The organism is Amycolatopsis sp. lyj-112 (assembly GCF_046549055.1).
In the GTDB taxonomy this organism is placed as follows: domain Bacteria; phylum Actinomycetota; class Actinomycetes; order Mycobacteriales; family Pseudonocardiaceae; genus Amycolatopsis.
Genome location: NZ_JAJPWS010000004.1, coordinates 516,562 through 574,232, shown reverse-complemented (window position 1 = coordinate 574,232; position 57,671 = coordinate 516,562). Strand labels below are relative to the sequence as shown.

Annotated in this window: 54 protein-coding genes and 1 pseudogene (2 of these 55 only partly in view); 29 read left to right on the top strand and 26 right to left on the bottom strand. The window is 66.9% G+C overall.

Features of this window, described 5'->3' with window-relative positions; all coding sequences use genetic code 11:
- The 3 genes from ACLJRL_RS18400 to ACLJRL_RS18390 all read left to right on the top strand — a co-directional run.
- A protein-coding gene (locus tag ACLJRL_RS18400) for a hypothetical protein (RefSeq protein WP_410657413.1) crosses the window boundary here: on the top strand, positions 1-733 show its 3' portion. The gene continues 29,936 nt to the left of window position 1, outside the view; 733 of the gene's 30,669 nt are visible here — the last part of the coding sequence; the start codon falls outside the window, past its left edge; it ends in the stop codon at positions 731-733.
- A gap of 94 nt (positions 734-827) precedes the next feature.
- Complete coding sequence (locus ACLJRL_RS18395; RefSeq protein ID WP_410657412.1) at positions 828-1,247, top strand: hypothetical protein; 420 nt, start codon at positions 828-830, stop codon at positions 1,245-1,247.
- 123 nt (positions 1,248-1,370) lie between these two features.
- On the top strand, positions 1,371-1,628 hold the full coding sequence (locus ACLJRL_RS18390) for a hypothetical protein (protein ID WP_410657411.1): 258 nt from the start codon (positions 1,371-1,373) through the stop codon (positions 1,626-1,628).
- A gap of 8 nt (positions 1,629-1,636) precedes the next feature.
- On the opposite strand, the gene ACLJRL_RS18385 is transcribed toward ACLJRL_RS18390, so the two are convergent.
- From ACLJRL_RS18385 to ACLJRL_RS18375, 3 genes are all read right to left on the bottom strand, one after another.
- The gene (locus tag ACLJRL_RS18385; RefSeq protein ID WP_410657410.1) at positions 1,637-4,072 is read right to left on the bottom strand and encodes an NB-ARC domain-containing protein; all 2,436 of its coding nucleotides are present in this window, start codon (positions 4,070-4,072) and stop codon (positions 1,637-1,639) included.
- 684 nt (positions 4,073-4,756) lie between these two features.
- Entirely contained in the window at positions 4,757-5,764 is a 1,008-nt protein-coding gene (locus ACLJRL_RS18380; RefSeq protein ID WP_410657409.1) for a LacI family DNA-binding transcriptional regulator, read from the bottom strand.
- Positions 5,765-5,813: 49 nt separating this feature from the next.
- Complete coding sequence (locus ACLJRL_RS18375) at positions 5,814-8,024, bottom strand: glycoside hydrolase family 3 C-terminal domain-containing protein (RefSeq protein ID WP_410657408.1); 2,211 nt, start codon at positions 8,022-8,024, stop codon at positions 5,814-5,816.
- Between the two features lie 472 nt (positions 8,025-8,496).
- On the opposite strand from ACLJRL_RS18375, the gene ACLJRL_RS18370 reads away from it, so the two are divergent.
- The 10 genes from ACLJRL_RS18370 (at position 8,497) to ACLJRL_RS18325 (ending at position 26,572) form a co-directional block, all read left to right on the top strand.
- On the top strand, positions 8,497-11,484 hold the full coding sequence (locus tag ACLJRL_RS18370; protein WP_410657407.1) for a glycoside hydrolase family 3 C-terminal domain-containing protein: 2,988 nt from the start codon (positions 8,497-8,499) through the stop codon (positions 11,482-11,484).
- Positions 11,485-11,514: 30 nt separating this feature from the next.
- A complete protein-coding gene (locus ACLJRL_RS18365; RefSeq protein WP_410657406.1) occupies positions 11,515-13,935 on the top strand; it encodes a glycosyl hydrolase family 95 catalytic domain-containing protein in 2,421 nt (806 codons plus the stop codon).
- Positions 13,936-14,090: 155 nt separating this feature from the next.
- Positions 14,091-14,786: a glycoside hydrolase family 12 protein gene (locus tag ACLJRL_RS18360; RefSeq protein ID WP_410657405.1), complete on the top strand. Its 696-nt coding sequence runs from the start codon at positions 14,091-14,093 to the stop codon at positions 14,784-14,786.
- Between the two features lie 98 nt (positions 14,787-14,884).
- Positions 14,885-16,165, top strand: a complete 1,281-nt coding sequence (locus tag ACLJRL_RS18355; protein WP_410657404.1) for a GDSL-type esterase/lipase family protein — start codon at positions 14,885-14,887, stop codon at positions 16,163-16,165.
- Between the two features lie 294 nt (positions 16,166-16,459).
- On the top strand, positions 16,460-18,532 hold the full coding sequence (locus ACLJRL_RS18350; protein WP_410657403.1) for a glycoside hydrolase family 2 TIM barrel-domain containing protein: 2,073 nt from the start codon (positions 16,460-16,462) through the stop codon (positions 18,530-18,532).
- Between the two features lie 31 nt (positions 18,533-18,563).
- Entirely contained in the window at positions 18,564-19,841 is a 1,278-nt protein-coding gene (locus ACLJRL_RS18345) for an ABC transporter substrate-binding protein (protein ID WP_410657402.1), read from the top strand.
- Entirely contained in the window at positions 19,838-20,722 is an 885-nt protein-coding gene (locus tag ACLJRL_RS18340) for a carbohydrate ABC transporter permease (RefSeq protein WP_410657401.1), read from the top strand. The genes ACLJRL_RS18345 and ACLJRL_RS18340 overlap by 4 nt, the downstream gene beginning before the upstream one ends.
- A complete protein-coding gene (locus ACLJRL_RS18335; RefSeq protein ID WP_410657400.1) occupies positions 20,719-21,531 on the top strand; it encodes a carbohydrate ABC transporter permease in 813 nt (270 codons plus the stop codon). Before ACLJRL_RS18340 ends, ACLJRL_RS18335 begins: the two co-directional genes overlap by 4 nt.
- Positions 21,528-23,771: an alpha-xylosidase gene (gene yicI / locus ACLJRL_RS18330; RefSeq protein WP_410657399.1), complete on the top strand. Its 2,244-nt coding sequence runs from the start codon at positions 21,528-21,530 to the stop codon at positions 23,769-23,771. Before ACLJRL_RS18335 ends, yicI begins: the two co-directional genes overlap by 4 nt.
- Positions 23,768-26,572 (top strand): beta-galactosidase, encoded by a 2,805-nt coding sequence (locus ACLJRL_RS18325; protein ID WP_410657398.1) that lies wholly within the window; start codon positions 23,768-23,770, stop codon positions 26,570-26,572. Before yicI ends, ACLJRL_RS18325 begins: the two co-directional genes overlap by 4 nt.
- A 106-nt stretch (positions 26,573-26,678) precedes the next feature.
- On the opposite strand, the gene ACLJRL_RS18320 is transcribed toward ACLJRL_RS18325, so the two are convergent.
- The 8 genes and pseudogenes from ACLJRL_RS18320 to ACLJRL_RS18285 all read right to left on the bottom strand — a co-directional run bounded on the left by ACLJRL_RS18320 (position 26,679) and on the right by ACLJRL_RS18285 (position 33,447).
- The gene (locus tag ACLJRL_RS18320; protein ID WP_410657397.1) at positions 26,679-26,996 is read right to left on the bottom strand and encodes a BNR-4 repeat-containing protein; all 318 of its coding nucleotides are present in this window, start codon (positions 26,994-26,996) and stop codon (positions 26,679-26,681) included.
- A 273-nt stretch (positions 26,997-27,269) separates the two neighbouring features.
- Positions 27,270-28,712 (bottom strand): caspase, EACC1-associated type, encoded by a 1,443-nt coding sequence (locus tag ACLJRL_RS18315; protein WP_410657396.1) that lies wholly within the window; start codon positions 28,710-28,712, stop codon positions 27,270-27,272.
- A 3-nt stretch (positions 28,713-28,715) separates the two neighbouring features.
- Entirely contained in the window at positions 28,716-29,084 is a 369-nt protein-coding gene (locus ACLJRL_RS18310; protein ID WP_410657450.1) for a hypothetical protein, read from the bottom strand.
- Between the two features lie 74 nt (positions 29,085-29,158).
- Positions 29,159-29,473 (bottom strand): FCD domain-containing protein, encoded by a 315-nt coding sequence (locus ACLJRL_RS18305; RefSeq protein WP_410657449.1) that lies wholly within the window; start codon positions 29,471-29,473, stop codon positions 29,159-29,161.
- Positions 29,406-30,043: pseudogene (locus tag ACLJRL_RS18300) on the bottom strand (IS21 family transposase); the annotation flags it as partial. The pseudogene ACLJRL_RS18300 and the gene ACLJRL_RS18305, both read right to left, overlap by 68 nt.
- 305 nt (positions 30,044-30,348) lie before the next feature.
- Positions 30,349-31,314: a hypothetical protein gene (locus ACLJRL_RS18295; RefSeq protein WP_410657395.1), complete on the bottom strand. Its 966-nt coding sequence runs from the start codon at positions 31,312-31,314 to the stop codon at positions 30,349-30,351.
- 403 nt (positions 31,315-31,717) lie between these two features.
- Complete coding sequence (locus tag ACLJRL_RS18290) at positions 31,718-31,933, bottom strand: hypothetical protein (protein ID WP_410657394.1); 216 nt, start codon at positions 31,931-31,933, stop codon at positions 31,718-31,720.
- An 887-nt stretch (positions 31,934-32,820) separates the two neighbouring features.
- Positions 32,821-33,447, bottom strand: a complete 627-nt coding sequence (locus ACLJRL_RS18285) for a hypothetical protein (RefSeq protein WP_410657393.1) — start codon at positions 33,445-33,447, stop codon at positions 32,821-32,823.
- A 1,177-nt stretch (positions 33,448-34,624) separates the two neighbouring features.
- Here ACLJRL_RS18285 and ACLJRL_RS18280 point away from each other — a divergent pair.
- The 7 genes from ACLJRL_RS18280 (at position 34,625) to ACLJRL_RS18250 (ending at position 38,593) form a co-directional block, all read left to right on the top strand.
- A complete protein-coding gene (locus ACLJRL_RS18280) occupies positions 34,625-34,984 on the top strand; it encodes an NUDIX domain-containing protein (protein WP_410657392.1) in 360 nt (119 codons plus the stop codon).
- Positions 34,985-35,028: 44 nt separating this feature from the next.
- Positions 35,029-35,178: a hypothetical protein gene (locus ACLJRL_RS18275; RefSeq protein WP_410657391.1), complete on the top strand. Its 150-nt coding sequence runs from the start codon at positions 35,029-35,031 to the stop codon at positions 35,176-35,178.
- Between the two features lie 145 nt (positions 35,179-35,323).
- Entirely contained in the window at positions 35,324-35,608 is a 285-nt protein-coding gene (locus tag ACLJRL_RS18270; RefSeq protein WP_410657390.1) for a hypothetical protein, read from the top strand.
- 1,149 nt (positions 35,609-36,757) lie between these two features.
- Entirely contained in the window at positions 36,758-37,378 is a 621-nt protein-coding gene (locus ACLJRL_RS18265; protein WP_410657389.1) for a hypothetical protein, read from the top strand.
- Between the two features lie 40 nt (positions 37,379-37,418).
- Entirely contained in the window at positions 37,419-37,685 is a 267-nt protein-coding gene (locus tag ACLJRL_RS18260; protein WP_410657388.1) for a hypothetical protein, read from the top strand.
- A 29-nt stretch (positions 37,686-37,714) separates the two neighbouring features.
- Positions 37,715-38,104 (top strand): hypothetical protein, encoded by a 390-nt coding sequence (locus ACLJRL_RS18255; RefSeq protein ID WP_410657387.1) that lies wholly within the window; start codon positions 37,715-37,717, stop codon positions 38,102-38,104.
- Between the two features lie 105 nt (positions 38,105-38,209).
- Positions 38,210-38,593 carry a hypothetical protein gene (locus ACLJRL_RS18250; RefSeq protein ID WP_410657386.1) on the top strand — a complete coding sequence of 128 codons (384 nt, stop codon included), beginning with the start codon at positions 38,210-38,212 and terminating at the stop codon, positions 38,591-38,593.
- Between the two features lie 973 nt (positions 38,594-39,566).
- On the opposite strand, the gene ACLJRL_RS18245 is transcribed toward ACLJRL_RS18250, so the two are convergent.
- Complete coding sequence (locus ACLJRL_RS18245) at positions 39,567-40,124, bottom strand: RICIN domain-containing protein (protein ID WP_410657385.1); 558 nt, start codon at positions 40,122-40,124, stop codon at positions 39,567-39,569.
- A gap of 1,028 nt (positions 40,125-41,152) precedes the next feature.
- Between ACLJRL_RS18245 and ACLJRL_RS18240 the strand changes: the two genes are divergently transcribed.
- The 3 genes from ACLJRL_RS18240 (at position 41,153) to ACLJRL_RS18230 (ending at position 44,292) form a co-directional block, all read left to right on the top strand.
- Entirely contained in the window at positions 41,153-42,199 is a 1,047-nt protein-coding gene (locus ACLJRL_RS18240) for an esterase-like activity of phytase family protein (protein ID WP_410657384.1), read from the top strand.
- Between the two features lie 458 nt (positions 42,200-42,657).
- Positions 42,658-43,623 carry an aldo/keto reductase gene (locus ACLJRL_RS18235; protein WP_410657383.1) on the top strand — a complete coding sequence of 322 codons (966 nt, stop codon included), beginning with the start codon at positions 42,658-42,660 and terminating at the stop codon, positions 43,621-43,623.
- An 81-nt stretch (positions 43,624-43,704) separates the two neighbouring features.
- On the top strand, positions 43,705-44,292 hold the full coding sequence (locus ACLJRL_RS18230) for a histidine phosphatase family protein (protein WP_410657382.1): 588 nt from the start codon (positions 43,705-43,707) through the stop codon (positions 44,290-44,292).
- Positions 44,293-44,340: 48 nt separating this feature from the next.
- Here ACLJRL_RS18230 and ACLJRL_RS18225 read toward each other — a convergent pair whose 3' ends face one another.
- Genes ACLJRL_RS18225 through ACLJRL_RS18215 form a run of 3 tightly spaced genes read right to left on the bottom strand, consistent with a single transcriptional unit; the run spans position 44,341 to position 47,425 of the window.
- A complete protein-coding gene (locus ACLJRL_RS18225; RefSeq protein ID WP_410657381.1) occupies positions 44,341-45,717 on the bottom strand; it encodes a PEP/pyruvate-binding domain-containing protein in 1,377 nt (458 codons plus the stop codon).
- Positions 45,714-46,331, bottom strand: coding sequence for a transcriptional regulator (locus tag ACLJRL_RS18220; protein WP_410657380.1), 618 nt, complete (start codon positions 46,329-46,331; stop codon positions 45,714-45,716). The genes ACLJRL_RS18225 and ACLJRL_RS18220 overlap by 4 nt, the downstream gene beginning before the upstream one ends.
- Complete coding sequence (locus ACLJRL_RS18215; protein WP_410657379.1) at positions 46,328-47,425, bottom strand: TetR/AcrR family transcriptional regulator; 1,098 nt, start codon at positions 47,423-47,425, stop codon at positions 46,328-46,330. Before ACLJRL_RS18215 ends, ACLJRL_RS18220 begins: the two co-directional genes overlap by 4 nt.
- 152 nt (positions 47,426-47,577) lie before the next feature.
- Here ACLJRL_RS18215 and ACLJRL_RS18210 point away from each other — a divergent pair, with 152 nt between their 5' ends.
- A complete protein-coding gene (locus ACLJRL_RS18210; protein ID WP_410657378.1) occupies positions 47,578-47,799 on the top strand; it encodes a DUF2188 domain-containing protein in 222 nt (73 codons plus the stop codon).
- A 39-nt stretch (positions 47,800-47,838) separates the two neighbouring features.
- Here ACLJRL_RS18210 and ACLJRL_RS18205 read toward each other — a convergent pair whose 3' ends face one another.
- A complete protein-coding gene (locus ACLJRL_RS18205; RefSeq protein ID WP_410657377.1) occupies positions 47,839-48,069 on the bottom strand; it encodes a hypothetical protein in 231 nt (76 codons plus the stop codon).
- Between the two features lie 142 nt (positions 48,070-48,211).
- The gene (locus ACLJRL_RS18200) at positions 48,212-48,508 is read right to left on the bottom strand and encodes an STAS domain-containing protein (RefSeq protein WP_410657376.1); all 297 of its coding nucleotides are present in this window, start codon (positions 48,506-48,508) and stop codon (positions 48,212-48,214) included.
- 211 nt (positions 48,509-48,719) lie between these two features.
- Here ACLJRL_RS18200 and ACLJRL_RS18195 point away from each other — a divergent pair, with 211 nt between their 5' ends.
- Complete coding sequence (locus tag ACLJRL_RS18195) at positions 48,720-49,364, top strand: MFS transporter (protein WP_410657375.1); 645 nt, start codon at positions 48,720-48,722, stop codon at positions 49,362-49,364.
- A gap of 56 nt (positions 49,365-49,420) precedes the next feature.
- On the opposite strand, the gene ACLJRL_RS18190 is transcribed toward ACLJRL_RS18195, so the two are convergent.
- The 7 genes from ACLJRL_RS18190 to ACLJRL_RS18160 form a co-directional block, all read right to left on the bottom strand.
- A complete protein-coding gene (locus ACLJRL_RS18190; protein WP_410657374.1) occupies positions 49,421-49,771 on the bottom strand; it encodes a hypothetical protein in 351 nt (116 codons plus the stop codon).
- A 12-nt stretch (positions 49,772-49,783) separates the two neighbouring features.
- Entirely contained in the window at positions 49,784-50,284 is a 501-nt protein-coding gene (locus ACLJRL_RS18185) for a TetR/AcrR family transcriptional regulator (RefSeq protein ID WP_410657373.1), read from the bottom strand.
- A gap of 49 nt (positions 50,285-50,333) precedes the next feature.
- Entirely contained in the window at positions 50,334-50,717 is a 384-nt protein-coding gene (locus ACLJRL_RS18180) for a GntR family transcriptional regulator (protein ID WP_410657372.1), read from the bottom strand.
- A 3-nt stretch (positions 50,718-50,720) separates the two neighbouring features.
- Positions 50,721-51,434, bottom strand: a complete 714-nt coding sequence (locus tag ACLJRL_RS18175; RefSeq protein ID WP_410657371.1) for a hypothetical protein — start codon at positions 51,432-51,434, stop codon at positions 50,721-50,723.
- Positions 51,435-51,508: 74 nt separating this feature from the next.
- Positions 51,509-52,129 (bottom strand): NADPH-dependent F420 reductase, encoded by a 621-nt coding sequence (locus tag ACLJRL_RS18170; protein WP_410657370.1) that lies wholly within the window; start codon positions 52,127-52,129, stop codon positions 51,509-51,511.
- A gap of 132 nt (positions 52,130-52,261) precedes the next feature.
- Entirely contained in the window at positions 52,262-53,197 is a 936-nt protein-coding gene (locus ACLJRL_RS18165; protein WP_410657369.1) for an SDR family oxidoreductase, read from the bottom strand.
- 53 nt (positions 53,198-53,250) lie between these two features.
- Positions 53,251-53,448: an NAD(P)-binding domain-containing protein gene (locus ACLJRL_RS18160; protein WP_410657368.1), complete on the bottom strand. Its 198-nt coding sequence runs from the start codon at positions 53,446-53,448 to the stop codon at positions 53,251-53,253.
- A 285-nt stretch (positions 53,449-53,733) separates the two neighbouring features.
- Here ACLJRL_RS18160 and ACLJRL_RS18155 point away from each other — a divergent pair, with 285 nt between their 5' ends.
- From ACLJRL_RS18155 to ACLJRL_RS18140, 4 genes are all read left to right on the top strand, one after another.
- Complete coding sequence (locus ACLJRL_RS18155) at positions 53,734-54,627, top strand: LysR substrate-binding domain-containing protein (protein ID WP_410657367.1); 894 nt, start codon at positions 53,734-53,736, stop codon at positions 54,625-54,627.
- Between the two features lie 337 nt (positions 54,628-54,964).
- Positions 54,965-55,450, top strand: a complete 486-nt coding sequence (locus ACLJRL_RS18150) for a hypothetical protein (protein ID WP_410657366.1) — start codon at positions 54,965-54,967, stop codon at positions 55,448-55,450.
- A 277-nt stretch (positions 55,451-55,727) separates the two neighbouring features.
- Positions 55,728-56,207, top strand: a complete 480-nt coding sequence (locus ACLJRL_RS18145; protein ID WP_410657365.1) for a hemerythrin domain-containing protein — start codon at positions 55,728-55,730, stop codon at positions 56,205-56,207.
- 36 nt (positions 56,208-56,243) lie between these two features.
- Positions 56,244-56,876 carry a LysE family translocator gene (locus ACLJRL_RS18140; protein ID WP_410657364.1) on the top strand — a complete coding sequence of 211 codons (633 nt, stop codon included), beginning with the start codon at positions 56,244-56,246 and terminating at the stop codon, positions 56,874-56,876.
- A gap of 468 nt (positions 56,877-57,344) precedes the next feature.
- On the opposite strand, the gene ACLJRL_RS18135 is transcribed toward ACLJRL_RS18140, so the two are convergent.
- A complete protein-coding gene (locus tag ACLJRL_RS18135; RefSeq protein ID WP_410657363.1) occupies positions 57,345-57,578 on the bottom strand; it encodes a hypothetical protein in 234 nt (77 codons plus the stop codon).
- Positions 57,560-57,671, bottom strand: the 3' portion of a protein-coding gene (locus ACLJRL_RS18130) for an oxygenase MpaB family protein (RefSeq protein WP_410657362.1). The gene runs 374 nt beyond the window's last position; only the last 112 of its 486 coding nucleotides appear in the window; the start codon falls outside the window, past its right edge — the gene reads right to left on this strand; the stop codon is at positions 57,560-57,562. The genes ACLJRL_RS18135 and ACLJRL_RS18130 overlap by 19 nt, the downstream gene beginning before the upstream one ends.

Here is a 57,671-nt window from a genome sequence, read left to right as displayed (position 1 = left end):
GGGCGTGCCGGTCGAGCAGGAGGAGGAGTTGTTCGGCGGAAGCCTGCTGGATCCCGCGCAGCGCGAAGACTACGAGCGGCGTGACTGGCGGGTGTTCCAGATCAACTCCGCTCCGTTCCTGGACGAGCGGCTGCAAGCGGAGAGACTGACCGCGGTGGTGGCCGAGCAGCACGCGACGTGGAACGAGATCAAGAACTCGTCGCAGACCGTCGCCCAGAACCTCGGGATGGAACAGGAGGAAGCCGCAACGTCGGACTCCACCAGCATCTTCGAGGCGTTGGTGCCCGCGGCGGTCGAACCGGAGCCATCGGCACCCCAGGGCGACAGGCTCGAGGAGTACCTGGACGGACTGGTCACGACGCGCTTCGCGAGGCATGAAGACGTCGACGTGCTCCTGCGGATGTTCGAGGACGACGCCGGCGGTTTCGTACCGGGTGCCGGACGACCCGGACTTCCCTGGATGAGGCGGGAGGCGGTGGCGAACCTGCTCTGGGCACGCCGTGACCTGAGCCAGGCCCTGGATGCTCGCCGGTCGTTGGCCGCTCGTGTCGAAAGAGGGGTGGGGAACTCCCGGGACGGCGAGAACCTGGAACTGGCGAAGGCATCGCTGTCCGAAGCAGAGGCCAGGGCCGAGCAGGCCGAGGCCGATCTTCGTGACTGGGGAAACCGCCCGGAGCGACTGGACCGGGTTCTCGCGGAATGGCTCGCCTGGCTGGCCCGGGATCCGGGGTAAGCGGCGGTTCTGCCGCCCGTTCTGCCTGGTGCCCGGCGGTGCGGCGCGGTGTGCTGTGGTGGCGAATCCATGCCCGTCAGCAGGAGGTACCCCGGTGACCACAGCGGAAGAGTTCATCCTGGCCAGGGTGTTCGACGTCGTCGACCCCGAAACGGGTCCGGGTTTCGCGCCCGATCATCCCCGGGTCGAGGATCCGGAGGAACTGCGGTCGCTCGTCGCGTATCTGGCCGGCGGCACCCCGATCCTGGTCACCCCGTCCCTGCTGGACGACGTCCTCGATCCGGACCGGACCGCCGTCGTGCCGACGAACTTCGTCACCGACGGGGTGTGGATCTGGACCGACACCGTCACCTACTACCTGGAGAACCACGGTTTGGCGCCGGAACCGGGCCTGCTCGGCCACATCCGGGGGCGGACGGCGGGCCCGGTGGCGGCGGACGTCGTCCGGCGTGCGGTCGGATTCGTGCTGGAGCCGCCGGTGGCGGACCGCGCGCCGGTGTGGAGCGCGGGCTGACCCACGTTCCCCGGCGGGACTTTCCTTCCGGTCCTTCTGCTGGTGGTTGTTCATGGTGACCGGGACACGGGTCGCGTTTACTGGGACAAGAGTCGCAGAACCGCTCAACACCAAGGAGTTGACGTGTCGCTACGAATCCAAGGTCTCCGCTCCCGCCCCGCCCGGTCCGAAGAGGACATGGTGGCCGTCTACGTTTCCCGCAACGACATCCGCGACCTGGACGCGGGTGAACTCGGCGGCCGCATCGCCGCCGCCGCAGGGATGTCGCGGACGGACGCGCCCACGACCATCGCCGAATTCGAGCCCACCCCCCGCTACACCATCCAGGACGTCCTGCTCGGTCACATCACCTGGGAGGACCTGACCCGTGCCTCCGCCTGACCGGCGGATTACGAGGCGTTGAGGTGTTCGGTCAGTCTCTCCCGGATCTTCGTGCCTTCGGTCCGGCCGAGCCGGTCGCAGAGGGCCAGCGCCCGTTCCCGGTCGTCGCGCGCCGACACCGGGTCGCCCATCTCGTCGGACAGGGCCGCCCGGTCACAGAGCGTGTCGATTTGGGACTGTGTCAGCCCGATGCGTTCGAATACCGCCACGGCCTCGGTCAGCCGGCGGCGCGCCTTCGCGTGATCCCCTTGACGGCGCATGAACCTTCCGGTGTCCTGCAGGGCACGGCCCTGGCCCATGGCCGCACCGTGGCGGCGGAACAGTTCGAGCGCCGTTTCGCATTGGGCGAGCGCCAGATCGGCCGAGTCGAGCGCGGCCAGGTTCTGCGCCGAGCGCAGCAGCAGGTACGCGTAGGTGGTGTCGTCCACGGGAGTGCGTGAGCCTCCGTGCCCCTGCTTGAAGTAGCGGACACAGATGTCGAACTCGACAGCGGCGTCGTCGAGTCTGCCGCTCCGGTACCAGAACGTGGCCCGCATCGCCCGCGCCACATGGAGCCCTGGCGGATAGTCCGCCTCTTCGAACAGGCGCACGGCGTCGTCGAACAGTTCGGGCGGCGTCGCGAGGTTGCCGTCGCGGAGCTGGGCGCTCGAAAGGTACACGCGTGCCCAGCCCTGTTCGCGGCGGTCGCCTGCTTCCACCGCCGCGTCCCAGGCCCGCAGGGCCATCTTGGCGGCCTCATCCGACTGGTCGCACAGCGTGGCCTGCACCCAGGCCAGATAGTTCCGATGGACGGCCTCGTCCCGTTTGCTGCCGATCGCGATGGCCGAGTTCATGGCGAGTTCGAACATCTCGTACCAGGTGCTCGCGGTCCCGCCGATCTCCGAGTACCAGTGCATGGATTCGGCCAGGTCGAGGACCGGCCGGTGGTCGCCGCGAGCGGCGACGCTTTTGACCGCGGCGAGCCAGTTCTTCATCTCGGCCTCGAGCCACCGGCCCGCGCTGGAGTGATCGTCGAACGACGACGTCGCGACAGGGGGACGGCTCGCCCCGTCGGTCGGGTGGAAGTACCGGGCCGCCGCCGTCGCGGTACGCACCAGCCAGTCGGCGAGACGGTTTTCCGCCGCCTCGACGGCTTCGGGGGTTTCCTCCTGGGTGAGCCGTTCCGTCGCGAACACCCGGAGCAGATCGTGGAACTGGTACCGGCCATTCTCCGGGGACGTCTGCAGCAGGCTCGCGTCGGCGAGTTCTTCCAGGAAGATGGCGGCGTCGTCCTCCTCCGCCTCGATGAGCGTCATCGCGGCACCCACGGAGAAATCGGCGGCCGGGACGACGGCGAGCCGCCGGAACACCTTGGCGGCGGTCGGCGTGAGCTGGCGGTACGACAACTCGAACACGCTGCGCACGTTGAGGTCGCCGGCGGTGAGTGTGGTCAGGCGCTTGCTTCGGTCTTGGAGTTGATCGACCAGGCGCGCCAGCGGCCACGTGGGACGGCTCGCCAGCCGGTTGCCCGCGATGCGCAGTGCGAGTGGCAGCCGCCCGCACAACGCGGCCAGTTCGATCGCCGCCGTTCGCTCTCGCGTGACCCGCCCCGGACCGACGATGGTCGACAGCAGAGCGACGGCGTCGTCCTCGCTGAGCACGTCCAGGTTGAGCCTGCTGGCCCCTTCGAGCCCCACCAGCATCTGACGGCTGGTGATCAGGGTGAGACAACGGGGCCCGCCGACCAGCAGCGGGCGGACCTGGGCTTCGTCGCCCGCGTCGTCGAGGACGATCAAGGTCGCGCGTTCCTGCAGGAGGGACCGGCACAAGCTCACCCGGTCTTCCAGATCGGCCGGGATGTGGACGGCGTCGACACCCAGCGAGCGCAGGATCAGGTGCAGTACGTCCGCCGGGTCGTTCGGTTCGGACGACATCCCGCGGAGCTTCAAGAAAAGGCGGCCATCGGGGAAGTCGGCCGCGAGGTCGTGTGCCGTTCGCACCGCGAGAGTTGTTTTGCCGGTGCCGGGAGGTCCGCTCAGCACGGCGATCCGGCCCGATCGGCGCCGGCCGCCGAGCAGGCCGGCCGCGAGAGTGCGCAACGCCTCGAGATCGTGCTCGCGTCCGGTGAGGTCGTCGACGTCGGCCGGCAGGATGCCGATCATGGGCGACTCGTAGATCCCGGCCGGTGCGGCGATCGGTGCGGCGATCGGCTGGGTACGGCTCTGTTTCGCGACCTTCTGCAGGCCGGTCAGCTCTTCATCGGTCAAGGACAGCGGGGCGGCGAGTGATTCGATCGTCCGGCGCTGGGGGCTTTTGGCGATCCCCCGTTCCATGTCGCTGATGGCCCGGACGCTGACGCCGGACCCCTCGGCGAGTTCCTCCTGCGTGAGGTCGGCGCGAACGCGGTAACCCTTCAACAGCGCCTTGAAAGTCGTGGTGGTCTCGCCTCGGGCGGCGTGCGTCATGCGCCGAATTATCCATACCCACCCGGCCGGTTCAACTCCACCTTGGTGCTGGGAAGCGCGGCTCGTTGCACTATGGCGTGTCACCCGCCGCCGCGATCAAAGCGGCGCGGACAGCCCGCGGGTGGTATCGGCCGAGTTCAGGGTGCTGCCGACGGCGCGTCCGAGAAGCCCCGACGACTTCGGCAGGCTGTTCGTGGCGGCGATTTCCGTTGAGGTGAAGCCGCTCGACCCCGCGGTGGTCGCTCCGATGAACAGGACAGCCCGTCGCCGATTCCGGCCACTGCGACGAGGCTCACGGTGCGGGTCGCTTGCTCGTACCACCTAGTGAGAGTGTTGGCAAAGTTGTCGCCGGTTTGGCAGGTCCGTGAAGACATCCCTGTGTTTTGGTTGTGGTCGGTGCAGCCGGTCGTGAGTGGTGATTCCTGTTCTAACGGATCCTCTTTGAGGTACCTATTTGAGGTACCTACGTGTGACCTGCGATGTCTGGTGCGGGGCGTGGGCTTCGGGACATCCTTCGGCGGCCCACGCGCGATCGTTGTGGCTGGTGGGACCAGAGGCATGCGTTCCGGGTCCGTGAAGGACTCCTTGAGGGACCCAGAGTTCCTCAAGGGGGCCTTCACGGACCTCGGTCCCGCGGTCAGCCGAAGCCAGAATCCAGCAGGTACCTAAGACACCCTCAGAGCACTAGGAAACCGCTGGACCGGTGCTGCCCCGCTCGGTCAGCCGCGGTGACAGCAGCCGGACTTCGGCCTGGCCGCCGTCGTCGAGACGGCGCATGGCCATCTCGACGGCGAGGCTGCCGAGTTCGGCGGCCGGGATGGCGATCGAGGTGAGCTGGACCGACTGTGCCTCCGCCATGTCCTCCGGGCAGACCGCCAGCACCGAAATGTCCTGCGGTACCTGCTTGCCGCGACGGTTCAGTTCGGACAGCAACGGGCCGAGGATGGCCTCGTTGTGCACGACCAGTCCGGTGACGCCGGGGTTCTTGGCGAACAAGTCGTCGAGGCAGGCACGGAGCGCGTCGTAGGAAGGAGCGCACGGGAACGAACCCGTGCGTACCTTGCGTTTCGAGGCCGCCTGGCGGAAGCCGCGCAGGAAACGCCCCGCGTAACTGGTGCCGCGCTTGTAGACCGCGGGGGAGGGGCCGATCAACGCGACCTCTCGGTGGCCGAGGTCGGCCAGATGCGTGACGCTCGCGGCACCGGCGGCGGTGAAGTCGAGATCGACGCAGGTCAGGTCGCCGGGATCGGCGGGAACCCCGATGAGCACCACCGGCCGGTGCAAGGATCTCAGCACCGGCAGGCGGGGCTCGGCGGTTTCGACGTCCATCACGATCAGCGCGTCCGCGATGGCGGACGCGGCGATCCGCCGCAGGCCGTCCGGGCCTTCGTTCTTGGTCAGCAACAGCACGTCGTGGTCGTAGGTGCGCGCCTCGGTGACCGTGGCCGCGACGAACTGCATGACCACCGGGACGTTCAGGTCCGTCCGCAGCGGGACGACGAGCGCGAGCACGTTGGTGCGGCTGCTGGCCAGCGCGCGAGCGCCGGCGTTCGGGTGGTAACCCAGTTCGCTGATGCTGTGCTGGACGCGGCGACGGGTGTCCTCGGAGATCGAACGCCTGCCCGAAAGCACGTAGGACACGGTGCTCGGGGAGACCCCGGCCGCTCGGGCGACATCTGCGATGGTGACCATGACCCGATGATAGTGCGGAGTCGAATCGATTCGACGACCTCGGGCGGTCTCACGCGCCGCCCTTGCTCAGTTCGATCAGCCGCGGCAGGCTTTCGGCGGGCAGTTCGACACCCCGGTAGGCCATGAGCTTGGTGAACCGGCGCATGGGCATCGAAGCGACCATGCGCATCCAGTCGGCGCTGTTCCGCGCCTGCTCACTCTGCTCGCCGGGCATGTTCTCGGCGAGCAGCCTGCCGAGTTCCGGGCCGACGATCGGGTGGCCGAACCAAGCCTCGACCGTCGAATCGAGCGACAGGACCGGGATGATGACGTCGCCGGCCAGCGTGATCGGCAGTTCGGCGACGATGTCGGCCGCGCTCCGCCCGAGCTGGACGGTGTAGTCGCCGGGGGATACCACCCACCGGCTCAGTTCGATGTCGTACCAGGCGAAGGCGCGACGATCGAGGGTGAGCTCGACCCGGCGGGTCTCGCCCGGTTCGAGGGAGATCTTGGTGAACGCGCGGAGTTCCCGAGCCGGGCAGCGCACCGGAGCCTCGCTGGAGGCGACGTAGACCTGGACGACGTGTTTCCCGGCGCGGGTCCCGGTGTTGGTGACGCTCACCGCGACGGTGGCGGAGTCGTCGCCCGTCACCGTGACCGTCGGATCGCCGGTCTCGAAGGTCGTATAGGACAGGCCGTGGCCGAAGGGGTAGCGGACCGCGACGTCGGCGGTTTCGTAGTAGCGATAGCCGACTATGACGCCTTCGCCGTACCGGACGTGGCCCGATTCGCCGGGGAAGTTGAGGTAACTGGGGTTGTCCTGCAACCGCAGCGGGATGCTCTCGGCCAAGCGACCCGACGGGTTGGCGATTCCGAAGAGCAGGTCGGCGATCGCGCTTCCGCCCGCCTGGCCGAGCAACCAGCCGTCGAGAATGGCGTCGACGTCGTCGTGCCACCCCTCCAGTGACACCACGCCACCGTGGGAGAGGACGACCACGGTACGCCTGCTCGCGGCCGCGACGGCCTTGATGAGTTCGACCTGCGCTGCGGGGAGATCGATGATCTCCCGGTCGAAGCCCTCGGACTCGTCCCGCTCGCCCAATCCCGCGAACACCACCGCGACGTCCGCCTGACGTGCGATTTCGACGGCGTTGCCTGCCAGGTCGCTCGCGTAGGTCACGGACTCCCCGAGCTCACGGATCGCGTCGAGCGCGGTGTCGACCCGGGTGGGGTTGACGTGGGAGCTGCCGCCGCCCTGGAAACGCGGATTCGCGGCGAACTCGCCGATGACCGCCACCGCCGCTCGCGTGCTCAGCGGCAGCGCGTCCCCGTCGTTCTTCAGCAGGACGGCACAGTCGGCGGCGACCTGCTTCGCCACCTCGTGCTGCTCGTCGGGATCGACGTCGCCGGCCGGGGGGACCGTCCGGCCGATGAGGGCGAGAAGGCGGCGGACACTCCGGTCGACGACGGCTTCGTCCAGCTCTCCGTTCCGGACGGCCGCCACGATCTCGGCGTCGCCGCTGCCGCCGGTACCGGGCATCTCGAGGTCCAGTCCCGCGGCGAGCGCCGCGACCCGGTCGTTGACCGCGCCCCAGTCCGAGACGACGGTGCCGTCGAAACCCCACTCGTCCCGCAGGACGTCGGTGAGCAGACGGCGGTTCTGGGAGGCGTAGACGCCGTTGACCCGGTTGTACGAACACATCACCGTCGCCGGGCGCGCCTCGGTCACGACACGTTCGAACGCCGGAAGGTAGATCTCGCGCAGGGTCCGCTCGTCCACGTCCACGCTGACCCGCATCCGGTCGGTCTCCTGGTTGTTGGCGGCGAAATGCTTCACCGACGCACCAACGCCTTCGGCCTGCATGGCCCGCACGTACGCGGTGGCGAGCACCCCGCTCACCAGTGGGTCCTCGGAGTAGTACTCGAAATTGCGGCCGCACAACGGGGACCGTTTGATGTTCACTCCTGGCCCGAGCACCACCGAGACCCCGGCCGCCCGAGCTTCCCGGCCGATGGCCGCGCCGACGCGCGCCGCGACCTCGGGATCCCAGCTGGACCCCACCGCGACCGACGGCGGGAAACAGGTGGCCGAAACGCTGTCATGGACGCCCAGGTTGTCGGCCTCGCTGTCCTGCCGCCGCAGGCCGTGCGGGCCGTCGGAAAGCAGGATCGACGGGATACCAGCGGCCTCGATCGCCTCGGTGTTCCAGAAATCGCGGCCGGACAGCAGCGACGCCTTCTGCTCGAGCGTCAGGTCGGTAGATTCGATCTGGAAGGTCAACGGGCTTCCTTTCCGGCGGTGATCTGTCCATTGTCCACTCGGCTGGGGTTCATGGTGGTGGCCCGAGCGACGTCAACGTGGCGCACCAGCCAATCCGGATCTGTTTGCTGTGCGGACTTTGCCGTGAGAGCACCAAACCTATCCGGCGGTGTTCAGTGCCGCCAGAGGACGGGCGGCCGTCCCCGCGCCCACCGCGGCGCTGGCGGATGCCCGGTTGGCGTCCGATGGGAAAGCGGTTTCCCATCGGGCGACGAAAGCCCGTTCGGACCATCGGCGACTTCGTGCGGGGCGGAAGACGGGCCATTGTCTCACCGTGAGACGTCCGCTAGCATCGCCGTGACACAGGACCGAATCGTTTTCGACAACCGGTTCCCTTCCTTCGATCGCCGATTGATCCCACCGCCCCAAAATCGCCAGGATGAGTCCCCGGCCATTCGTCGAAGCGCTTCGATTTCCCCGCGATGGAGTCCCCATGAGCAGAGCAGCTCTCTTCACCCGCCTACGCAGGACGGGAATGTTCGCGATGGCGGTCGCCCTCACCATGGGCCTCGCCTCACCCTCGATCGCGAACGAACTGGACGACTACCCGTTCCGTGACCCCGCGCTGCCGTTGAACACCAGGGTGGACGACCTGGTGAAGCGGCTGACCCTGGCGGAGAAGGTGTCGTTGCTGCACCAGTTCCAGCCGGCGATCCCGCGACTGGGTGTCCCCGAATTCAAAACGGGAACCGAAGCGCTCCACGGTCTCGCCTGGACGACGGAGCGGACGAACGGCAACGTCGTGACCGCGAACGCCACGGTCTTCCCGCAGGCGATCGGGCTGGCCTCCACCTGGGATCCGGCGTTGATCAAACGGGTCGGCGCGGTCGTCGGTGACGAGGCACGCGGCTACCACTCGCAGGACCCCGGATTCTGGGGACTCCAGTTGTGGGCGCCGGTGGTGAACCCCCTGCGTGACCCGCGCTGGGGGCGCAATGAGGAGGGCTACTCCGAGGACCCCTTGCTGACCGGCGCCATCGCGACGGCGTACGGCAAGGGCATGGCGGGTGAACATCCCCAGTACCTCAAGACCGCTCCGGTGCTGAAGCACTATCTGGCGAACAACAACGAGATCCGGCGTGACACCACGTCGTCCAACCTGCGCCCACGGGTGCTCCGTGAGTACGAGGAGCAGGCGTACAAGCCGGTGATCAAGGCCGACGCCGCGACCGGCGTGATGGGGTCGTACAACCTCGTCAACGGGCGGCCGGCGACGGTCAACCCCGATCTCAACGACGTCGTGCGGACCTGGACCGACAAGACGCTCTACAACGTCAGCGACGCGTCCGCGCCGTACAACCTGACCGGCTCCGAGCAGTACTTCAAGACCAACGAAGAAGGCTTCGCCGCCACGATCAAGGCCGGCCTCGACAGCTTCACCGTGGACAACCAGAACTCCGCGCCCACCATCGGGATCATCAATTCCGCGCTGGCCAAGGGGCTGCTCGCCGAGGCCGACATCGACAAGGCGGTGAAGCACGTCCTGAGTGTCCGCTTCCGGCTCGGCGACTTCGATCCGGACGGCGGCCCGTACGCCAAGATCGGCAAGGACGTGGTGAACAGCCCGGCACACCGGCAGCTCGCCCGTAAGTCGGCGGCCGATGCCATGGTGCTGCTGAAGAACGACCGTGGCGCCCTGCCGTTGGACCCGAAGCGCGGTGTCGCGGTGATCGGGCCGTTGGAGAAGACCCTGTACACCGACTGGTACTCCGGCGGGCTGCCGTACAAGGTGACCCCGGTGGACGGGATCAAAGCGCGGCTGGGCGGCGGCGCCAAGGTCACCGACACCGAGGCCGTCGACCGGATCGCCCTGCGCGAAGCCTCCACCGGTAGGTACCTCGGCGGCGGGGCGGGTGACGCGGGCGCGGTGCTCAAGGCCGGCGCCACCAGTGTCGGGGCCACGGAACAGTTCGACGCCTTCGAGTGGGGCGACGGCGTGCTGACCCTGCGCAGCGTGGCCAACGGGAAGTATGTCGAGCGACAGAACCTCGGCGACGCCACGAGCCCGTTCGTCAACCAGGCGCCGCAGCCGCGAGACTGGTTCGTCCACCAGCAGTTCAAGCTGGAGGACGCGGGTGACGGCACGGTCGTGCTCAGGTACGCCGGCTACGAGATCCCGAACGATTGGGACGGGCCGAACAGCTACCTCACCGTCGCCGCCGACGGCACGCTGACCTTGGGCTCGCCGAACGCCGCCGGAGCGACGAAGTTCCGCAAGGAACAGCTCACTTCGGGTATCGACAGTGCGGTGAGTGCGGCGCGATCGGCCGAGACGGCGGTCGTCGTCGTGGGCAGCATGCCGTTCATCAACGGCCGGGAGGATCACGACCGCACCACGATGGCGCTGGCCGAGAGCCAGAGCGAGCTGATCAAGGCCGTGCGGAAGGCGAACCCGAACACCGTCGTGGTGGTGGAGAACAGCTATCCCACGACGGTGAACTGGGAACAGGAGAACATCCCGGCGATCCTGTGGACCTCGCACGCCGGTCAGGAGACCGGCAACGCGCTCGCCGATGTGTTGTACGGCGACGTGAACCCGGCGGGCCGCGTCACCCAGACCTGGTACCGGTCGGACGCCGACGTCCCGGACATCCTCGACTACGACATCATCAAACGCGACCGCACCTACCAGTACTTCGACGGCGATCCGTTGTACGCCTTCGGGCACGGCCTGTCCTACACGAACTTCCGCTACAGCGATCTGCGGGTGGGCAAGCCGGGTCCACAAGGGACGTTCGAGGCCACGGTGAAGGTGACCAACACCGGGAAACGTGCCGGTGACGAGGTGGTGCAGCTCTACACCCACCAGCTCGTCTCCCGGGACAAGCAGCCGAACCAGCAGCTCCGTGACTTCGAGCGGGTGAACCTCGAGCCGGGGCAGACGAAGGCGGTGCACCTGTCGGTGCCCGACCTCCGGCATTGGGACGTCACCCGGGGCAAGTGGGTGCTGGAGTCGTCCGTCCACGAAGTGATGGTCGGTGCGTCCGCTTCCGACATCCGGCAGCGGTCGGTGCTCCCCGTACGCGGCGAGCAGATCCCGCCGCGCGATTTGACCAAGGACACCAGGGCGATCGACTTCGACGACTACTCGGGCGTCGAACTGGTCGACGAAAGCAAGGTCCGCGGTGACGCGGTCGGTGTCAACGCGGGAGACTGGCTGCGCTTCAGCGACGTGGACTTCCGTTCCGGGGCGAAGACCTTCACGGCCAAGACGGCTCGCGTCCAACCGGGAACGGCCACTGTGGAGATCCGGCTCGGCGGCCCGCGCGGCAGACTGGCGGGCACCGCGCAGATCACCAGCACCGGCGACAAGTACAAGTACTCGACCACCTCCGCGACGGTGTCCGGGCTGCACGGGCGGCATGACGTCTACCTCGTCTTCACGTCCGATTCGAGAATCAGCACGTTCTCCCTGCGGTAGCGGTCCCGAAGTGAAAGAAGGAGGCGTGCCGTGGTGAGTGTCCGATTCCGGCTGCTCGTCGGCGCCTTGCTGGCCGGCGTACTCGCGCCGCTGCCCGCGCAAGCCCTGCCGGGAACTCCGGCTTGCGGCACGCCTCCGGCCCGGGAACGGCAGGTGCTCTGGTACGACCAGCCCGCCACCGAGTGGGAAAGCCAGACCCTGCCCATCGGCAACGGCGCGCTCGGCGCCACCGTCTACGGCGGCGTAGCGCGGGAGCACCTGCAGTTCAACGAGAAGTCGCTGTGGTCCGGCGGCCCCGGCGCCGACCCTGCCTACACGGGCGGCAACTGGGAGTCGCCGCGGCCCACCGCGCTGGCCGAGGCGCGGAAGGCGATCCTGGAAAAGGGACCGCAGGAGCCCGAAGCGATGGCCGCGTTGCTGGGACAGCCCAAACGGGGGTACGGCAGCTACCAGAGCTTCGGCGATGTCTACCTGGACGGAGCCGAACCGGCCGAGGTCAAGGACTACCGCAGGGAGCTGGACATCTCCCGGGCGCTGAGCCGGGTCGGCTACGTGGCCGACGGGGTGCGCTACACGCGGGAGTCGTTCGCGAGTCACCCGGACGGCGTGATCGTCGTCCGGGTGAGCGCGGATCGTCCGGGCGCGGTGTCGTTCACCACGAGGCTCACCTCGCCACACGAGAAGTCGACCGTGTCCGTCTCCGACGGCCGGTTGACGCTGGCGGGCAAGCTGGCGGACAACGGCATGGCGCTCGAGGCGCAGCTGCTCGTGCGGAACCAGGGCGGGAGCCGGACCGATTCCGCCGCCGGCGTCGCGGTTTCCGGTGCCGACTCGGTGACGCTGGTACTGGCCGCGGGCACCGACTACGTCCACCGCTACCCGGACTACGTCGGCAGGCCTCCGCATCAGCGAGTCGGCTCGACGGTCGATTCCGCGGCGCGGAGATCGTTCGACGACCTGCGCGCCCGGCATGAGCGCGACTATCGCGCGCTGTACGACCGGGTAACACTCGACATCGGTCAGCAGGTGCCCGGGGTGCCGACCGACAAGCTCCTCGCCGCCTACACCGGAGGGCCGGGCGCGGCGGACCGGGCGCTGGAGGCGCTGTTCTTCAACTACGGCAGATATCTGCTGGTCAGCTCCTCGCGACCAGGTTCGCTTCCGGCGAACCTGCAGGGTGTCTGGAACCCGCACTCGTCGGCGCCGTGGTCGTCCGACTACCACGTCAACATCAATCTGCAGATGAACTACTGGCCGGCCGAAGTCGCCAACCTCGGCGAGACCACACCGCCGCTTTTCGATTTCATCGACCGGCTTCGGCCGCGTGGCAGGGATACCGCCAAGACCATGTTCGGTGCCGGCGGTTTCGTGCTGCACAACGAAACCAACACCTTCGACTACACGGGCGTCCACGACTGGCCGACCGCGTTCTGGTTCCCCGAATCCGCGGCCTGGTTGTCACGACACCTCTGGGAACACTACGAGTTCACGCAGGACCGCGGCTTCCTGCGCGAGAAGGCCTATCCGATCCTGCGTGACGCGGCGCAGTTCTGGCTGGACGCGCTGGTGGCCGATCCCCGGGACGGGAAACTCGTGGCCGTTCCGTCCTATTCACCCGAGCACGGCCCGTACACCGCCGGAGCGGCGATGTCGCAGCAGGTCGTGTGGGACCTGTTCACCAATGTGCTGGACGCGGGCGGGGTACTCGGTGGCGATCAGGCCTTCCGTGGCCGGGTCGCCGTGGCACGGGCGAAACTGGACGCGGGCTTGCGCGTCGGATCGTGGGGACAGCTGCAGGAATGGAAAGAGGATCTCGACGATCCTGCGGACACCCACCGGCACGTGTCGCATCTCTACGGATTGCATCCGGGCAGGCAGATTTCACCGCTCACGACGCCGGACATCGCCGCGGCCGCCGAGAAATCGCTGACCGCCCGTGAAGGAGGCGGAAGTGCGGGGGCACCCGGCTGGAGCCGGGCGTGGAAGGCCAATTTCTGGGCTCGGCTGCTGAAGGGCGAATCGGCGTTCGCGGCCTTCCGTGATCAATTGCGTTTCCAGACGTTGCCGAATTTGTGGGACAACCATCCGCCTTTCCAGATCGACGGCAATTTCGGCGCCACCGCCGCGGTCGCCGAAATGCTGGTGCAGAGCCAGACCGGAACGGTGCACCTGCTCCCGGCGCTGCCGTCGGCATGGCCTTCCGGGCAGGTGAACGGGCTGCGGGCGCGCGGCGCGTTCACCGTGGGCGCCACTTGGCGGGCCGGTCAGGCCGTCGAGCTTCGGCTGTGCAGCGACCGGGGTGGCCGGGTTTCGGTGAAGAACGACCTGCTCAAGATGTCGTTCCGGGTCCTCGACGCGCATACGGGCAAGCTGGTGCGGTGGACGCGGACCGGAACCGACACCATCCGGCTGGACACTCGGCCGGGCGGCGCTTATCTCGTGAGGGGATGAGCCCTTGAATCTCGCCGCACGCCCTGCGGCACCCGCGGGCACCAGGAAGCTCTTGACCATTCAGTCCGGTTACTGCGACACTTTATCGAAGCGCTTCGAAAGTCGGCGCGTATTTCACCGATATCCGCGCAATGGTGCACGGAAGGAAACCGGCCATGCGTAGTCCAGCACGATCCTTGATGAGCAGTATCGTTATGGCGTTGGTCGCCACTCTGGTGATAGGAGGAACGGCGCAGGCCGCCACCTGGAGTTCCTCGGACAAGTGGGCGACCTGGTCCAATGGCGGTTACACCGTTCGCAACAACATCTGGGGCGGCGGTGCCGGCCCGCAGTCGATCTGGGCGAACTCCTACAGCAACTTCGGTGTCTGGGCGAACCATCCGAACACCGGTGGCGTGAAGTCTTATCCGCATTCGGCGAAGAACGTCGGCCGCAAGTTGAGCGGGCTGCGGAGCCTTTCCAGCAGTTTCAACGTGTCCAGGCCGGGAAGCGGTGCCTACGCGACGGCGTATGACATCTGGGCGAACAACAACGCCTACGAGATCATGCTCTGGATGAACAAGCAGGGCGCGGTGGGCGCTATCGGGTCGAAGCAAGCGACGGCATCGGTCGGCGGCCACACGTGGGACGTCTACCGGGGGAGCAACGGCCACAACGAAGTGTTCTCCTTTGTGCGGACATCCAACACGAACGCGGGTTCCGTAGACGTGCTGGCCGTCATGAACTGGATCAAGAATCGCGGCTGGTACGGCGATGTGACGATCGGTGAAGTCCAGTTCGGCTTCGAGATCACCTCGTCCAGCGGCGGGATGAACTTCACCTCGAACAGCTATTCCGTTTCCTCGTCCTGATCGGCTCCTGGCGGGCATCGGCCGCGCACGGCGCCCGATGCCCGTCAGGTACCACCCCGCACGATCTGTGTCGTCGGCCTGGGAGTGTCTCCATGCGAATGCGTCGAACAGTCGCTGTTCTCGCCATCGCCGCGTCGGTGCTGACTCCGGCGACGGCGGAAGCCGCGCCACCGGATGGCGCCTGGCCGCGTTCGGTCACGGTGACCGAGTCGTCCCTCCAGGGAGTCCACGGCACGGCACCCGACGCCACGATCCGCAATGTCCTCACCGTCACCGCGAACGGGGCGGCACTGCGGATCCGGCTCGGCAACCCGTTCGGCGGCACCCCGCTGGTCGTGCGGTCGGCGTGGGTCGGGTTACAGCCCGAAACGAATTCACCCAAGCTGGTACCCGGATCGAACCGCCGTGTGACGTTCGGCCTCAGGCGGACGGTGACGGTGCCGCCGGGTGGCAGTGTCTGGAGCGACCCGCTGCCGCTGACCGTGCGGTCCGGCGATCACGTCGCGGTGAGTGTGTACGCGCCGGGTTCGCCGATCAACGACCACACCTTCCCGCCGCCGGAGACCGACACCCCCGGATCCTTCCTGTCGGCCGCGCCCGGTGATGCCGGATCGGACGAGTCGGGGACCGCCTACGGCGCCTTCTCGCCAGGCAACCTGTGGTGGGTGGACGCCGTCAGTGCCGTCTCCGCCGCGCGCGGCACCATCGTGGCACTCGGCGATTCGATCACCGACGGCTACAACGCCTTCGGCGGCGGCCCGCGCTGGACCGACGTTCTGGCGGCGCGGATCGGGAAACTGCCACCGGGACAACGGCTCTCGGTGGCGAACGCGGGGATCAGCGGCAACACGGTCAGCGTCCAGCCGAACCCGTACGACCCGACCAATCAGTGCTGCGGCCCGCCCGCCCCGTCGCGGCTCGACCGTGACGTGCTTTCGCTGCCCGGGGTGAGCCACGTGTTGCTCCTGGAAGGCACCAACGACATCGGCGGTGGCGACCACGCGCCGCCGGCGCCGGCGGCCCAGGTCATCGACGCCATGCGAACCATCGCGGCGAGGGTGCACGCCGCCGGGCCGAAGATGATCGGTGCCACCATTCTGCCGATGTGCAACGCGGCGGGCGGCCCGAAGGAACAGGCGCGGCTCGCGGTCAACAAGTGGATCCGCACGTCCGGGACGTTCGACTCGGTGCTGGACTTCGACGCGGTGATGCGTGATCCCGCTGACCCGACGGTGATCCGTCAGGCGTGGCGGAACGACTGCTACCACCCCAATGCCGCGGGTGACCGCGTCCTCGGCGAGTCGATCGACCTGTCGGTGTTCGGCCTGCCCGCGCCCGCCGCGCTCACGCCGGCCCCGGGCCATCGCCTCGCCGGGTAGTGGACCACACCTGAGGCATGAACCGGCCGTCGTCACTTCACCGGGCCGACGGTGCGGACAGCGTCAGTACCTCCGGCTCCGGAGCCGCGCAACAACCCGCTGGTCGGTCATGCGCAATCGCCACTCACGACCACCCGGTCCCGCCACTTCTGCACCCGCCCGGCGCAAAAGGGCTCGACTTTAAAGGTGCGGCCGCCGCAGGTCAAGACATTGTGCTGAGCGCCCGCATGGTCCTATCGTATTGTCGAAGCGCTTCGACAGCTTGGATCACCGTGGATGCCGAGGGAGGCCGCAATGGCCAACGGACATCGCCGCACAACGGCGGTTTCGGTCTTCGTGGTGTTCTTCCTCCTCTTGGGTGACACCTTCGTGGCCGCGTCGGCTGTTCCGGCGGCTTCGGGCCGTCAGACCGTGGACCTCAATCGGGACTGGCGCTTCCTCCGCTGGGACGCACCCGGTGCGGCGGGCCCCGGATTCGACGACTCGGCCTGGGCGCGGGTGACGGTGCCGCATACCTGGAACGCCGAAGACGGACAGGACGGCGGCGGTGACTACTACCGCGGGGTCGGCTGGTATCGCCGCTCGCTCGTGGTGCCGCCGCGCTCGGCAGGCAGAAAGCTCTGGCTGCAGTTCGACGGTGCGAACACCACCACGGTGGTATGGGTCAACGGCGTACGCCTGGGTGAGCACAAGGGTGGCTATGCCCGGTTCCGGTTCGACGCGACCTCCGTGCTGCGGCCGGGCCGGGACAACCTGATCGCGGTCAGCGTCAGCAACGCGGCGGATTCCGCGGTCGCGCCGTTGTCGGGCGACTTCACGATGGGCGGCGGGCTGTATCGCGACGTCAGCCTGGTCGTGACCGACCGGGTGCACGTCGACATGCTCGACTTCGGGGGCCCGGGTGTCTATTTGCGACAGCGCGTCGTGGCTGAGCGCCGCGCGTCGATCGAGGTGACCACCAAACTCGCCGGCGGGACCGCGAAGGTGCGGACGCGGATCACCGGGGAGAGGGGCACTCCCGTCGCACAGGGAACGACGGGAGTGCGCGCGGCGGGGACCTCGGTCACGCAGACGCTCGTCATCGACCGGCCACGGCTCTGGGCAGGACGCGCGGACCCGTTCACCTATCAGGTCGTCGTCGACGTCCTCGACCCGCGCACAGGGCGGATCATGGATACGGTGACCGAGCCGCTCGGTGTCCGGACCGTGGCCGTGGATCCGGCCGAAGGCTTACGTCTCAACGGAGACCACGTGCGCGTTCAAGGCGTGAACCTGCACCAGGACCGGATCGGCAAGGGGTTCGCGATCTCGCCGTCCGAACTGGCGGAGGACTTCCGGCTGATGGCCGAAATGGGCGTTAACGCGGTGCGGACCGCGCACTACCAGCACGGGCCGGGGTTCTACGAGCTCGCCGACCGGTACGGGTTCCTCGTGTGGACCGAGATCCCGCTGGTCAACCTCACGGACGCGTCCCCCGAGTTCCGGACCGTCACCGAACAGCAGACGAGCGAGCTCGTGCGGCAGAACTTCAACCATCCGTCGGTGGTGTTCTGGGGGCTGGGCAACGAATTGTGGAACGACACACCCCAGGTCAACGAGCTCGTCGCCGCGTTGACCCGGCAGGTCACGGCCGAGCGGCCGGGTGGGATGACCGCGTATGCGAGCTGCTGTGTGTGGGACCGCGGCGTCCTGAACTCGCACGCGGAGATCAGCGGCTACAACAAGTACTTCGGCTGGTACACCGACTCGACCGCGGACTTCGGGAAGTGGGCCGACGAACTGCACGCCGCCGATCCGCGGCGCAAGATCGGCATGAGCGAGTACGGCGCGGGGGCGAGCGTCCACCAGCATGCGGAGCGGCCTGCCAGGCCGGTGCCGGATTCGGACTGGCATCCCGAGGAGTACCAGTCGAAATTCCATGAGGACTACTGGCGCGCCATCGAGAGCCGTCCGTACCTGTGGGGTGGGTTCGTCTGGGTGATGTTCGACTTCGCCTCCGACGGGCGCAGTGAAGGCGACACCTACGGCCGCAACGACAAGGGCCTGGTGACCGGGGACCGCCGGATCCGCAAGGACGCCTACTACTGGTACCAGGCGAACTGGACCAGTACCCCGGTCGTCCATCTCACCAGCGGTCGCTGGACCAGTCGAACCGCTTCGGTGACCGACGTCAAGGCGTACACCAACGCCGACACCGTCACCCTGCACGTCAACGGCAGGCAGATCGGCGCCGCGCGCAGTGGCGCCGACCGGGCCGTCGTCTGGCCGGAAGTCTCCCTGAACCCCGGACCCAACGTGGTCACGGTGTCCGGAGTCAAGGACGGCCGTATGCACACCGACCAGGCCACGTGGACCCTCACGGGCTGACGATCATCGATTCTTGTGGAGGAAACCCTTGATGTCCAAGCGACTACTGGCCGGCGCGATGGTCGCCATGCTGGCCATCGCAGGCTGCGGATCCGGCTCCGGCAGTGACGATGCGAAAACACTGAAGCTGTGGCACTACGAGGCGCCGGACAGTGCGATGGGCGTGGCCTGGGCCGAGGCGATCAAGCAGTTCGAAGCGAGCCACCCCGGTGTCAAGGTCGTCTTCGAGGAGAAGGGTTTCGAGCAGATCCAGAAGACGGCGCCGATGGTGCTGAACTCGAGCGACGCGCCGGACATCCTGGAGTACAACAAGGGGAACGCCACCGCGGGCCTGTTGTCCAAGCAGGGACTGCTGACCGACCTCAGCGAGGAAGTGACCAAGCGCGGCTGGGACAAGCAGCTCACCCCGGCGCTCCAGACCACCGCTCGGTACGACGAGAACGGCGTGATGGGGGCCGGGAACTGGTACGGGGTCCCGAACTACGCCGAGTACGTGAAGATCTTCTACAACAAGGACATGTTCGCGCAGCAGGGCCTCGAGGTGCCTGCCACGATCGAGCAGCTGACCGCGGCCATGGACAAGTTCGCCGCCGCCGGTGTCACACCACTGGCCGTCGGCGGGTCGGAGTACCCGGCGCACCAGGTTCTGTACCAGCTCGCGCTCACCAAGGCCGACCGCGGCTGGGTGGATCGCTACCAGCGCTACACCGGCAAGGTGGACTTCCACGACGCCGCGTGGACCTACGGCGCGACGACGTTCGCCGACTGGGTGAAGAAGGGCTACATCAGCAAGGATTCGGCGGGGGTGGACGCCGAGGGTATGGGCCTGTCGTTCATGCAGGGCAAGTCCCCGATCATGATCAGCGGCAGCTGGTGGTACGGCAGGCTGGTCAAGGGCATCAAGGACTTCCAGTGGGGTTCGGTTCCGTGGCCGGGGATGACCTCGGGTTCCGCGGGCAACATGTGGGTCATCCCGAAGGGGTCGAAGAACCGGGATCTCGCACTGGACTTCATCGCGATCACGATGTCCCAGCCCATTCAGGACAAGCTGCGTGAGGCCGGCGGTGTCCCGGTGGTGAACAGTCCGGCACCGCCCGCCGACCCTCGGCTCAAGGACCTGGTCGAGGACTTCACGCAACTGTCCACTCAGGACAAGCTGGCGTTCTATCCGGACTGGCCCGCTCCCGGGTACTACGACGTCCATGTTTCGGCCGCGCAGAAGCTCATCACTTCCAGCGCGCCGCCGGCACAGGTGCTCGACGAGCTCGCCAAGCCCTACGAGGAGAATCTGGCGAACGTCGGGAAATGACCAGAGGACGAGGAACTTATCTGCTCTTCCTGGTCCCCGGCGCGCTGCTGCTGATCTCGGTGATCCTGGTGCCGTTCGCGATGAACATCGGCATCAGCTTCACCCAGTGGTCCGGCGCCGGCGATCCGAAGTGGACAGGACTGGACAACTACCGGCGGTTGTTCGCGGACGACATCTTCTGGGCGTCGTTCCGCCACAACCTAGGGCTCGTGGTGGCGATGGCCATCGTGCCGACGGTGGCGGGGCTGGTCATCGCGGCCGCGCTGTTCGACTTCGTGGCCAAGCGGTTCGGGACGCGGGCGGCCAGTGTGCTGCGGGCCTGCGTCTACCTGCCACAGGTGCTGCCGATCGCGGTCGCCGGCGTCGTGTGGAGCTGGATACTGGCGCCCGAGGGCGCGGTGAACGAACTCCTCTCCGCTGTCGGACTCGGCTCGCTCGGCCAGAACTGGCTCGGCGACCCGGACGTCGCGCTGTGGAGCGTGATGGGCGTGATGGTGTGGATCCAGGTCGGCTATCCGGTGGTGATCTTCATGGCCGGGATGCAGCGCGCGGATCCCTCGCTGCAGGAGGCGGCCGAGCTGGACGGGGCGGGCTGGTGGGGCCGGTTCTGGCATGTGACCGTCCCGCAGCTGCGACCGGAGGTCTTCGTGGTCCTGCTGACCTGCACCATCGCCGCGCTGAAGGTGTTCGGGCCGATCTACGTACTGACCAGGGGCGGACCAGGAGGTTCGACCAACGTGCCTTCGTACTACTCGTTCCAGAACTTCTTCGAGAAGACCCAGGTCGGCTACGGCGCGGCGATCGCGACCGTGCTCACGGTCCTGATCCTCGTCCTCACCACGGTGTTCCTCCGCGTACAGAACCGGGGTGAGCGCGCGTGAAACGACATGTGACGCTCTGGTCGTTGATCATCCTCGCGGTCGTGATGCTGGCGCCGTTCCTGATCGTGGCGTTGAACGCGCTGAAGTCCCCGTCGGAATACGCGTCGGACGGCCCACTGTCCTTTCCGGACGGTGTGTACCTGCAAGGACTGATCGACTTCTGGGTCCGGGTCGACTTCGGGCAGAAGCTGCTCAACAGCGTCGTGATCAGCGTGTCGGTCGCGGTGCTCGCCGTGGTGATCTCGGTGCTGAACGCCTACGCGCTGGGCATCGGCAGGGTCCGCGGCCGGGCGTGGATCCTGGTCGCGTTCCTCATCGCGAACACGTTGCCGCAGGAGGCGCTGGCCTACCCGCTGTACTTCCTGGCCAACGAGACCGGTCTCTACGACACGCAGCTGTCCGTGATCATCATCTTCACGATCATCCAGGCCGCGTTCGGCACTTATCTGCTGTCCTCCACTTACGTCGGATTCCCGACCGAGCTGCTGGAAGCGGCGTATCTCGACGGTGCGAACAAGTGGCAGACCCTGGTGCGGATCGTGGTGCCGATCAGCAAGCCGACGCTCGGCGTGCTGTTCGTGTTCTTCTTCATCTGGACGTGGAACGAGTTCTTCCTGCCCTTGATCCTGCTGATCTCCAACGACACCCAGACCGTTCCGGTCGCACTGGGTGTGCTGCAGGGCCAGCGGATGATGGACGCGACCATGACCAGTGCCTCGGCGTTGCTCGGGGTCATTCCGGCGATCGCCTTCTTCCTGATCTTCCAGCGGACGTTGACACGTGGCATCACGGCAGGGGCGGTCAAATGAAGTTCAGCAACGGGTACTGGCTGCTGCGCGACGGAGTGCAGGCGGCGCATCCGGTCGAGGTGTACGACCTCACCACGGAAGACGGCAGGATCGTCGTGCACGCGCCGACCCATCGCATCCGCCATCGGGGCGACCTGTTGAAGGGGCCGGTGGCGACGGTGAAGTTCTCTTCGCCGATGCCGGACGTGATCGGGGTGAGCGTCACGCATTTCGAGGGCGGGTTGCCGGAGGAGCCCCGCTTCGAACTGTCGGCCGTCGATGAAGAGGCGAAGGTCTCCGAGGACGGCCGCACGCTCACCTCCGGCGGGTTGTCGGTCCGGCTGCACCGCGGTGAGGGGTGGAAGGTCGACTTCGTCGCGGGCGACAAGGTGCTCACCACCAGCGGGGCCAAGGGGATGGGCTTCATGAGTCTCGACGGCACGCACCATGTCCGTGACCAGCTGGACCTCGGCGTCGGGGTCCAGGTATACGGACTCGGCGAGCGGTTCGGGCCCCTGGTGCGCAACGGCCAGGTCGTCGACATCTGGAACGCCGACGCGGGCACGAGCAGCGAGCAGGCCTACAAGAACGTCCCGTTCTACCTGACCAACGCCGGTTACGGCGTGTTCGTCAACCATCCGGGGCACGTGTCCTTCGAGGTCGCCTCGGAGTCGGTGTCCCGGGTGCAGTTCAGCGTCGAAGGGCAGTCACTCGAGTACTTCGTCATCTACGGTCCGAGCCCGAAGGAGATCCTGCGCAAGTACACGGCGCTGACCGGCAGACCGGCGCTCCCGCCCGCGTGGTCTTTCGGGCTGTGGCTGTCGACGTCGTTCACCACCTCCTACGACGAGGAGACCGTCTCCGGCTTCGTCGACGGCATGATCGACCGCGACCTGCCGCTGAGCGTGTTCCATTTCGACTGCTTCTGGATGCGCGAGTTCAACTGGTGCGACTTCGAATGGGACCCGCGTACCTTCCCGGACCCCGTCGGCATGCTCGAACGCCTGAAAGCACGGGACCTGCGGATCTCGGTGTGGATCAATCCGTATGTGGCGCAACGGTCCCCGTTGTTCGCCGAGGGAGTCACCGGCGGCTATCTGCTGCGGAAACCGAACGGTGACGTGTGGCAGTGGGATCTGTGGCAGCCGGGGATGGCGCTGGTCGACTTCACCAACCCCGCCGCGCGGGAGTGGTACGCGGGCAAGCTGGCCGCCCTGCTCGACCAGGGTGTGGACTGCTTCAAGACCGACTTCGGCGAGCGGGTCCCGACGGACGTCGTCTACTTCGACGGATCAGATCCCGAGCGGATGCACAACTACTACACGTACTTGTACAACAGGACCGTCTTCGATGTGCTCCGTGAACACCGCGGTGAAGGTGAGGCGGTGGTGTTCGCCCGCTCGGCCACCGCGGGATCGCAGCAGTTCCCGGTGCACTGGGGCGGTGACTGCGAGTCGACCTACGAGTCGATGGCCGAGAGCCTGCGCGGCGGACTTTCCCTCGGCCTGTCCGGTTTCGGGTACTGGAGCCACGATATCGGCGGCTTCGAAGGAACCCCGGATCCGGCCCTGTTCAAACGCTGGATCGCGTTCGGGATGCTGTCTTCGCACAGCAGGTTGCACGGCAGTTCGTCCTACCGGGTGCCGTGGCTGTTCGACGAGGAGGCCGTCGACGTCCTGCGGGTGTTCTCCAAACTCAAGGCACGGCTGATGCCCTACCTGTGGCACGCGGCGAAACAGGCGTCGGCCGAGGGCATCCCGATGATGCGGGCGATGGCGCTGGAATTCCCCACCGATCCGGCGTGCGCCCACCTGGAGCGGCAGTACATGCTCGGTGACTCCCTCCTGGTGGCTCCGGTGTTCTCGGACGAAGGCGAAGTGACCTACTACGTTCCGGACGGCCTCTGGACCGACTACTTCACCGGCGAAGAGATCCAAGGGCCCCGATGGGTGACCACGGTCTGCGACATGCTGACCGTTCCGCTGCTCGTGCGGCCCAACACCGTCCTGCCGCTGGGTGCCGTCGACGACCGGCCGGATTACGACTACGCCGAAGGGGCCACCCTTCGGCTGTACCGGCTGGAGGACGGCGCCCGGATCACCACCACCGTCGGCGATTCGACGTTCCACACCCGCAGGGAGGGCGACAGCGTCCACGTCGACGCCGAGTCCGCGCCCCGAACCTGGCAGGTGGCCTTCCCTGAGGGTGACGACCCGATCGTGGCCACGGGAACCGCGTTGACGATCGAAGGCGTCCAATGAGGATCTTCGCGGCTTTCTTGATGCTGCTGGGACTGGTCGTCGCACCCGCTCCGTCGGTGAGCGCGTCGCCGGTCGTGCAGGCGCGTGAACACCAGGTCGGTTACGACAAGTACTCGCTCACCGTCGACGGCCGCCGGATCATGCTGTGGTCCGGCGAGTTCCACTACTTCAGGCTGCCCAGCCCGGAGCTTTGGCGGGACGTGCTGGAGAAGATCCGGGCGGCCGGGTTCACCGGTGTCTCGCTGTACTTCCACTGGGGCTACCACTCTCCGGCGCCCGGTGTGTACGACTTCAGCGGAGTGCGGGACGTGGAACGGCTGCTGAAGATGACCGAGGAGCTCGGGCTCTACGTGATCGCCCGGCCCGGCCCCTACATCAACGCCGAGACCACCGGGGGCGGCTTTCCCGCGTGGCTCAAGACGGTCGACGGGCGCGCGAGGTCGAGCGACCCGGGCTACACCGCCGCCTACCGGGAATGGCTCAGCCGGATCAACCCGATTCTCGTCCGTCACCAGGTCACCCGTGGCGGCTCGGTGATCGCGTACAACGTGGAGAACGAGTACGGCGCCAACGTCGATCCGCTCTACATGGAACAGCTGCAGGAGAAGGCCAGGGCCGACGGGATCGACGTGCCGATCGTGCACAACAACTGCTGCAACGGCGACCTGCCGAACTGGTCTTCGGGACAAGGTGCCGTCCAGATCCCCGGCGTGGACGACTATCCGCAGGCGTTCAACTGTCCCGATCCGGATACGTGGGGGACCTGGGGTGAAGGTGTCACGCGACGGTTACGGGACGACGCCCCGGTCTACGCCGCCGAGTACCAGGCGGGCGCCATCGACCTGAACAACGCGGGCTACGAGAAGTGCCGGGAGCTGACGGGCCCGGACTACATGAAGGTGTACTACAAGTCGAACGCCGTCGGCAGCGGCGCGACGATGTTCGGCTACTACATGCTGTACGGCGGCACGTCCTGGGGCTGGCTGCCGCAACCCAACGACGTCTACACCTCCTACGACTACGGCGCGGCGATCACCGAGTCGCGCGCGCTGACCACGAAGTACGACGAATTCAAGCGTCAGGGTTACTTTATGACCACGGTCGCGCCGTTGACGAAGACGGACCCGGCCGCGGCGCCGAGGTCCGGCGACCCGGCCGTGTTCACCCAGGCGAGGTCCAATCCGGACACACGTACGCAGTTCGTTCTCGTCCGCCACGCGGATCGGCGCGCGTCCACGGAACTTTCGACCACTTTGGACTGGTCGACCCCGGACGGCGACTACTCGGTGCCGGTCCGGGTCGACGGACGGGACGCCAAGATCCTCGTCGCCGGATACGACCTCGGCGGGCAGCGGCTGGTGTGGTCGAACTCGGAGATCCTGACCCACGTCACCGCGGACGGCCGCGACGTCGCGATGCTGTACGGGCGGCAAGGCGAACAGGGATCGACGGTGCTCCGGTACGCGTCGGCGCCGAGCGTGCGCGTGCTCGACGGCGACGTGCGAAGCTCGTTCGACGGTAAGGATCTGCGCCTCGACTACACCCACTCGGGGCTGGCCAGAGTGCTCATCTCGGGTGGCGGACGGCCGCCGATGCTGCTCCTGCTCGGCACGGACGAGACCGCCGCGCAATTCTGGCGGATGGACACTGAAGCCGGGCCGGTACTGGTCCGGGGCACCTCGGTCGTGCGTGAGGCCAAGCTGGCGGGCGACAAGCTCGTGCTCCGGGCGGACACGGACGCGCCGGGTGACGTGGAGGTCTTCGCTCCGGCCCGCCGGCTCGTCGTCGGCGGCAGGCAAGTGGAGACCCGGCGCACACCGAGTGGGTCGCTGCTGGGCGCCCTTCCGGGACCGCGTGCGGTGACGCTGCCCGAGTTGTCGGACTGGCGGTATCGTGCCGAGCCGCCCGCCTCCGGTGACACGGGCTGGACCGTGGCGGACAAGACCACGACAGCGAGCCCGATCAAGCCGAAGACCTTTCCGGTCCTCTATTCCGACGAGTACGGCTACCACCACGGCAACGTCTGGTATCGCGGCGACTTCACCGCCGATGGCAGCGAGAAGACGGTGTCGCTGAACGCCATCACGGGTAGGGGCGGCAGCTACCTGGTGTGGCTCAACGGGCGCTATCTCGGGTCCGCCCTCGGCGGTACGCAAGCCGATTCGGAAGCGCCGGTGAACCCCGACCCCGGCCGCGGTGACTTCGCCGTGCCGGAAGGGCTGCTGGCCAAGGGAAAGCCGGCCAGGCTCTCGGTGCTCGTGACCAATATGGGGCACAACGACGACTGGACGGCCGACGACACCAGGTTCAAACAGCCACGCGGGCTCTTCGGGGCGGCGGTCGGCGACACGAAGATCTCTTGGAAGATCCGAGGCGCTCGGGCAGACGGCGGCGAACGGGGCCCGCTGAACACCGGCGGCTTGTACGGCGAACGCGAGGGCTGGCATCTTCCGGGTGGTGGTCACGGGCGCTGGGAGCGGCCACCTGCCACCTCGGAACCGGGTGTCTCCTGGTACCGCACCAGCTTCCGGGTGGACGTGCCCAAGAACCAGGACGTCTCGGTCGCGCTGCGGTTCGGCGAGCGGGCGGGCAAGTACCGCGTGTTCGTGTTCGTCAACGGCTGGAACATGGGTCAGTACGTCAACGGCGGTCCGCAACGTGACTTCGTGCTGCCGACCGGGGTGCTCAAAAAGGCGAACAGCCTGTCGCTGGCGGTGGTCTCGACCGAAGGCGGGGCGGGCGCGCCGGTGCCGGTGAGTCTCGTTCAGCTGGGTAACCACTGGACCGGCGGGGCGCGGTAGGGGGCTGGATCGCGCTGGTCGTGAGTGACGATCGTGGCCCTCGGAGCAACCGCAGCCGGAAGCCACGTAGGTACCTAAGGCACCTGGCCCTGACCCGAACCGCCACTCACGACCTACCCGCCACCTTTGCCTTACCCCTCGATAACGGTGCGCCGCCGGTAGTGCCCGCCACCTTCCCGGTGTTGTCGCGCCAGGTGCGACCGCGGTCGTCGCTGTAGACATACCCGGTGTCATGGTTGGTCAGGCCGCCGGAGTCGCACAAGACTCGGGAACTGCCTTCCCGCCACGTGAACGCCGCGTACAGCCTGCCGCTCGGGCCATAGGTCAAGCCGTGCAGGTAGATGTTGCGGGTCGTGCTGGTGACGCCGCTCGGGGCGGTCCAGGAGCCTGCCGCCGACCAGGTTTCGGACGCGGGGGAGGACACCAGCCCGGCGTCTGATCGGAAATAGAAGACCTTGGTCGGGCTGGATCGCGGTGCACGAGCGACATTGCTCGGCCGATGCGGGGATCTGGGCGGTGAGTCAACGCCCGTCTGCGCGGCTGGGGCGACAAGGTCGAGCAGGCCGACGCGAAGAAGTGCCAGAGTGAGGCACGGGGTTGCTCGGGGTCCGATCGGGGTGAATTCATCCTCGTTGGCACCGGCTATTCCGTTGGAGGCTGCGTAACTCCCCGAAGAGTTGAGGGCGGGCAACCATGCCTAGCGTTTGCGGACGTCCACGGTGACCATCAGATCGCCACGGCCGTCCACCTTGCCGGACGAGCGAAGACGCGGAAAACCGAGACCGGCGGCACGGACCGTGGTGCCGGACTTCACCTTGGCCGGTATCCGAATCTTCTTGATGCCCTCGAAGGTTTCCAGGTCGATGATTCCGCCGTTGCGCGCGGTCTCGGCCGAGATCTGGGTCGTGCAATACAGGTCGGCCCCCGTCCGTTCGAAACGGTCGTCGGGCAGTTCGTTGATCTCGACGTAGAGGTCACCGGCAGGCCCGCCACCGGGACCGGCTCCGCCATGCTCCGCCAGCCGTATGCGCATGCCGTTCGTCAACCCTGGTGGGATCTTGACTGCGATACTTCTCCGGCTGACGACCCGGCCGTCGCCGGCGCAGTGCGGACAGGGGTTATCGATCAGCGTTCCGAATCCGTTGCAGGGCTCGCAGTCTTCCCCTGCTTGGAGACCATCTCCGCCGCAGTGGGGACACCGCTCGACGAGGGACACCGCGGAAGTGCCGAGCCCGAGGCATTCTCCGCAGGTGATCGTCTGTTCGAGCCGGATCGTGTCGGTCTTGCCTGTGAACGCGTCGTGCATCGCGAGGTTGACCATGACCAACGCGTCATCGCCACGACGGGCGCGGCGCTGCGGCCGGGGCCGGACTCTGGTCTGAGGCGGCCGCTCCGGCTGCAGTGAGATCGCCCGGTTCGCCAGGTACACGCGATGCACGAGTTCCGAGGACCATTGCGGCGTCTGTTTGACGCCGGCTTCCCTCAGGCGTTCGTAGACATGCGCGTAAAGCTCGTCGACCGCCACCCTGCCGTCGCCGTCGCGATCCGCCTCGCCCGTGCGCAGACCGTGGATGATCGCTTCGGTAAATCGCGAGGGTTCCGGTTCCAGCTCCCGGAACCGGTTCCCTTCCCACGCGTACTCCGTGCGGCCGGTGGCCATCAGGACGGCTCGCCCGTAGCCGGCGAGTTGTTCTTTCGCGTCCACGCCGGCGGTCGCTTTCATACCCGGTACGAACGCCCCGCTGAAACAGCAGTCGAGCAGCAACACGATCGACTTCGCGCGGGATCGGCCCATCTGGGCGTGCAGAAAACCCGCAGGGATCGACGTGGACGCCAGGAGATCCGGGTCTGTGTCCGCGCACGCGAAGTACAGCAGACCGTCGTCGTCCTTCACCCCGTGGCACGAGATGTGCAGCACCAGCAGATCATCGGTGCCGCGGTTGCGGAAGAACTTCTCGATCGCGCGCGTCGCCAGGTGCGCGGGCGCGTCGACGACCTGCTCCGTCTGGAACCAGCCGATCGTGGGGTCGGCCAGCACATCGCCGAGTTCGACGACGTCCGCAGCCGGTGAGCGCAACTCGGCTAGCCGCTCGCTGCTGTAGGCGCCGGTGGCGATCAGGAGTGCGTCGCGGATGCCCACGTCTCAGTCCGCTTCCAGCTCGAGCGTCTTCTTGAAGGCTTCGATCGCGCGCGCCTGCTGTTCGGCGTTTCCTCCGGTCAACTCGAGCTTGTGGTCACCGACCTCGATTACCACGCGCCGGTCCTTGTCGCGGGTCACCCACGTGCGCAGCACCTGACACACACCGGTGATCAATGCGGTCAGCACCGCGGAACCACCCAGGCTGACGACCATCGTCCCGATGTCGGTCCCGGCGCCCTTCGCGCCGTCCGGCGCGACGACCTCGGGCAGGCGGACGTCCTCGACATCCAGCTCCAACAAGGCTTTCCGGAGCTTCCGCGTCTCCGCGTCGAGCTCCCCGTCTCCGGCCACCCGCACCAGCACTGTCGTCATGCGTCCCCCTCGCCTAGGTCCCCGAGCATGATAGTGGTGGACGTTCGTACATTCCCCTTTCGCCACGTTGGATGTCAGGCGGCCGCCGTCAGGGTGTGATGCCGGGCCAGTGCGTCGGCCGCCGCGCCGGCGCCGCGGGCCAACGCGGTTTCCTCCAGCAGGCGGTGTTCGGCGATGTGTTCCCGGCCGGGAGCGCGGCGCCGCCCACCTGCGAGCCAGTTCGCTCGCGGTCCATATCCGGTCGAAGGTTTCCAGCAGGACCGGGTTTCCGCAGCCTCCAGCAGCGTGCGGTGAAAGACGCGGTGGGCTTCGGACCACGCGCCGGAACGCTTGGCACTCCGCAGCCAGCTCGCTGCGCCCGCCGCGCCACCGGCCGATCGCGCCTTCACCGTCCCAGACCAGCACCCGCGGCACCGCACCGAGCTGCTCGATCAGCCGCCACCACCCGGCGAACAGGTCCTCCGCCCGCCGCGACGGATCAGCACCGCCGAGAGCCACCGCGAATAACCCGTGACCATGGTCAGCACCGGCAACCGGATCGGTTTGCGCACCTACCCGAACCCGACCGGCAGCGTGATCGGCGGAAACCACAGATCACACTGCGCGATCTCGCCTGCCACGTAGTTCGTGCGCGAAGCCGGATCCGGCGGCGAATACACCGGCCGCAACTCCGCCACCCGCGCCGAGAGCACCCGGGTCGACCGCGTCCAGCCGATCCGCTCAGCGATCACCGGCGCCGGCATCGTCGGAAACGCCTGCAACAGCTCACGAATCCGCGGCTCCACTTCGTCCACAATCGACCCCTGCGGCGCCCGCACATACCTCGGCGGCGCATCCGAAGCCAGCGCGGCACGCACAGTGTTGCGCGAAATACCCAACACCCGAGCGGACGCCTTGATCGGCAACCCCTCCGACCTGCGCAAACGACGAATCTCAGCCCAATCCTCCACGGACAACACCCTTCGTCCTCCCTGGCTCGGTTCCAGCCAGAGTCACCGGACAAGGGGTCAAAATTCAGATGCCACGCCGTGATCAGTTTTCACTCGCCGTCGACAATGGGCTGGCGCCCGCGCCGGCGCGGGGCCTGATGAATGATCAGGCCCCCCGGCTGACGACATCGACGGCGGGTGCTCTACCTGACCCCTTCGGGCCGGGCGGCTTCCAGCGGCGACCGCTCCACCGCCGGATCCGAGCCCGGCTTGCGCAGCGACACATCCCGCTACCGCACCGCCGATGCGCCCACCATCTCATCGGCGACGCCGCGTCAAACCGTGCAGTTCTTCGGTGCGCTCACGTTCACCTTGGCTCCGGTGAACTCCTCGATTATCGCGATGTTTTCCGGGGCGTAGTTCTTGGCGACGATCTTGTCCACGTCGGCACTGCCGAGTTTGGCGGCATAGGACGCGGATTGATCGAGCCAATAGGCCGACCGGAGAAACTCGATGAGCACCAGTTCACGCAGCGCGGGTTCGGCTTTGATCTTCGCCCAGTAGTCGGCATGCTTTGTCTTGGCTATGCGCAGGTAGAGCAGAAGATAGCGCATGTTGGTGGCCACGATGTCCCTGGAGTTGCTGGCTCCCACGCCCTGGATGTACTCGGCGACGACCGTCGCCGCGGGCAGCCCCATGAGACCGGCGTTGAGCTCGGCCATGACGCCCTGAAGGCGATACGTTCCTTGCTGTGCGTCGCGCAGGTAGATGTCGTCCATGGACGTGGTGAGCCTGTCCGTGATCAGCGGCAGAATCTCACGGCGAGGGAATCCACCGTGAAGAGGCACCTTCATCGCTTTTCGGGACGCGTTGACCCACGCGGACATGTAGACGTCCCATGACGTTCTCGAAGGATCGAGGTCCCACATGTGGGTTTCCTCGTGAATCGCCACCATCAGAGATTCGGCGAGCGCGTTGAAACTGGATTTCTCCACGAACTGGCTGAAGTACTTGTCCTTGGCTTGAGCGATCGCAAGGCCCTCGCCGCTCGGCCACCGGCGCTTGTACACGGCTTGGATCGTCTGCAGCCATTTCGAAGACTGGAAAGTGGATTTAATGTCGCTTACATCGGCTTTCGGTTGCACGGGTTCTTCGTAACAGAAGGGTGCCCGCGCGACGGCTGTGGCGATGTCCTGCCCGGCGGGGGCTCCTGAAGCGGGTTGAGCGGTGGCCATAGGGGGTTGAACGAAGGACAAGGCGAGGCAGGCGGTCAACAGCGAAACGCAGTAGTCGCGGCGCATACGAACCTCGGTTCACGGTAGGACTTCCGTGGATTAATTACCGGCAGTGTCTCCTACTCGTCACCGTTATCTCAATGATATCGCCACGATATGCGGCTATACGGTCTAGGTATTACGACGGCGTACGGCGGTACGTAGCGCATTGATGCGTGGCTCCGCGAGGCGTCGTGCGGCACCTCCGGCTGTCGCCGATCCGGCTCTGGCGAACGGTCCTGTTACCTTTCCCGGCGGCGCCCGTCATGGTCCGGCAGCGTGTAGCCGACCACCGCGCGGATGGTGCCGCGGACGGCTGGGGAGATCACTTACATCAGGAGTCCTGAGCCTTCTTTCTTTGCGGTGCGGGAACTTCAGAGGCGGATGCGGGAGGTGGGGGAGGGGCCTCCGGTGCGTTGAGCCTCGGCCGTCAGCGTGGCGTTCTCGACGGTGTGCAGGCGGAATGCAGTGGCGGCGCACCAGGCGCCGTAGGAGCTTCGGGGATCGTGCCGATGTGCCTGGGCGTGGCGTTGCGCCAGCGGAGGTAGCCGGCGATGTCGGCTTGCTGGGCGGCGTGGCTGGGGTAGTCGCTGCCGTCGAGGGTGAAGTAGCGGACCGCGGTGAACTCACACTCGATCCAGTTCAACCAGGACGCGTTGGTGCGCGTGAAGACCAGCTCGATGTCGTTGGCCGCGCACCAGGTCCTGACCTCGGCCTTGCCGTGAGGCCATCGTTGTCACAGACCAGGTAGAGCTCCCCGGTCGGGAGGCGGCAACGGAGCTGTTTGCAGAAGTCGAGGAACTGCGGCCAGCGTTTGCGGTCACGGAACCGGCGGAATATCTGCCGGACCCCCTTGGTGCGGGTGTAGGTCGCGCGCAGCCTGGCCGGGCGGCCGGCGGGAAACCAGCCGCGGCCGGGCCGGGGTCGCAGGTTCAGTGGCCCGAACTCATCGACACAGATCACCCGCCGTCGACGACGGACGGGTGATCGTAGAGGTCCAGGATGCGGTTCTTCTTGGCGACGAAGTCCGGGTCCTTGGATCTGCCGGACGGTCTTGATGCTCGCGTGTTCGGCGAGATACCCGACCAGCTTGGCCAGGCTCCAGGTCGTGAACGGCAATCCGATCCCGGCGATGCGGCAGATCTGACCACGGGCGGCCGACCGAACTTAGGAGGTCGGCCGCCCTCCATTTTGGAGACAGCGCTGCGAACCCGGAGTCGTTGAACGCGTGGATGACTCCCGCACGTACCCCTCGGTCTCCGCGATCTCACTCGCGGACCGGCCCTGCACCGAGGCCAGCGCGATCCCGGACCGTCGCAGCCGCACCCGAACCGAGCCGACCTCGTGATCTCCACCAGTCGCTGCGCCGCCTCCGGCTCCAACGACCGCACGAGTATCCCCAGGCTTTACGTGCCATGGCTCACCACCGGCAGCCTCGCGATCACCAGCTCGGATGTCCACGCGACACGGTTACCACGTCAACGTTCCTTGATGAGGCACTAGAAGCGGTGGGACAGCGGTTACGGGCGTTGCTTACTTCTTCCAGACGATCGGGGCGTCCTTGATTTTCTCGGTGTCGGTGTAGGTGGCGGCGCCGACCTCACTGCCTTCGCGGACGGCTTGCAGTTCGCAGGTCTTGTACTTCGCCCCGGCGGTGGTGAAATCCTTCGACGCGGACGCGGCCTTGCACTTCGGGATCTCCCCGGTGACGACCACGCCGGTACTCCGGCCATCCGGGCCCTGCGCGCGCAGCCGCACCACGCTGTGGGCGAGATCGGTGCCGCCGACGTTCTCCACGGTCAACCGGATGTACACCGGCCTCAGGCCCTTGGCCTTCTCGCCGACGGACGCCAGATCCGTGCTCGGGCCGAGGTCGATCGAGTCGACGGTGATCGCGATAGTGCCGGTCTTGTCCGTGCCGTACTTGAACGGCACCACCGCGCGGTCGCCGACCTTCAGCTTGGTGCCGGGCTTGGTGATCTCGGCGGAATTGGCCGAACCGGTGGGCTCGGCGCTCGAACCGGCGGACGAGGACTCGGCGGCGGCCGGCGTGGAGCCCTCGACCGGTGCAGCGGCGCTCTTTTCCCCACTCCCGCAGGCGGACAGCAGGGCAAGTGCGGCAAAACCGGCGGCGAATACCGCTGTGCGGTCGTACTTCATGAATCTCCTCGGGCTCCCCCGCCGAATCGATTCCGGCGTTCTCGCCATGCACCGTAATTGCCGACGCGGCCATCCGGTGTGGTTCGTTCGCGCCACAAAGGATCACAAAACGCTTACGCCGATCAGCTCATTCTCCGATCGCGCGGGCCACCGGCGCCGGCTTGGTCGGCGCCTCCCTGGCCGGGTCGGAGGCGTGACGGACCTGATTCTTGGGTCGCGGAGCTCCAACGTACTTGTCGTGGTGGTTCTCTGGGTTGCCCGAATGTAGACGCATTGATCATTTTCTCGTTGCCATTGTCGAGGCCGACGTGGTGGATCTTGGCGGCTGGATTGCCGTAGAAGAGCAGATCGGCGGGCCGGCCTACACCCCTGACCAGGGGTGCGGCGTTCTTCTACCTGGAGAACAGGGACTTCATCTACGAGCAGCTTGGGTCCGCTCGTAGCAACGAGATGGTGCAGAGTTCCTCTGGTTGTGTGGTCGTAGCAATTGCGGCGCTGGGCGCCGTCTCGGGAATGGAGACCGCGTGGTCACGCACGCGGCGGGGAGCCTGACCACCCGCGATTCGACCAACCAGGCTCGGGTGCCGATCTCGCCTTTGAGGTGGTGAAGAACGACTCGACGTCGGCGTTGACATAGCAGGAACAGGCTCTGCCCATCGACGGGCGGGCGCCCAGCGCGATCAGGGTTCGGCGGAAATCCGCCGATGTACTGCCTGAGTGCCACGATCGGAGTGATCGACGAGGTCTTTAGTCAGCGACGAGCACCCGGCAGGGTCATCTGAGGCCGGAAGCAGCTTGCGCCGTACTGAGCTTGTCCATCGTCGAGCTGGCGACCTGTAGTCGCGGCGCGCTTGTGGCGACGAGAAAGTCTGGTGGCCAGGTAGGTCCGTAGCCGATCAGCACGACAGGCCCGAGATGAAGAGGAGCGCGGGAGACCGGGTGATCGCTGAGGAGCGCAAGTCGTACCTTCGAAAGCTGAGTGAGCGCGACGACGCGGGGGAGCGGGGGGAGCTTCGACCTCGGTCCGCTCAGCCAGGCGCTGATGCCTAGCATCGTCTCACGCGCCTTCGGAATGGCCTGCGGCCGTCGGAGCTTTCGCAGACCGAGCTGACTGATCTCAGCTGGAAGAATGCGGAGACACCGACGGGGTACGGCGGGATGGGTAGCCTCCCCGCGCATGACCCAGGAACGGCTGCCTCCCGCCGAGTACTATGCCACGCTGCCCAAGCAGATCGCGAGCGCGGGCGTCATCTTCAGCGACACCGAGGGCCGCATCTTGCTTGTCGAAACCACCTACGGCTCCGATACCTGGGAGATCCCCGGCGGCGCGCACGAAGAAGGCGAGCATCCCTGGGAATGCGCGCGCCGCGAGATCAGGGAAGAACTCGGGTTCGATGTGCTGCCCGGCCGACTACTGGTCGTCGACTGGGTTTCCCCGCAGCCGGACGGCCGCCCCGCCCTGACGAACAACCTGTACGACGGCGGCGTCCTCGACCAAAACCCCGAATACTGTGCGTCACCGAGGTGCGGCCGTTAGGGTGAACGGTCGATGTAGTTGCCGTCTTCGAGGAGTAGTAGTTCATGATCGCCGAGAGTGTGCACCAGCAGAGCGTGTCCCTTCCGCAGGAAGCGACGCCGATCTTCGACCTGGTAGCGCAGATGGTGTCGCGGACGCAGGTCGACGACGAGCGTGACATCGAGCTCGAAGCCGGCGTCGCGACCTCGGCGTAGCTTCTGACCGTTCGCGGTCATCGAGGGTGTCGTGGTGACCAGCTGGCTCAGCGGCGCAGGCTCTTAACGCACTGTCCTGCCGGTGGGTGTTCAGGCTTGGGACTCGGTAACGCCGGTTCCTGATCGTTCGACTCACGTTGCGGAGGTGGTGCTCGTGATCGCACGTGTCGCGGTATGGGAGCCCATGCCCGGCGATGACCGTCAATGGGTGATCGACGCGGCGAAGGCTGTACCTGGCGTCCTCAACGCCTATCACTTGGTAGACCCAGCCACCGGCAACGGTCTGTCGATTGCGTTCTTCGAGGACGACACCGACACGGCTGAGGTGAAGGCCGCAATCGCGCTGCGAGCTGAAGAGATCGGCTGGACCAACGTGCCGCGCCCCGCGCCGAAGTCGGAGACGATCTACCGGGTGATCCGGAGCGGCTGATCAACGCCATTAGCGTGAACCAGGCCAACGCCCGCTTCGGCGGCATAGCGCAGCAAGCCGAACCCTGTCCTGCCGAGGTCAGTTCAGGCATGACAGGAAGCGTGGCGCACAACGTAATTGGGAGGCAGGACCACCGAGTCTCTTGATCGCTGTCACGAGTTGAATTCGTAGCTTCATCATCGGACCTGGCGCAGCATGATCAGCAGCTATCGTGCGGTCGTGACAGGCATCGGACAACTACCTCTGCTCTTCCTCGACGTCGATGGGCCGCTCATCCCCTTCGGCGCCCCTGCTGAGCAGTACCCGACCTACCTGTCCCGCCTCGACTCACCTGCGGCCGGTTCGAACCCGCTCCTGTCCAGGGGCAATCCCGGCCACGGACTGCACTGGAAGACCCGAGCCTCGTCAACTGGGCACCGGGACGCCCGTTCGTGTGGGTCGACGACGAGATCACCGACATAGACAGACACTGGGTGCACACCGGCCACGGGGCACCCGTGCTACTACACCGCGTCGACCCACGACAGGGCCTCACCGAGGTCGACTACACCGCCCTCGGTGAGTGGCTGCACAGAGCGGGTTTCTTGCCGAGATCGGGCGGAAACTGAGCAAGCCCGTCCTGATGACGCAGGAGGCAGCGGCTCAGCCCGCCCGGTCCTCGGGTTCGATCCGACGCTCGACCGAGTGGTGTTGCTGGCCGATCCCACTGTTCCGCTGAACTCCGACAACAGACGGCAACCCCAGGCGCACGACATCCGCTTATGCCGATGACCGGACATTGTCGGCATCCGCAGTGGCTGACCAGTCATAGCTTGACGTTGCGGACGGCAAGTGCTGCGATTCCTGGAGCGCCCCAGGGGCTGCGTTGTCAGGCCTGGTTTCGGGGAACGACCCCCTGCCGTTGCCGCCGACGTTCAGATCGCCGGGGGTCGACGGCTGTTGGTGGACTTGCCGGTCAGGACCAATCGGTCGCGCAGGCCCGCTTCGGCGACAAGGGCGCCGAGCATGGATTCGCTCTCACCGGCGGCGAAAAGTGTACCTACACCTACAAACCAGGCTACTCCAAGCGAGTGACAGATATTGGCCATCTGTCACATCGCGTGATGATCTTTGCTAGCGTCCGGGGAACCGACTTGAGGAGACTGGGCGATGGCAGGGGATCTCGGGCGACGGGCGGCCTTCGGAATGGCGGCGACCGCTGGTGGCGCGTTGCTGGCCGGTGGAACAGCGGGCGCGACGGAGTCCACTATGGACTCCACAGTGGACGACAAGCGTCAGGTGAGCCCGTCGTTCACCGTGGTGGACAAGCGAGGGCGGCAGCGGTTCCTGCTCGACAGCCGTAAGCCGCCGCTGATCATCGACGGCCAGACCTACCCGCCCGAGCGGCGATCCGGGCCGGAGAACGGCTCCTATCTGATCTTCAACGACGAGACCGGTGACGAAAAGGGCGGCCTGCTCGTCCATCCCACCGGCGGCCGCATCGCCTTCGACTATCCGCACGCGGTGGACGGGATCAACCTCAGCCTGTCCGCGAAGGACGGCGTGGGTGGCGCGGGCCTGACCATCAACGGCATTCCGGATCCCGACGCCGGGCCCAGCGTCCGCGCCACGCCGCGCGCGCTCTTCGGCTGCCACACCACCTTCGGCGCGCAGCTGGCGTTGTGCGATTCCCAAGGGCGTCCGCGAATCGTGCTCCAGGTAGACGAGAACGACCGGCCGACCATCAAGATCCTGGACGGGGACGGCAAAACGGTCAACGAACTGGCCTAGTACTCCAGTGGCAGTTCGTGATCTTGGCTTGGTAGGACAGGTGAAGACGGGTGCGGCCGTTCGCCGCGTCGGTGTGCTCGTCTTCGGGCCGGCCAGTGTGGCAGGCCAGTTGGCCGGCGCGGTCGTGCTGAACGCGCGCACACCCGGCCGGCTGCCTTCGTTCGTCACGTTCACCGGCGTCGCGATCACGCGCTCGCAGCAGGCTCATGCGCTGGTCTGCGTTTCGGCATCCCCGCAGGCAGTCGTGTCATCGGTGTCTCCGGTTGGAGAGGCCGGTATGCGTCCCGAACGCCGGTCTGCTCGCTAATATCAGGTGATCACTGAGGGGGTGATCGCGTGTTCGCGCGCTATCTGGCCGACTACGGCTACTTCGCGTTGGCCGACGACCGCGGGCCTGCGAAGCACGAGCGGCGGGACGGGTTCGAAGGCGGCGGCTTCGCGGTGTTCCGGAACGAGGCCGACATGGTCGACCTGCGCGATCGACCGCGACCCTGTCTCGATCGCGTTCTGGGCCCGGAGCGGCGCACCGGGCCAGCAGCTCCGAACCCTGCACATATCAAACGGAACAGAAAGTCGTGCCCGACGAAGCGCGGTGGACACGGTGCGCACAAACGCCAGCCTGGCCGCTGGGATTTCACCGACCTGCCCGGGGACCACCTTCCTTTATTCTCAGGGCAAGCTCCGGCCTTGACTCCGCGCTGGATCCGCTGGAACCAGCGCGGGTAGCTGATCGTCGAATATCGTGGATACCGACCGGCGCGTTCCGCCGACCCCTGGTATCGCGCCACAGAAGGAAGGACTTCGTCGATGCGTGGAAACAGCAGGTTCGGCTTGGCCAAGAAGGCTGTGGTCATGATCGGAGCGCTGACCGTCGTGAATTGTGCCCTGCCCGCCACTGCGAACGCCGCACCCGCCGCCGGGTGCTCGGCCTTCATGAACTCTGCGGTCAGTGGCGGCTATCAAGCTACCCTCGCCTGCAACGGTATCGGCCTTTCCTTCATCAACGGGCTCGGCACCACCCTCACCGATGCCGGCAAGGAAGCGCGTGCCTTGGCGCAGATCGCACTCGGCGGCGGCGACACTTGCAGCGCTTTCATGCACGCCCCGGCTCCCGGCGGCTACACAGTCACCCTCACCTGCGTCGACACTGGTCTGGTGTCCGGTGCCGGCACCACTTTGACCGACGCCTCACGAGCCGCTCGCGCATCCCTTTGAGAGGTCGCCGACGCGCACCCTCGCACAGCGGACGAGTGTGGCAAGGACACTCCGGTGTCGCGCCGTAAGTTTCCGAAACGACGAGTGCCGGGGAGCGATCGTTGTGCTGTTGCGCTCAAGACAGGTAGCCGTCCTCGTCGAGGATGCCGATGAAGTAGTGGTTTGGACTGGTGCAGCACGGGGAAAATCGACGGATTCGCCACCGCGGACGCCCGATGGTGCTACTCGGTAGGACTCTGCGTAGTCGAGCCACCTTTCCTTGATCTTCATTAGCTGCCAGTCTTGCTGCCAGGCCGAGCTTCGGTAACTATCCGTAGCAACTATTTAGAACTCATGAAACTTTACCGACCCGTATTAGAGATTTGTTTTGTTCGGTAGCGAACAGAATGGGGGTTGCCGAGGTGGTTTCGGCGACGACATCCTCCCGCTCTGGGGTAAGGAGGTCTGATAATCACGCGAGTTCGACTGCGGGCAGAGTGGCCGAACAACGTCGACACCGATGGCGACGGCAAGCTCGACCACGCGGAGTTCACCGCGGTGATGACGGGCCATCAGTGATGACGACTCGGCCGCGGCGAACGCGACGATGGCCTGAGTAACGCGGGAATGTCTCTGGCACTCCGCGAGTGGCAGAGACATCCCCGTGCCAGGTCGCCTAGCGGTTCGCGGTTTCGCGGGACTACGAGGTCAGGCGAGCGGGCCGTACAGGTTGTTGCCCGATACGTCGGGATCCGTACTGGTGAAGTACTGCTGCGTCGCAACCGAGAGTTCGTCGTGCGCTGCGGGGCTTCCCGCAGGCCGGAGTCGACCGTGTTGCCGCTGTGGGCAGCGAATTGAAGTCAGCACAGCACGCGGCACCCAGTGCGCAGTGGACTCGCCGCGATCGGATGCCTGTCACTTAGTGTTCTCCGTTGTGTCCCAAGGAACTGTGGGCTCCGGGGCCGCGGCGCCGGAGCCCACAGCGAGGGAGCGGTTACCGGTTATCCGGTTCCCACACGGCCAGCCAGACGTCGTTGGCGACGCCCGTCGTGCAGGTGTACTGGATCAGGGATCTGCCCTTGCCTACGCCGCCAGCCACGTTGAGGCATTTTCCGCTCTCTTTGCTTACTATCTGGTGGCCGATGCCTTTGGGTACCAGCTTCCACAATTCGTTGGGCAGGCCACCGCAGGTGTACTGGATGACCTGCGTGCCGTTGGTGTTTCCGCCGCCCGCGACATTCAGGCATTTGCCGCTGTTGATCGATTTGAAGCGGTAGTAGCCGTCCAGCGACGCCTCCGGTTCCCACCGCTCGTTCGTGGTGCGCGACAGCGGCCATTGGATGATGTTCGCCCCGTTGGCCTGTGACGCTCCGGCGACATTGGCCACCTGACCGGGGTCGCTGGCCAGTCGCAGGGTGATTTGCCGGGCTTCCACCGCGCGCGTGGACACCTCTCCTTGGGCGGGAAGCGCTCCCGCCAGAGCCGTCCCGGCCACTACGACCGCGACCCCGGCGACGCCGACCCACCCGCCCAAGCGCTTGTTTCCTGTCATGCTTGATTCCTCCGCATCTTGTATATCTTGGTGATTGCCCGGCACTTTCCGGGGCACATTCGACAGTGCTGCAGATTGCTCAATACTCGCGCCCGCCGAAGGAGGTGTTCTAGAGCACCATGGAGTGAGACGCAATGTAGTCGCACACTTACTCTAAGTAGAATCAGATGGTCAACGCCCATGATGTGCCGTGCGGCAGAAGAGGGCGCCATCTTCGCCCTGTGGCCAGGGGCAGCGAGTGGCCGTTGGTGTGCGGGAGAGTTCGTGGAGGGCGGTGACGAACTCGGGGCGGGCGAGGGTTGATGCCGGGGCAGAGTGCGTGTCTGGGCCGAGACGTCAGGCTCCGGCCAAGGTGGATTCCGAGTGCGGCGACCTGAACGGGCTCCGGTTGGCGGTATCGGCGGGGAACATCAACCCCCTGCCTAATGGGGGCACCGCTCCACTTCGCTTCGCGAGGCGGCGGAAAGTATCCGGACGATAGTGGTGAGCGAGCCTCGTCCTGGGTGGTCTGACCACCGCGGGCGCAGGAGGCCACCTCTGCGGGTGGCGCGCGGTAGGGACACCGCGCGCAGAGCGTCGCCACGATGACTTGGCGACGATATAGGAGCTGCCGCAAGGGGCCGAGACGTCGAGCGGATGCCGGCCATCCCCCTCCGTAACCCGATCAACGTGTACGACGCGCTGCTGCCGGGCTAAACTGATTCGGCGCGGTTCCCCACTTTGCGAATGTCCATTATGGATTAGTGCTTTGCCGGTGCACGGCGTCCGATCATGCCGACATGAGCGCAACGTCCGAGGCTCAGGGTGAGGCCGTTTCGGTGCGTGCACGGGCGCTACCTGATCGTGTCGGGGGGCGTACCTGGATGGTCCTGCCGTCGGGCGGGCGTTTGAGCCAGGGTCGAGGTATGCGCATTCGATCTTCGAGGGGCGTTATCGCCCTTGCCGTCGCCGGGTTGCTGACAGGAAGTGGTGTCGTTGCAGGGACGCCTGCGTCGGCGGCGCCCGTCGTTGCACAAGCCTGGTCTCAGGTGCGTTTTCTGGGTGAGCGCACCATTCCGCAGTATTCGGAGTTCCATGGCACCACGGTCGGCGGGTTGTCCGGGATCGACCGCGACAAGCGCACCGGCCAGTGGGTGATGATCAGTGACGACCGTTCGGATCGTCAGGCGGCCCGGTTCTACACCGCCGAGATCGATATCGACGGTGGAGGCGTGCACGACGTGCGTTTCACCGGGACGAAACCATTCCTGCGCCCGGATGGGCAGGTGTATCCGCCTTCATCGGCCGGGGACGGGACGACGGTCGATCCGGAGGACATCCGGGTGGATCCGTGGACCGGAAAGTACTGGTGGAGCCAGGAAGGCAATCGGCCGCGCGGCGCACCCACGCCGACGGACCCGGTGATCCAGCCGTCGCTTCAGCGGGCTGGCCGTGACGGCGCCTATGCGGGTGAGTTGTCGTTGCCGCAGAACTACAAGATCACCACCGGTGAGACGGGGCCGCGGCGCAATCTGGTGCTGGAGGCGATGACCTTCGCCGCCGGTGGCGCGTTGCTGACCAGTGCGGTGGAGTCACCGCTGCTGCAGGACGGGCCGGTGCCCACACCGGACCATGGCGGACTGTCCAGGGTCACGGTGCACACGCGCGCCGGCACGCCGCTGGCCCAGTACGCCTATCCGCAGGAACCGTTGTTCGCGGCGCCGAACCCACCCGGTTCGTTCGCCGACTCCGGGATTCCGGAGATTTTGGCGCACCCCATCGATCCGGCCCGGTATCTGGTGATCGAACGCGGCTACGTCACCGGACACGGCTACAACGTGAAGCTGTTCGAGATGAGCACGCGGAGTGCCACGAACATCAAGAACGTCGACTCACTGGCAGGCGCCGCCGTCACACCGGTCGGCAAGAAGCTGCTGCTGGACTTCCGCGACCTGCCACTGCCGCTGATCGACAACTACGAAGGAATGTCGTGGGGTCCGACCCTGCCCACGGGCGAACGCACCCTTCTCGTGGTCAGCGACGACAACTTCTGGCCAGGGGAGAACACCCGGTTCGTCGCACTCGCCATCCGCTGACGCAGCGGAGCGCCACCGGGCAGCGAGGTGCCGCGACAACCCCGCGCATGCTTGTCGCTCTCGTCCGATTCGGCCCGGCGGGTCTTGGTCACCTGTCAGGCGGCATCGCGGGGTTTCCGGGTTCCGGGCTGCTGTCTGCCGGTGGCACCCGGGCAGTCAGCCTGGATATCGGCACGTGTCACTCGGCGAACGGCTTGGTGGTCACGTGCCGCGCGATGCGGACGTGGGCGATCGAACACCCGGCCGGGCAACGCTTCGAGCAGGTGCGGCCGTTCTCGCCGTAGAGCTCCTGGAGTCTCGCTGGGCTCGCGTTCCCGACTCGCCTTCCCGGCAGCCTTCCTGGGAGGCGACCCAAAACTTGCGGCGAAGGGCTCTTTGCCTGCCCCGCAAAAGTCGTGGGCCTTTCGCCACGGAGTGTGGAAAGGTCGGCCGGGAACCGATCTTGGGGGATGCAGGGGATGAACACGAACCGACTCGGGCACACCGACGTCCAGGTGACACGGCTGGGGTTCGGCGGCGGGCCGCTCGGCGGACTGTTCGCGCCACTGGACGACGAGACCGCGGCCGGGGCACTGGCCGCCGCGTGGGACGGCGGGATCCGTTACTACGACACGTCACCGCATTACGGCATCGGACATTCCGAGCGCAGGATCGGTGAATTCCTGCGTCACCGGCCACGTGATTCGTTCACCCTGTCGACGAAGGTCGGCCGCCTGCTGGTGCCGCAGGGCGCGGGCGGGAAGCTGGATCCGGACGGATTCCACGTGCCCGCAACGCATCGCCGGGTCCGTGACTTCACTCGCGACGGGATCCGCCGGAGTGTCGAGGATTCGCTGGAGCGGATGGGCTTGGACCGGATCGACGTGCTTTACCTGCACGACGCCGAGGAGTTCTTCGACGACGCGGTACGCGACGGCTACCCGGCCCTGGCGGAACTGCGGTCGGAAGGAACCGTCGGCGCGATCGGCGCCGGCATGTACGACACGGCGATGCTGACCACTTTGGTCAAGGAAGCCGACATCGACGTGGTCATGCAGTCGGGCCGCCACACGCTGCTCGATCACAGCGCGCTCGACACGTTCCTGCCCGCCTGCGAGGAACGCGGCGTCTCGGTGATCGCGGCGTCGATCTTCAACTCCGGGCTGCTCGCCGTGCCGCGGCCGGGGGAGGGGGCGCACTTCGACTACGAGACCGCGACGCCGGACGTCCTGCGGCGGGCGAACGAGATGGCCGACGTCTGCGAGGCGCACGGTGTGACGCTTCCCCAGGTGGCCATGGCTTTCCCGCTGCGGCACCCGGCCGTCGCGGGTATCGCCGTGGGGATGCGGTCCGCCGAGGAGGCGCGGCGCAACGTGGAGTCGTTCGCCGTGGAGGTGCCCGCGCGGGTCTGGGCCGATCTGCGCGCGGCCGGCCTGATCCGCTAGACCCGTTCCAACCAGAGCGCAGTGGCATGTTGTTATCATCTGAATGATAACAACATGTAAAGTGCGAGGGAGGGGGTTGCCATGGCGACGAGGCACCTGTATGTGGTTCGGCACGGGGCCGCGGATCCGTTCGGCGAGTTGACGGAAGTGGGGCGGCGGCAGGGTGAGCTGCTGGCGAAGCGGCTGGCGCGCCTGCCGGTGGACGCTGTGTGGCATTCACCGCTGGCACGTGCGGTGAAGACCGCGGAGATCATCGGCGAACACATCCCGGGTGCGTCACTGGGCGAGGCGGTGGAGTTGGTGGATAACGTGCCTTACGTGCCTGCCGATCCGCCACCGGCTTGGCGCGGGCTGTTCGATGGTCACGACCCCGCGGAAGCGGCCGAGGGGGCGCGGATCGCCGCGGCGCTGACGGATCGTTTCGCCCTCCCCGCCGAGGTGGAGACGCACGAGGTGCTGGTGACACACGCCTATCCGGTCGCCTGGTTGATGTGCGACGCGCTGGACGCGCCACCGGAGCGCTGGCTGGGGTTGAGTTGCGGGAATACGGCGTTGACGGCGATCGACCACTACGACGGCGGTGCCTCGACGGTGCTGATGTACAACGACATGGGGCACCTCCCGGAAGACCTGCGGTGGACGGGCTTCGGCCCGGGGACCCGCCCCTGAGCCTCGCTTTCGCCGTGCGCCAGGCAGTCCCGCGTTGCGCACGGCTCGTCAGGGGCGAAGTGCGGCGTGGGCGGCGCTGAGACGTTCGGCCTCGCCGTGCACGGCCCGATTCCCGGAGAGGTCGTCGGCCCAGGCGAGGAATCGTTCGAGGTGGGCCTCGTCCCCGCTCGCGACCGTCGGCACCCGGCCGAGGGCGACCTCGCCGCTGTTTCCGTCGATGGTCACGAGCGTTCCTTCGTCCAGAGTGCGTTCGCCCACGGCGATCGAGGTGTGCGTGTCGCGGATGGTGAGCGTGCCCATGCCGACCACCGCGGGTTTGCCCAGGGACCGGGCGACGACGGCGGCGTGGCTGGCCGGTCCGCCCCGTGCCGTGAGGATGCCCGCCGCCACGACAAGTCCGTTCATGTCGTTCGGGGACGTTTCGGGGCGCACAAGGATCACCGGGCCGTCAGCCGCCATGCGTCTCGCCGCCTCGGTGGTCGTGGCGATCCTGCCGGTGGCGACGCCGGGACATGCCCCTACTCCGCGACCGAGCAGGATCGTGTCGGCGGTCGGGGCGATGCGAGGTGTACGGGCACGCTCGACCTGCCGGGGTGAGACCCGGAGCACCGCATCGGCTCGGCTGATCCGTTCCTCGTCGGCGAGGTCGACGGCGACCCTGATCGCCGCGGCGCCGGTGAAACCTCCGGGGCGTACTTGGAGGAGCCACAGGATCCCGGCCTCGAAGGTGAACTCGACGTAGACCGCGTCGCGGTAGTGGTCTTCCGCACGAGCCAGGGCGTCGGTCAGTGCCGTCCATACGTGGGGTTCGCGGGCGGCGAGGTCGGTGAGCGGCAGGGTGGGTGTGGTGCCCGCGACGACGTCTTCCCCCTGGTGGGTGAAGAGCACGTCGCCGAACGCGGCGGGCTCTCCGGTGTTGGGGTTCCTGCTGAACGCGACCCCGGTGCCGCTGCGTTCGTCTCGGTTGCCGTAGACCATCGCCTGCACGACCACCGCGGTGCCCAGGTCGTGATCGATGCCGTGCAGTTCCCGATAGGTGCGCGCTCGCGGTGTCTCCCACGAGGCGAATACCGTCTCGACGGCCGACTCCAGCTGCTCGGCCGCGCGGAGGTTCAGGATGGTGTCCATCATGCCGGGCATCGACACGCCGGCCCCGGAGCGCACCGAGACGGTCAGTGGCGGCACGCCGCCGAACCGTCGCCCGGTGACCTCTTCCAGTACTCGCGTCGCCACTGCCAGTTCGTCACGGAGCCCGTCGGGGAGGTGGCCGTCGCGCAGGAACGCACGGCACGCTTTGGTGGTCACGACGAATCCTGCCGGTACCGGCAGTCCGAGCCGGATCAGCTCGAGAAGACCGTGGGCTTTCGCGCCGATGAGCCACGAGTCTTCCCTGGTGTTCGGGGTGAGTTCCCGTATCCACTTCATCGCGGAATCCCCAGGGTCGAGAGGAGATCTTCGTGCAGCTCTGCCCAGACCGTGTGGAAGGACGCCGTCGTGTCGGTGACGTAGGTCAGCTCGCCTGAGCGGGCGCGGTCGAGGGCGTCGGCCAGACGCGCGCGGTATCGACCGAAGCGCGGTAGCGCGGCCTCCAAGTCGTGGTAGACCGGCAGTGCGCGCTCGTGCAGGTCGGTGAAGCGATCGAGCACACGGGCGTCATAGGCCGGGTCGCGGTGATCGTTGACGACCGTCTCCCCGCCTGAGGGGCGGAGCTGCCAGGCCGTGCACAGGTCGAGCAGTTCCGGGTTGAGCACCAGGAACCGATCGAACGCCGCGGTGACCGCCGAGCGGGCACCGGCCGCGTCCAACTGTGCGGCGATACGCTCGGCATCGGCCTCGCGTCCGGTGTCGGTGATGCCCCAGGCGCCGAGGCCGCCACTCAGGCGGGTGACATGGCCGTCCACGGCGAGGTCGATCAGCTCCGACTCGACTTCGGATTCGCTTAACCCCGTAGTGGCGGACAAGCGCGACAGTCCGGCATAGCCGCCGCAGCGCAGGGCGTGCAGCATGAGCAGCCCGGCGTCCGAACGGGCGCCGGTCATGTCGCGGCTCCTTCGGAGCGCGCGGTCGTCGTTGCCGCGACGGCGTAGGCAGCGCCTCGCCTCTCGGCACGGGCGACGACAGCACCCCCGTTGACGCGCACCGCGGCTTCGGTGTGGTCGCCGACGTCGGCCAGGCCGAGAGCGGCCGCGACGCGGGCATCGTCGTCGAGTACGAAACGAAGGTGTCCCGGCAAGGGGGAGGGGGAGACCTGTCGCAGGCATGCCACCAGATCACTGACGCGCAAGCGAATGAGCGGTCCGGTGTTCGCGGGATCTTCGGTGACGACGACGATGGTGACCTGCTCACCAGGTCGCGCCGTTCTCACGGCCTCCTCGGCCGCGCCCAGCCGCCCGCCGCCCAGCACGACCACCACACCGTCCGACGCCAGATCGACCACGTCCGCGCTGAGCAGATCATCGGCATCAGCGGGCGGCGTCCACTTCTCCTGGACCTGAGCCGCAGGGGCGATATAGGGGAGATAAGGCGGTGCCCAGGCGTCGGCGAGGTCGAGGCTCGCCAGGTGCCCGCACGCGCGTGCCCGGTCGAAGGGGTCACCGAACCCGGGGGCCAGTTCCGCAACGAGGCTTGAACCGCTGAGGATCGTCAACGCCAGCTCGGCCAGGCGAACACGGCGCGGCGGCGTGACCTCGGAGGCGCAGGATTCCAGCGTCAGTGCCAGCAGTAGCGCTTCCAGCCGGGCGGTCTGTGCGAGCACCGCTCGGCCGGCGTCATCGTCGATGACGCCGGCCAGGGAACGCAACTGCAGACGTCCGCCGGCGGCGGCGTCACCGACCAGGGGCAGCCTGTCCAGCCAGACCCGTGCGAACGCACTCAGTGCCTCGCCCACCGAGCCCGGCTCTTCAACGGCGAGAGGGATGTTCGCCTGCTCGACCATGTCGACCAGCACCGCGAGATACAACGCTCGTTTGCCCGGGAAGTTCGAATACACCGCCCCCCGGGTCAGCTCCGCGCGCTCGGCGATTCGATCCACTTTCGCCGCCCCGTACCCGTACTCGATGAACTCTTCTCGTGCTGACGCCAGAACCGCGGCCCGCGTCCGCGCCTGCTGCTGCGCTCGTGTCAGCCGAACCATCACCACTCCCTCCCCGCACCGGTCGACCAAGATGCTTGCACCATTTAGATGATCATAACATCTGGCGCCATGCCCGCACTGGGGTTCAGACGCTCGTCATACCGGGTACCCGCCGACACCAGTACGAGGAATTTCGTCGGGAGGAGCAGAGCGTGAAAGGCGACGTCGAGACGTACTACGAGAACGGCCAGTGGAAGAACAAGGTCGAAGGCAGCTCACAAGCAGCCCACACGCACGGCACCAAAGAGGAAGCCGTTGCCCAAGGCCGTGAAATGGCCCGGGAGCGGAAAGCCGAGCACATCATCAAGAACCAGGACGGCACCATCGGCGAGCGCCACAGTTACGGCAACGATCCGCGCGACATCCCAGGCTGACTCCCGAGCGGGGCATCGGCCTTGCGCGGTCCTGGCGACCTAGTCGTCAGGACCGCGCAACGTCAGGACGACCCGGAGTACGTGTTCGACGGCGGCGGGGAACACGGCCCCGCGCAATTCGCCGCGGCTGACGAGGGTAAGCCCGGCGAAGTCCAGCATCCGGTCTTCACCCAGCCGCCGGACGGTCAGCGTGGCTACCTCCTCGAGGTCGAGGGCGGGATGGTCCAGGCGGGTCAGCGCGAATTCGACGATGAGTTGTTCGTCCGTCACGTCACCACCTCCTCTCCGCACTCTCACGGCGCAGGGCGGTCACGGCGGATTCGGCGCGGCCCGCGCGCCTGCGTTCACGTAGGAGTTCGAAGACGATGCCCGGTTCGCTCCACCATCACGAAGAAGCAAACCGGCCTTGAGGTCAGGCCATGGTCAACGTCGATGTCAGCCCTGTCAGCTCGATTGCCCTGCGGACCACCCTCGACGGGGCGAGCTTCAGGTCGATGTCCGAGGCGGTGCACTGGTTGTTCAGATGGACCAAGGCCGACAGGCCGGAGGAGTCGCAGAAGCCGACATTGGTCATGTCGATCATCACGGCCCGGGGATTGCCTTTCAGTAACTCGTTGACCGAGTTCTGTAGCTGGGGGCTCGTCGAGATGTCGATGTCACCGCGTACCTCGACGGCGAACACGCCGCTCACTTGCTCTGTGGTGGTCACGGACAGAGGGGCAGGCTGTCCGGCTCCGGTACTCACGGCCATGAAGCCGACCATAGAAGGCCGGAAATGGCTGCGCAACCGCCGCTAAGTCGTCAGGTGGGGCAAGCGTGTTGAGGTTTGACGCCCTGTCAGAACGGAGGAATCGCGCCGTTATCGATCTTCGTTGCCGCCATGTGTGGGTCTTCGGTTCGCGGCGCTATAGGTTGTGCGCATGTACGTGCCGACGCCGACGCAGCGCGACCCGCACCTGACCGCCGGACCGCCCTGGTGGCTGGTCATCGGGCCCGGGTTCGCCGCGCTCATCGGCCTGTTCCTGCTCACCGTGATCTACCGCTTCGACGGCCGATCGGCCCTGCAGATCGAGCTGGGCATGTCCAGTCAGTCCCTGCTGCTGAACGCCGTCGTCGCGTACCTTGTCGCGGCCGCGATCGCCGTCCCCGCCGGCCTGCTGCTCGGCGCGCGCTTCCCGACGTCGGTGACCGTGCCCGCGATCTGTTTGATGCTCCTCGGTGTGTTGCTGGTCGCCTTCGTCCCCGACAGCGTCCTGCTCCTGGTCGGGCGGGTGCTCAACGGACTCGGCGCGGGGGCGGCCATCGGGGTGACCGTCGCACTGATCCGTCGGCTCCGCACCGGTCGCGGCGTCGCGGCCGGGGTGACCGCAGGCCTTGGTGTCCTCGCGCTGGCGATCGCACCCTTCCTCGGCGGGCTGCTCTCGGACTCTGTCGGCTTCCGCGTGGTGTACCTGGTAGCCGCGCTGTTCGTGTTCGTCGCGCTCGTCGTCGCCGGAGTCCTCGGCATCGTCGCGTTAGCGAAGAAACCATCGGCCAGTCCGATGCCGTACCCGCCGCACGCCTGACGCCCGGCATCGCGAATACGAAGGTGATCGCGACGCGCGATCCTGGTCGACCTCGTTCAGGCCAGGGCGTTCTCGACCAGCGCGACGGTCGCGCGCGGGTCGTCGACTTGGAGGACCAGGCGGGCGTAGCGCTCGTCGGCGAGTTCGATCACGACGGCTTTCGATTGATCCTTGACGTCCCAGAAGATCTTCTCGCCGTCGAGGTGGAACGTGCCCGCCGTGATCACGCCGGGCAGGTGGGCGCCCGGCGCGCGGATCCCCTTGGGATCGGCGGCGATGCCGGGGTCCTCGGTCGCGCCGCGGACGTTGACCAGCGGGATGGTCAGGCTGCTTTTGAAGGCCCAGAGCTTGTCGAGACCTTCGATCACGACGACGAGGTCGTCGCCGTCGATGTGGACCAGTGCCATGTCGTTTCCTTGTCAGTCAAGAGGGTCGAGGCGTTGGGTCAGTGCGGTGCCGACGCCCTCGGGGTCGCCGCGCAGGAGGATGCCCAGTGCGGCGGACGTGAGGGCGGCGGCCAGGGCGGTGGGAATGCCGAGCGTGTCGGTGATCGCCTGGTCGACGGCGGCCAGCGCGGTGGCCACCTCGGTGGCGACCTCCTCGTCGACCGGTGCCCGTTCGACCGCGGCGAGCAGCAGCAGACCGAGGTCGGCCGAGGTGATGAGCCGCAGCACGGCCGCGGCATCCGATGCCGCGGCGAGCGCGTCGACCAGCGGTCGGACGTCGTCGGCGAGGTGGCGGCGCAGGGCGACCAGGTAGAGGCCGCGTTTGCTGCCGAATGTCTTGTACAGGCTGTTGCGGTGCACGCCGAGGTGGGTGACGAGGTCGTCGATGGACACCCCGTCGTACGCGCGGCCACTGAACAATCCCACGGCGGCGCGCACCGCCTCGTCCTCGTCGAACGCCCTTGGCCTGCCCATGACACGACGGTAGACCGTTAAGGAACGATCAGTCAAGAACGATCGTTCCTTAACGGTCGGCTACGCGCGCGTAGGCCGAACGGACGGCGTCGACCGCGGCCTCCACGTCGACCCCGAGATCGTGGGCGAACGCCGCGAACCGGGTCGCGCCCGCCGTCAGCAACGTCTCGGGCCGATTGCGCTCGGCCGGCTCGGTGACGACGGTTCCTTTCGCGCGTGCCGTCGTCACGAGGTCCACCGCTTCCAGCTCGCGGTAGACCCGCGCGACCGTGCCGGACGCGAGCCCGAGGTCCCGCGCGAGCTGGCGGATCGGCGGCAGCCGGGTGCCCGCGGCCAACGTGCCGCCCGCGATCATGCGCTCGATCTGGTCGTAGATCTGCCGCCACGGCGCGAGTCCGCTGGCGGCGTCGATGGTGACGCGCAGGGCCGTCATCGGTCAGCTCACGGCCGCGGCGACGCTGCGATGCGGCCCCACCACCGCGCGCAGGGCGACGAGCCCGAGCACGAACACGCCCACGGCGGCCGCGTTCATCTCGGCTTGGAACAGCGCCCCGGGAACCGCGATCGCCAGCCCTGTCGCCACGCGCGCGCTGCGGGCGCGCAACACGAGATCGACGACAGGATCGCCCGCAACCGGCCGCCGGACCGCGAGCGCGACGATTCCGGCGGCGATGAGCCCACATCCGGCGACGACGGAGACGGCCTGCCAGCGGCCCTCGACGGCGTAGCGCGCCAGCCCGCCGCCCACCGCGAGACCGAGTAGCGCGAGTGCCCACGCGGGGATGATGTCGCGCACCCTGCGGTGCGTCAGCATCGCTTGCCGCTGCGCGGTTTTCGGCGGCCGCAACGCGAACAGCTCACCGAAGAGCCCGCCGAGCAACAGCGTCCACACGATCGTCCAAGGGGTGTCCTCGGTCAGCCCGATCACCTCGCCCAACACGGGCAACAGCACGAACAGCCACGGGTAGGCGACCCGGCGACGTTTCAGGTAACGCACCGCCTCCGCGACGTCCTCGTCGGACGGACGATCGATTCCCCATCGGTTCAGCAGTCGCCGGCCGTGCTTCTCGCCGGGCCACAGGACGACGAGAATCCCCAGCCCGAATATCCCCATCACGATCGCGACGCCCAGCACGTTGTCCCATGCCATCCGACAACCTCCCTCTTGTGTCATATGCACGGTACAACTTGTGTCAAGTGCATGGCACAAGGGCTGGGCGGTGCTCAGTCGGTGAATTCGTTGACGCCGAGGGCGAAGTCCCAGTGGCCGACCCCGTTACCGGCGAGGCCCACCGTGACCACGCCCACTCCTTCCAGCCAATGCGCCATTTTCAGGCCGCCGACGTCCAGCGGGCGCAGCCCGAGGCTCTCGATGAATGCCGCCACGCCCGCCTTGGCCTGCGCATTGTCGCCGGCGATGAAGACGTCGGGCCTGCCCTTCTCCAGGACATTACGAAAGATCGTGTTGAATGCCTTGACCACGCTGGCGCCGGCCGGGGCCACCTTGGCGACTTCCCGCGCGATCGAGGTCTCCTCGCTGTGGGCCAGCCCGTCGAACGTGGCGTTGAACGGGTTGCTGATGTCGACGATGACCTTGCCCGCGAGGGCGTCTCCGTACTCGGCGACGACCGGAACGACACCGTCGTACAACAGGGCCGTGATGACGATGTCCCCGGCCGGGACGGCACCCCACTTGCCCGTCGTCGCGCCGCCCAAAGCCTTGGCCAGGTCATCGGCCTTGGCCTGATCTCGTCCCATGACCTCGACGGTGTTGCCGCCCGCTACCGCGAGCGTGCCGATGGCACGGGCCATGTTCCCCGTGCCGATGAGGGTGACGCTGTTCATGAGGTGTGCTCTCTTTCTGTTCTCGAGGTGTCGCTCTGTCTCACTTCCGGCGCGTCTTCCGCCGGCAGAATGGAATGCGTGAACCTGCCGCGACCGGGCGGTGGTGGAGTGTGCCCGCGGCATTCCTGGCCGTCAGTCGGCGGAGAAGTAATGCCCGTTGTCCAAATCGGCGAGCAGACCGGGCTGAGCGGGTTCCCAGCCGAGGGTCCGGCGGGTGATGAGATTGGACGCCGGGTAGTTCTGGGTGACTATGTTCGCGAGGAACCCGAAGTATCCCGGCACCATCAGTACGTCCTTGGGAACGCTCACGACGGGCAGGTTCAGACGGCTGCCAAGGGCCTCGGCGATCTCGCGGAGCGGGATGGCCCCGTCCCCGACCGCGTGCCAATACCTGCCGGCCGGCCCCTTCTCCAGCGCCAAGCGGAACAAGGAGGCGGCATCGCGGATGTGCACGGCGTTCCACAGGTTCGCGCCGTCTCCGGGGTAGCCGACGAAGCCCTTCTCCTTCGCGAGCGCGATCAGCCGCACGAGGAAGCCGGCACGATCGGTCTTGCTGTGCGCGATGTTGGCGATCCGCACGACCGAAGACCGCACTCCCCGCTCAGCGAGGCCGATTACGGCGGTTTCCACGACGTTACGAACCCGCAGGGTGCCCTGGTACTCATCGCCGCCGGGAAGGGCCGGGTCCTCCTCGGTGGCCGGTCGGCCCAGGTTTCCTGACGAGCCAATGCTTCCCGCCGCGACCAGCGGCTTGCCGGTTCCCGCGAGTGCCTCGCCGTACGCGAGCATGATCGGGAGCTCCGCGGCGGCCACGGCGTCGATCCCGCCGGACGGAAGCAGGTCTTGCCTGTGGGCGACGTGGATGACGCCGTCGGAATCCGCGGCCGCCTCTTTGAGCCCGTCGAGATCCTCGAGGTCGCCGCGACGCACCTTCGCGCCGAGCGCGGACACCGCCGCCGCGGCCGTGTCCGACCGGGCCAGGCCGGTGACCTCGTGCCCGGCGGCGATGAGCTCCGGGATGATATGCGAACCGGAATGGCCGGTTCCGCCAGTGACGAAAACGCGCACGCTACTGCTCCTTGTGAATGATGTGGCGCGAGAAATGGTGGTGCGGGGTGCGCTCAGCTGAGAACGCTGACGCCGAGGGCGATGTCGATGATGACCTTGCCGCGTAGTGCGTCCCCGTACTCGCTGACCACCGTCGCCGCGCTGGCGTACGGCACGGCGAGGACAACGACGTCCCCGGTCGGGGCGGTGCCGGCCGTCCCGACAGTGGCGCCGGCCATGTTCCCCAGGCCGATAATGCTGATGCTGCTCATGGATGCGTCTGCTTTCTGGAGCTGGATAGGACGCCATGCCCACCCCGTCTTTGTTGACGGTTGTGTCGTCGACGCCGTCGAATGACGCGATGGACGGCGTTCAATTCCTGATGTGCCCATTCTGGGCCTGGGCATTTCCTGTCAAAGCCCCGATGTCGAATTCTTATACCGAATTCGCTTCGGCCCATCGGTTACCTATTCAGATTGCCCTTGGCTTGCGTGGGTGTCCAAGACTTCTTTCAGTCGTGGTGATACCTTGGAGGCATCACCGGATCGGGAGGCGCCATGGATCTGGACTTGCGCAAACTGCGCTACTTCGCCGCCGTGGCCGACCGGTTGCACTTCGGCCGCGCCGCCGATGAGCTGCATATCGCGCAGCCGGCGCTCAGCCGCCAGATCCGCGCGCTGGAGCAGGATCTCGGCGCCTCGCTGTTCATCAGGGATCGCCACGGTGTCGCGCTGACCGACGCGGGCCGACAACTGCTGGTCGACACCGGTCCGCTGCTGGCCTCCGCGGCCGCGGTCCGCCGCCGGGTGTCCGTGGCCGCCCGCGGCGGCCGGCGGCTGGTGGTCGGCTTCCGGAGCGGCATCCCGGTCATCCCGGCGACGCGGGCGTTCGAGGCCCGGCATCCGGACGCGGTCGTGGACGTGCAGCGGATGGAATGGGACGACCAGGCCCCGATGCTGCTCGACGGCCGCGTCGACGTCGGCTATGTGCGGCTGCCGATCGACGAGACCGGTCTGCGCGTGACCCCGCTGTACACCGAGCCGCTCATGGTGGTGCTTCCCGCAGGCCACCGGTTGGCCGGCAAGGAGGAGGTCGCCGAGGCCGACCTGGCCGGTGAGCCGCTGGTCTGGCACGCCGGCCCGAGCACGCAGCCCACCAGGCGCCCGCTTCCCGACTCCGGGCTCCGGGTGCGCGGGGTGGAGGAGAAGCTCGAGCACGTCGCGGCCGGCCGGGGCATCTCGTTCGTGGGTCGTTCGGAAACCGTGTTCTACTCGCGTCCGGACATCAGCTACGTACCCATCCCGGAACTCGCGCCCGACCAGGTGTGCCTCGCGGTGGCGGCATCACGCACCTCGCCGCTGGCCGACGACTTCTTCATCGCGGCGCAGGCGACGGCCGAGATCACGGCAGCATGTGGGAACTATGATCTGGGTGCGGCCGTCGTGGAGTGATCACGGACCTGTGGGAATGAGGCCCGTCGCGGTCATCCGCATAACGGCGTAGGTCTCAGCAAAGCTTAAGTTTCGTGACACTTCTTCAGGTTCCGCGATCGCAGGTGTGATCGCGCGTGCGGTGCGTCTATATCCAAGCCTCAGCAGCTATGGCTCTTGACCATAGGCATCAGAGCCGGTCACCCGCATGACTCACAGGGGACAACACCAGCCTCAGGATTTACACACGGGCACGGCTCTTGCCGTATTGATAGGCGAATGGTGTTCACCTGCCTCACTCAGGCGGCGGTCGTTCCTGAACACGGTTGACCGCCAAGATCGATGTGGGGAGGTATTCGTGGCAAAAGGACGTCGTCGCAAGACTCCGTTCAGGGCTTGGGGAGTGGTTCTCGCGGTCCTGTCTTACTATTTCTATAAGGAACGGCTGTGGCAACCCATGCTTTTAGCTGCCGGGGCGTTGCTGCTCTACTTGGCCTTGGTGCGACTGACCCGTTGCCGGGTCGAGACGCTCAAGCATCGGCCATGTCTCTGGCTTGTTCGGGGCATCGTCGGCACGTGCGACTTCCACGTCGGCTACAAGCGGGGTCTTCCCGTTCTTGTCCGGGGTAGGGGTTTTCTCGGGCTGCCGACCTTCATGTGGCCGCGCGACACCTTCGATCGCGGAGCCCTGCCAGAGCGGCAGCCGAACTCCGCCGCCCGTGGTGCTGCAGCGATGTCTTCGAAGGCGGACAGGCCAGGCTACGACTGGGCGATGATGTCCATCGCCGGGGTGAGTGTGTTCGTGGCGATCGCGGCGTTCATCAGGGACTTGGTCGCCGGCTGAGGTCGATCGGCCTCGCCGCTGCGTCGTGCGGGGAGGCACACCGGCGAACCGGCCGCCTTCACCCTCGGCGGTACCCCCTGCTCGGTCATCTGAACGCTCGGCCGGGGTTCGAGCTCTTTCGCGAGATTTGGTTTATCCCGAAGTGGAATGGAAACACCAGGTGTGGGTCGTTCGCACGGGTGCGCGATCCGGGCCCTGCCGGTCCAGAACCGGGCCGGCGGGGCGTGCCCCTTTCTTCCGGACTGGATACCACCACTCGCCGAATCGGAGAGCCGCTATGTCGACCGATGCCATCGTGCTGCTGAAGAACGACCACAAGACCGTCGAGGACCTGTTCAAGAAGTTCGAGAAGACGGGTTCGAACGCGTACGTCACTAAGCGGAAGATCGTCGACTCGATCATCGAAGGACTCACGGTGCACGCCTACCTCGAAGAGGAGATCTTCTACCCCGCTGCCCGGGAGGCGGCGCCTGATACGAAGGATCACGTGCTCGAAAGCGTCGAGGAACACCACGTCGTGGTGTGGATGCTGAGCGAGCTGAAAGGAATGGATCCCGACGACGAGCGGTTCGACGCGAAGGTCACCGTGCTCATCGAGAACGTTCGTCACCACGTGGACGAGGAGGAAGAGGACTGGTTCCCGGACGTGCGTGAAGCGATGGGGCGCAAGCGGTTGCAGGAAATCGGGCAGCGGATGCTCGAGTCGAAGCCGTCGGCGCCTCGGGATCCGCTGAAGTTGCAGAGCGCGACCGCTTAGGACTCGCGCCTGTGGGCGCGGACTTGGCGAGGGTGGATGCTGAGTACGGCGACGTTGGCGGTGTTCATCGGCGTGGTCATGGTCGCCTACGTCGTCCCCGGCCCGGACTGGGTCGTGATCCTGCGGTACTCGGCGCGCCGGAGGTCCGCCGGCTTCATCGCGGCGATCGGCGTGCAGTGCGGGCTCGCCGTGCACATGACGGCCGCGGCACTCGGCGTCTCGACAGCGCTGCTGCACAGCTCCGTCGCCTTTACCGTGCTCAAACTGGTCGGGGCCGCGTACTTGATCTACTTGGGGGCGCAAGCTCTCCGGAAGTCCTGGAAGAACGAGCCCGAGGATGAGACGACAGCCGGGGCCCTGCCACCGGCCGAGCGTCCTCCGCGGGTGTTTCGTCAGGCCTTCCTGTCCAACGTGCTCAACCCGAAGGCCGCCTTGTTCTTCGTCAGCGTGCTGCCGCAGTTCATCGACCGGGACGCCGCCGTCGCGCCCCAGGTACTGCTGCTGGGAGGGCTGGACATCGCGCTAGGGGCCCTCTGGTGGGGTCTGTTCGTGCTGCTCACCGCCCGGTTGTCAGGACTGATGAGCCGACGCGGACCGCGCAAGGTGCTCGACCGCGTCACTGGCACCGCGCTCGTCGGCCTGGGCGGCGCCTTGGTGGTCAGCAGCTGAATTTCTCCGTCGGGCGCGCCGTGGCAGTCGACTGGTGTCGCAGGTGGCTCCGCTCAACACGTCGGGGGATCAAGCTCGGCTGTTCCGCTCGTGCTTCTCGCGACGGGTAAAGATCGTCTTCAGTCCTTCGGGGCATCGAGAACCTTGCCGGTTGGCCGCACAGTTCACGTCATGCGCATTCTTGGAAAGGCCCTTGTCGCTGCCGCGGCGGCAGGGCCGACCCCGAAGCCAGCGAGGACACGACCCTTTTCATCAACATCATCGGCAACAAGGTATCTGTCCGCATTCTCGATCTCGAGACTCCCGGTCTCCTGCCGCCAGTAGTCGATCTTTCGCTCGGCCAGGCGTAGCGAGCCGACTCGCCGCTGCGACCTCAACCTCCCGCTGGAGTAGCCCGGCCCCCTGATGAACAGGAGGACGAGTGGGCTTTGCGCGGGGCCAGATGTTCCCTGATCGAGGCGGCGCGGTTCACTGCTGGAACGCGAGGAGTTGTCGGGCGTTGTCGTGTGGGGCGTGGGCTTGTCGTTTCGTGCCGACGGCCGCGAGTTCGGCGGCTCGTTCGGCCGGGCGGGGGATGCCGTGGTGGCGCCGGGCTTCTGCCGGGTCCCACACTTTCGGTTCGAGCGGGGTGGTCCCGGTGAGCCGGAGGGCCGTTCGCATGGTCGCGGTGACGGCGAAGTCGGTCAGCCGTGATTGGCGCACTCCGGCAGCAGCACGGCGACGCCGTCGAGGAGCCGATCGACATGCTGTTGCGTGGTTTCGGTGACGGCCAGGATCGGGCGCATGCGCTCGTAG

Coding starts and splice junctions, on each gene's coding strand:
- ACLJRL_RS18265 (WP_410657389.1), top strand. CDS start 36,758: ATGGCAGGGGATCTCGGGCGACGGGCGGCCTTCGGAATGGCGGCGACC.
- ACLJRL_RS18160 (WP_410657368.1), bottom strand. CDS start 53,448: ATGAGCAGCATCAGCATTATCGGCCTGGGGAACATGGCCGGCGCCACT.
- ACLJRL_RS18175 (WP_410657371.1), bottom strand. CDS start 51,434: ATGGCATGGGACAACGTGCTGGGCGTCGCGATCGTGATGGGGATATTC.
- ACLJRL_RS18225 (WP_410657381.1), bottom strand. CDS start 45,717: ATGAAGTGGATACGGGAACTCACCCCGAACACCAGGGAAGACTCGTGG.
- ACLJRL_RS18275 (WP_410657391.1), top strand. CDS start 35,029: ATGATCGCCGAGAGTGTGCACCAGCAGAGCGTGTCCCTTCCGCAGGAA.
- yicI (WP_410657399.1), top strand. CDS start 21,528: ATGAAGTTCAGCAACGGGTACTGGCTGCTGCGCGACGGAGTGCAGGCG.
- ACLJRL_RS18360 (WP_410657405.1), top strand. CDS start 14,091: ATGCGTAGTCCAGCACGATCCTTGATGAGCAGTATCGTTATGGCGTTG.
- ACLJRL_RS18145 (WP_410657365.1), top strand. CDS start 55,728: ATGTCGACCGATGCCATCGTGCTGCTGAAGAACGACCACAAGACCGTC.
- ACLJRL_RS18310 (WP_410657450.1), bottom strand. CDS start 29,084: ATGACGACAGTGCTGGTGCGGGTGGCCGGAGACGGGGAGCTCGACGCG.
- ACLJRL_RS18345 (WP_410657402.1), top strand. CDS start 18,564: ATGTCCAAGCGACTACTGGCCGGCGCGATGGTCGCCATGCTGGCCATC.
- ACLJRL_RS18235 (WP_410657383.1), top strand. CDS start 42,658: ATGAACACGAACCGACTCGGGCACACCGACGTCCAGGTGACACGGCTG.
- ACLJRL_RS18155 (WP_410657367.1), top strand. CDS start 53,734: ATGGATCTGGACTTGCGCAAACTGCGCTACTTCGCCGCCGTGGCCGAC.
- ACLJRL_RS18370 (WP_410657407.1), top strand. CDS start 8,497: ATGAGCAGAGCAGCTCTCTTCACCCGCCTACGCAGGACGGGAATGTTC.
- ACLJRL_RS18185 (WP_410657373.1), bottom strand. CDS start 50,284: ATGGGCAGGCCAAGGGCGTTCGACGAGGACGAGGCGGTGCGCGCCGCC.
- ACLJRL_RS18140 (WP_410657364.1), top strand. CDS start 56,244: ATGCTGAGTACGGCGACGTTGGCGGTGTTCATCGGCGTGGTCATGGTC.
- ACLJRL_RS18190 (WP_410657374.1), bottom strand. CDS start 49,771: ATGGCACTGGTCCACATCGACGGCGACGACCTCGTCGTCGTGATCGAA.
- ACLJRL_RS18355 (WP_410657404.1), top strand. CDS start 14,885: ATGCGTCGAACAGTCGCTGTTCTCGCCATCGCCGCGTCGGTGCTGACT.
- ACLJRL_RS18230 (WP_410657382.1), top strand. CDS start 43,705: ATGGCGACGAGGCACCTGTATGTGGTTCGGCACGGGGCCGCGGATCCG.
- ACLJRL_RS18280 (WP_410657392.1), top strand. CDS start 34,625: ATGACCCAGGAACGGCTGCCTCCCGCCGAGTACTATGCCACGCTGCCC.
- ACLJRL_RS18220 (WP_410657380.1), bottom strand. CDS start 46,331: ATGACCGGCGCCCGTTCGGACGCCGGGCTGCTCATGCTGCACGCCCTG.
- ACLJRL_RS18295 (WP_410657395.1), bottom strand. CDS start 31,314: ATGCGCCGCGACTACTGCGTTTCGCTGTTGACCGCCTGCCTCGCCTTG.
- ACLJRL_RS18215 (WP_410657379.1), bottom strand. CDS start 47,425: ATGGTTCGGCTGACACGAGCGCAGCAGCAGGCGCGGACGCGGGCCGCG.
- ACLJRL_RS18285 (WP_410657393.1), bottom strand. CDS start 33,447: ATGAAGTACGACCGCACAGCGGTATTCGCCGCCGGTTTTGCCGCACTT.
- ACLJRL_RS18380 (WP_410657409.1), bottom strand. CDS start 5,764: ATGGTCACCATCGCAGATGTCGCCCGAGCGGCCGGGGTCTCCCCGAGC.
- ACLJRL_RS18350 (WP_410657403.1), top strand. CDS start 16,460: ATGGCCAACGGACATCGCCGCACAACGGCGGTTTCGGTCTTCGTGGTG.
- ACLJRL_RS18340 (WP_410657401.1), top strand. CDS start 19,838: ATGACCAGAGGACGAGGAACTTATCTGCTCTTCCTGGTCCCCGGCGCG.
- ACLJRL_RS18180 (WP_410657372.1), bottom strand. CDS start 50,717: ATGACGGCCCTGCGCGTCACCATCGACGCCGCCAGCGGACTCGCGCCG.
- ACLJRL_RS18385 (WP_410657410.1), bottom strand. CDS start 4,072: ATGACGCACGCCGCCCGAGGCGAGACCACCACGACTTTCAAGGCGCTG.
- ACLJRL_RS18325 (WP_410657398.1), top strand. CDS start 23,768: ATGAGGATCTTCGCGGCTTTCTTGATGCTGCTGGGACTGGTCGTCGCA.
- ACLJRL_RS18170 (WP_410657370.1), bottom strand. CDS start 52,129: ATGAACAGCGTCACCCTCATCGGCACGGGGAACATGGCCCGTGCCATC.
- ACLJRL_RS18195 (WP_410657375.1), top strand. CDS start 48,720: ATGTACGTGCCGACGCCGACGCAGCGCGACCCGCACCTGACCGCCGGA.
- ACLJRL_RS18245 (WP_410657385.1), bottom strand. CDS start 40,124: ATGACAGGAAACAAGCGCTTGGGCGGGTGGGTCGGCGTCGCCGGGGTC.